The sequence below is a fragment of the Pseudomonadota bacterium genome, from assembly GCA_038533575.1.
Lineage (GTDB): Bacteria > Pseudomonadota > Alphaproteobacteria > Rhodobacterales > Rhodobacteraceae > Shimia_B.
The window spans coordinates 393,766-436,938 of record JBCAYL010000002.1; the positions used below are offsets into that span (position 1 = coordinate 393,766).

Sequence of the window (43,173 nt, forward strand, 5' to 3'; positions counted from 1 at the left end):
ATGACCCGTGCGCGCGGCGTCGCGATGTTGAAGCGCAGGAAGCTGTCACCGCCCTTTCCGAACGTCGGTCCATGATTGATGGCGATTTTTGCTGATTTCTCGACGCGATCAGTGAATTCCTTGCGCTCCATCCCGGTGCCTGAAAAATCCACCCAGCTCAGGTAGGTCGATTCCAGCGGCATCGACGCGAGTCCTGGGATCGCGTTCACCGCCTCGTCGAATATCTGTCGGTTGCCATCGAGATAGGCGCACAGATCATCAACCCAGGTGGCGCCTTCCGGGGAATAGGCCGCCGTCGCCATCGCGAGCCCGAAGGCATTGGCCGACGTGCCGAGCGCCATCATGCGCTTGGAAAAGGCCCCGCGCAGGTCCGCATTCGGGATGATGACATTGCCCACATGGGCGCCGGCGATGTTGAAGGTCTTCGTCGTCGCCGACAGCATCACAAGGCGGTCCTCGATCCCGCTGATATGGGCCATAGGTACATGCGTCGCGGCGAAGGTCAGGTCGCGATGGATCTCGTCGGCGACGATGATGAGATCGTGACGCCGCGCAAACGCTGCCACGCCTTCCAGCTCTTCCCGCGTCCAGACGCGCCCGCCGGGATTGTGCGGGGAACAAAGGATGAGGAGCCGTTCGTGCCCCTTCATCTGCGCGTCATAGGCCTCGAAATCCATCTCGTAGCGGCCGCCCGCGTTCACGAGCTCGAGCTCGACCATGTCCCGCTCGGCGGCGCGGATGACGCGGCCGAAGGCATGGTAGACCGGAGAAAAGACGACGACGCCCTCTTGCGGCTTTGTATAGGTATCCACGCAGAGGCCGATGGCGTTGACCAGCCCGTTCGTCGAAAGGATCCAGCTCGGGTCGATCTCCGTGTCGTGGCGGGTCTCAGACCACCATTTCACCGCTTCATGGTAGCGCGTCATGTCGCCGTAATAGCCATAGATACCATGCTGGAGCATGGCGCTCAGCGCGTCCTGCACGACCTCCGGCGGGCGGAAGTCCATGTCGGCCACCCACATCGCCAGACCGTCCTCTTTCGAGACGCCGTAGACCTGCTCCATGAGGTCCCATTTCATACAGTCGGTGTCGCGGCGCTCGATCATCTGATCGAAGGGCGAGTCAAAGCTCATCGGCATCTCCTTTGGAGCGATACGTAACTGCCGTGCGGGGGGCTGCAAGGGGTTTGCGGGGGACGGAGCCATCAACTATGTGCAGCCCATGAGCATCCGTCCGATCCTGATCCATCCCGACCCGCGACTGAAGAAAGTGGCCGAGCCCGTGAGCGAGATCACGGACAAGCTGCGTGTGCTCGCCGAGGACATGCTCGAGACGATGTACGACGCACCCGGCATCGGGCTCGCCGCGCCGCAGGTGGGGGTGAGCGTGCGTATGATAACGATGGATTGCGTCAAGGAGGAGGGCGCCGATCCGCGCCCCATGGTGCTCCTGAACCCGGAGGTCATTGCCACGTCCGAGGAGATGACGACCTACGAAGAGGGCTGCCTCTCCATCCCCGAGCAATACGCCGATGTCGAGCGCCCGGCGGAGGTGGATGTCCGATGGCTGGGCCTCGATGGGGAGACCCATACAGAACACTTCGACGGGCTCTGGGCCACCTGCGTCCAGCACGAGATCGACCACCTCGATGGCAAGCTCTTCATCGACTATCTCGGCCCGCTCAAGCGCCAGATGATCACGCGCAAGATGCAGAAGCTGAAGCGCGAGAAGGCCCGCGCCTCGTGATCCGGCCGCTGGTGTTGCACCCCGATCCGCTGCTCGCGGAGGCATCCGCGCTCGTGCGCGCCTTCGACGAGGATCTGGCCGGCCTCGTGCGGGATCTCTTCGACACGATGTACGATGCGCCGGGCCGGGGCCTCGCAGCCGTGCAGATCGGGCAGACGCGGCGTGTCTTCGTGATGGATGCGGGCTGGAAGGAGGGCGCGCCTGCGCCCCGGGTCTTCGTCAATCCCGTCATCACCGATCACACCACCGCGCTTGCCACCCACGAGGAGGGCTGCCTCTCCATCCCCGACACGCCCCGCCGCGTTTCGCGCCCGGCGGAGGTCACCTTGGCCTGGCAGGACGAGCACGGGATACCCCACGAGGGTACCTTTACGGGCTTCGAGGCGGCCTGCGTGCAGCATGAATTGGACCATCTCGAGGGCAAGACGATCCTCGATCATCCCGAGGCGCCCGCGTGAGCGTCCGCCCCTGCCTGCCCTGGCCGCACAAGAGCCTGCGCACGCCCGCCGCGCCAGTGGAGGAGATCACCGAGGAGATCCAAGCGATCTGGGCGGACATGATCGACACGATGGAGGCGATGCCCGGGATCGGCCTCGCCGCGCCGCAGATCGGCGTGGGCCTCCGCCTCGCCGTCGTCGATGCCAGCCGGGAGCGGGGCAAGGCGATCCGGATGGCCAACCCGGAGGTGCTGCATGCCTCCGTGGAGGAGGTCATGGGCGAGGAAGCCTCGCCCAACCTCCCCGGCGTCTCGGCCAAGGTGAAGCGCCCCCGCGCCGTCACCGTGCGGTATCTGAACGAGCAGGGCGTCTGGGACAGGCAGGAGCTCGTGCTGCAATGGGGCCGCTCCGCGCAGCACCAGATCGACCACCTCAACGGGCGCATGTATTTCGACAATCTGAGCCGCGTGAAGCGCGACATGCTGCTGCGCAAGGCGGGGCGCCGCTGATGCGCGTGGTCTTCATGGGCTCGCCCGATTTCTCTGTCCCGGTGCTCGAGGCGCTGGCGGCGGATCACGAGATCGCCTGCGTCTATTGCCAGCCGCCGCGGCCAGCAGGGCGGGGCAAGAAGGACCGCCCCACGCCTGTCCAGACCCGGGCGGAGGCTTTGGGCCTCCCCGTCCGGCACCCTGTTTCGCTGCGCAGCGAAGATGCGCAGGCGGAGTTCTCTGCGCTCGAGGCCGATATCGCCGTCGTGGTGGCCTACGGGCTCATCCTGCCGCAGGCGGTGCTCGACGCGCCGCGCCTCGGCTGCCTCAACATCCACGCCTCGCTTCTGCCGCGCTGGCGCGGGGCCGCGCCTATTCACCGGGCCGTGATGGCGGGCGACGCGGAGACGGGCATCTGCATCATGCAGATGGAGGCGGGGCTCGATACCGGCCCCGTGCTCCTGCGCGAGACCACGCCCATCGGCGCGGAGGAGACGACGGGCGACCTCCACGACCGGCTCTCGGCCATTGGCGCGCGGCTCATCATCGAGGGGCTTGCCCAGCTCCCACTGGAGCCGGAAGCGCAGCCGGAGGACGGTGTCACCTACGCCGAGAAGATCGCCAAGAACGAAGCCCGCGTGGACTGGACCCGCCCCGCCGCGGAGGTGGACGCGCATATCCGGGGCCTCTCGCCTTTCCCGGGCGCGTGGTGCGAGCTGGATGGGGCGCGGGTGAAGCTCCTTCGCTCGCGGCTCGCCGCGGGGCAGGGGGCACCAGGGCAGTTGCTCGATGGCTTGACAGTGGCTTGTGGTGACGGCGCTATCCAGATCCTGGAGCTGCAAAAGGCGGGGAAGCGCGCGACGAGTGCGGAGGATTTCCTGCGCGGCGCGGCGTTGCCTGATCGCCTGACATGACACCCGAAGAGGCCATCGCCTGGTTCGACAGCCTCCCGCCCGCCACCGAGGGCGAGATGCACGGGAGCTGGCGTGGGGAGGAGGTGCCCACCGGGCATCCCATGGACGGTCTCCTCGCCGCGTCATACTGGCAGGGGAAGCGCTTTGACGGTCCCGATGCCGTGCATCCCTTGATCCACGCCGTCCCGCTCTGGGGCGCGCGCTCGCTCAACCCGCGCTTTCTGCCACTCCGGCTCATCACGGGCCTCCCCGCCCGCGACGCGCTGCTCAGGCTCACCTTCCCGCTCCTCGCGCCGCTTTTCTTTACGTCGAAGCCGCGCGCACGGCTCCGCACGCTGCGCTTTCGGGGGCGCGATCACGCGGCCATGTGTTATGACGCGCAGCCCATCAACGACGTCTTCGCCAAGATCGGCGAGGACGAGCGTCTCGGCTGGATGGATTTCAAGGGCATGGCGCAGCCCTATTTCTTCAAACTCACCCGCTGAGCGCGTCGCGGGCGGCCGTCAGCACGGCATCGAAGGGAGGCTCGAAGGGCCCGGGCTCCGCGAGGTCGTGCCACCAGAACTTGAAGAGATGCCCGCCATCGTCCGCGCAGACGTGCTGGAAAAGCTCCGGCACCGGCCCGCGGACGCGGGTGAGGATGAAATGCCAGCGCTCGCCGGGCCAGATGTCGTCCCGCACGGTCAGTTCGAGGGCCCAGATCGCCTGCAGCCCGCTTTCCTCCCAGAGCTCGCGCGCCGCCGCCCGCGTCGGGTGCTCGCCGTCCTCGATTGTGCCTTTCACGATCTGCGCGCCCGTCACGGGATGGGTGAAGGCCAGGAGGCGCAGGGGATCGCCCGCCGGATGCAGGACGAGGGGGGCGACCTTCCCGATCATGGCTTGAAGGGCGCCATGCCTGCGCGGGCCAGCTCGTCGGCGCGTTCATTCTCCGGGTGGCCTGCATGGCCCTTCACCCATTCCCAGGTCACGTCGTGGCGCGCGCGGGCGGCATCGAGCCGCTGCCAAAGCTCCACGTTCTTCACCGGCTTTTTCGCGGCGGTCTTCCAGCCCCGCGCCTTCCAGCCGTGAATCCAGGAATTGATGCCGTCTTTCACGTAGGAGGAATCCGTCACGAGCGTCAGCTTGGTGGCGCGCTCCAGCGTCTCGAGCGCGGTGATCGCGGCCATGAGCTCCATGCGGTTGTTGGTGGTCTCTGCCTCCCCGCCCGAAAGCTCGCGGCGCTTCACCTCTCTCTCGCCGTCGCGCGCGATGAGTAGCACGCCCCAGCCGCCGGGCCCCGGGTTTCCGCTGCAGGCGCCGTCCGTGTACGCGAAGAGCTCAGCCACGCTTCACCGCCCGGATCAGGATGAAGGGGGAGACGTCGCCGGCGAGACCTGCCTCCTCGCCCTCGTGCTCCCACACCGCCTCGAAGCCCGCGTCTTCAAGAGCAGTGAGCAGCTCTTCGCGGCTGAAATAGCTGTAGAAGCGGCCAATCCCGTCCCGCTTCTCGCCAGTGCCGAGTTTCATGCCGAGATGGAGCACGCCTCTGGCCGTCAGCGCCGCGGCGATGGCCGCGATATGTCCGGCGAATTCTGCTCGAGGCGCGTGGAGGAGGGAGAAGGAAGCGAAGACACCGTCGAAGCCGCTGGCTTCTTTCAGGGCGTCGAACGTGGCCACGCGGGCGGCGACGCCCGGTGCCTCGGCGGCGGCGATCATCTCCGGGCTCGCGTCCCAGGCGTGGGTCTCGAATCCGCGCCCGGCCAGATAGCGCGCCGCGTGCCCCGGCCCGCAGCCGAGATCGAGCACGCGCCCGCCTTCGGGCAGCGCGTCGGCGAAGGCGATGAGCGAGGCGGCGGGTTCGGGCTTCACCAGCGCTTCGTATTCAGCCACGCGGGTCGCGTAGGCGGCGAGGGTCTCGTCGTCGCTCATCCCAGGACCCCGGCCAGCAATCCCGCCGTGAGCGAAGCGATGACAAGCGCCGTCAGAAGCAGGCGCAGCTGCATCCACCAGTCGGGCGTGAGCCCCCGGCGATAAAAGAGGTAGTCGAGCGCGAGCAGCCCCGAAAACCCCACGATGAGCATGTCCGCCGAATTGTCAGCCCCGCGCCCCACGAAGAAGAAGCAGAAGAGCGCGGGCAGCGTGGAGAGCGCGTAGCCCCAGCCCTGCCAGTCCTCGGCTTTCGTCGCAAAGCCCCAGAGCACGCCAGACATGAAGCTCAGGATGATCGTGCCATACCAGAGCTGTACGAACGGGCCGATCAGGCGCGGGTTGAGATAGGGCAGCACCGCGGCCCCGAGCTCCGGGAGAAGCGTCGTCAGTGCGCCCCAGAGGAAGGGCAACACCCCGGCCAGGCCGAGCAGGAGGGCAGAACGTGGTACAGTCATGGGCCGGGGTATAGCGCAGCCTCAGGCGCGTTCCATGGCCAGTCGCCCCGCGAGGAGCGCGAAGACACCGGCAAAGGAGCGGTTGAGCCAGGTCAGGACACGCTCGGAGCCGAGGATGAAGGTCCGCACTCGCGCGGCAAAGGCGCCATAGAGCAGGAAGACCGCGTAGGTCATGGCCATGAAGACCCCGCCCAACGTGGCCATCTCGAGCGTCGCCGTGGCCGGATTGCCCGACAGGAACGGCGGCAGCAGCGCGAGAAAGAAGATCGAGAGCTTGGGATTGAGGATGTTGATGAGCGCGCCGCGGCGCGCGATGCGCCAGGGATGCTCGGGGCGGGGATCGGCCTCGATGGAGAGCGCGCCGCCTGCCCTCAGCGCCTGCCAGGCGAGGTAGAGGAGGTAGGCCACGCCTGCGAACTTCACGATCTGGAAGGCCAGCGCAGACGCGTGCAGGAGGGCTGCCAGCCCGAGCGCCGCGGCGAGGAGATGCGGGACGATCCCGAAGGTGCAGCCCAGCGCAGCCCAGCTCGCCGACCGGGCGCCGCGCCCAAGCCCCACCGCTAGCGTGTAGATCACGCCCGTGCCCGGGGCGATGACGACGACGAAGGCGGTGATGAGGAATTGCACGGACATGGGGAGGCTCCTTTGCCCGCACTCAAGCACAGCGCGCAGCAGCGCGCCAATGAATAGCGTTGATGCTTAGGTTCAGCGTTGCGTTTGCAGGATCTCGATGAGCTCGGAGAACTTCGCCCGTTGTTCGCCCGGATCGCCGCTCTGGATGGCGTCTTCCACGCAATGGGCGGCGTGATCCTCGAGGATCAGCTTCTCGACGCCCTTCATGGCTGCGCGGATGGCGGCCGTCTGCAGCAGCACGTCCACGCAATAGCGCTCCTCCTCGATCATCTTGGAAATGCCGCGGACCTGCCCTTCGATCCGCTTGAGGCGCCCGAGCGCCGCGTCCTTGTTGCCCTGCATCCTTGTGCCTCTCACTCGTATACCCTATAGGGGTATATAGTATCCAGATGAGGTCACCATGGCAACCTACCACGTGCGCCAGGACGGGCGCGGGAAAAGCATCGCTGATTACTGGCCGCTCATCGCGCTGGTGGGGGTCTCGGTACTCGCGGGCGCTGCTCTCGCGGCGCAGGGGATGGCGTGGATGCCCGCATTCATGGGCGTCTTCCTCATCATCTTCGCACTGCTCAAGATCTTTGACCTGAAGGGCTTCCGCCGCGGCTTCAAGATGTATGACCTGCTCGCGCGGCGGGTGCCGAACTACGCGCTCGTCTATCCGTTCATCGAGCTTGGGCTGGGGCTCGCTTACCTGAGCGGCGTGTCGCCCACTGCGGTTCAATGGGCGACCGTTGTGGTCTTCGGTTTCGGGACCCTCGGGGTCATCTCGGCACTTCGCCGGGGGCTCGACATCGATTGTCCCTGCATGGGATCGATCCTGTCGGTGCCGCTCTCCACCGTCACGCTGACGGAGGATCTCTCCATGGTGGCGATGGCGGGCCTGATGCTGGCAGGCCTCGCCGCCTGATCACTCTTCTTCGGAATTCGCTTCCACGCGGCGTTCGACACGCGGCTCGTCCCGCGGCTCACGCGGCGGGCGCCCGATGACATCCTTCAGCTCGTCGAGCTCGATGAAGTTGTCCGCCTGCCGGCGCAGTTCATCGGCGATCATGGGGGGAGAGGAGCGGATGGTGGAGACCACGCTCACCCGCACGCCCCGCCGCTGCAGCGCCTCGATCAGCGGACGGAAATCCCCGTCCCCGGAGAAGAGCACGATGTGATCGATGTGCGGCGCAAGCTCCATGGCATCGACCGTGAGCTCGATATCCATGTTGCCCTTGACCTTCCGGCGGCCTTGGCTGTCGGTGTATTCCTTGGCCGGTTTGGTGACCATGGAAAAGCCATTGTAATGCAGCCAATCCACCAGCGGTCGAATGGGAGAGTATTCGTCGTTTTCCAGCAGCGCCGTGTAATAAAAGGCGCGCAGGAGTTTGCCGCGGCGCATGAATTCCTGCCGCAGAAGTTTGTAGTCGATGTCAAAACCAAGTGCCTTGGCGGCCGCGTAAAGGTTCGACCCATCGATGAACAGCGCGAGCCGTTCGTCCCGATAAAACATGATGTGTCCTTCCTATCGCGCCTGTGAGAGGACGGTGAGTGGGGGTCCGTCCGCAGCGCTGAACCATAATTTAGGATTATTCTAAGTGTCACAAGCCAAGAATCACGTGCCCCGACGTCGGCGCTATCTCGTGGCCTTGGGCGCAAACCTCCCATCTTCTTATGGCGCACCGGAAATTTCGCTGCGCAAAGCGGTGAACTTTTTTGCCCAATATGATTGCGATCTCGTGAAATTGAGCAGGTTTTTCGCGACGCCAGCCTTTCCGGCGGGGAACGGCCCAGATTACGTGAATGCTGCCGCGGAAATAGACGGACCGGGCGATACGGCGGATATGCTGGCGCGTCTGCATGCGATCGAGGCGGAGTTCGGCAGGGCGCGGGAAGAGCGCTGGGGCCAGCGCGTGCTCGATCTTGATCTGCTGGCCGCGGGCGTGGCGGTCCTGCCCGATCCGGAAAGCCATGCCGCCTGGCGTGAGCTGCCGCTGTCGGAGCAGATCGCGCGCACGCCCGACAGGCTCATTCTCCCCCACCCCCGACTGCAGGACCGCGCTTTCGTGCTGGTGCCGCTCGCCGAGATCGCGCCCGACTGGCGGCATCCGGTGCTTGGGCAGAGTGTGCGCGAGATGCGCGACGCCTTGCCTGCGGCTGATCTCGAGGCCGTGACGCCGCTTGGCGACTAGGGTGTTTGCCCTTGCACTTTTTCACTTGACAGCCTATTGCAGCCGCTCACCTCACAGGCATTGGAGTACCCATGGCCCGCGTCACCGTTGAAGATTGCGTCGATAAAGTCCCGAACCGCTTCGAGCTCGTCATGCTCGCCGCCCACCGTGCGCGGGAAATCAGCTCTGGCGCGCCGCTGACGCTGGACCGTGACAACGACAAGAACCCGGTCGTGTCGCTGCGCGAGATCGCGGAGGAGACCCAATCCGCCGAAGAGCTCCGCGAACGCCTGATCGAGTCCAACCAGACCCAGATCGAGATCGACGAGCCCGAGGACGACAGCATGTCGCTCCTCATGGGTGCCGAGCAGGACAAGCCTGCCGACGATGACCTCAACGACGAGAAGCTCCTGCGCGCGCTGATGGAAGCGCAAGGCCAGAAGTAAGAGCGCCATGGCGCTGGACCTCGCCGGGCCCGAGGCCCTTCTCGACCGCGTCCACGCCTACAACCCCCGCGCCGACGGGGCGCTCATCGCGAAGGCCTATGCCTTTGGCAAGGAGATGCACGAGGGGCAGATGCGCCGCTCGGGCGAGCCCTATTTCACGCATCCCGTGGCGGTGGCCGAGATCCTCGCCGAGCAGAAGCTCGACGACACGACCATCGTCACGGCGCTCCTCCATGACACCGTCGAAGACACCCGGGCGAGCTACACGCAGGTGGCCGAGCAATTCGGCACCGGGATCGCTGAGCTCGTCGACGGTGTCACCAAGCTGACCCAGCTGCAGCTCTCCTCTACGGAAACGAAGCAGGCGGAGAATTTCCGCAAGCTCTTCATGGCGACTTCCCGAGATATCCGCGTGGTGCTCGTGAAGCTCGCCGACCGTCTCCACAACATGCGCACCATGAAGTCCATGCCGCCCGAGAAGCAGCAGCAGAAGGCGCGGGAGACGATGGATATCTACGCGCCGCTCGCGGGCCGGATGGGCATGCAGTCCATGCGCGAGGAGCTCGAGGATCTCTCCTTCATCGTGCTCAACCCCGACGGACGCCATTCCATCATCCGCCGCTTCATCTCGCTCCAGAAAGAGACAGGCGACGTGATGACGAAGATCATCGCCGACATCCGCGCGGAGATGCAGAAGGAGGGGATCGAAGCCGAGGTCGCGGGGCGCGCGAAAAAGCCCTATTCGATCTGGCGCAAGATGCAGACCAAGCAGCTCAGCTTCTCGCGCCTTTCCGACATCTACGGCTTCCGCGTCATCGTGCGGTCCGAGGCCGATTGCTACCGTGCGCTGGGCGCCATCCACCAGCGTTGGCGCGCGGTGCCCGGTCGCTTCAAGGATTACATCTCCCAACCGAAGACGAACGGCTACCGGTCGGTGCACACCACCGTTTCAGGCCGCAATGGCCGGAAGGTGGAGGTGCAGATCCGCACGCAGGAGATGCACGAAGTGGCCGAGTCGGGTGTGGCGGCGACGTGGTCTTACCGGGACGGCGAGCGCGTGGAAAACCGCTTTGCCGTGGACCCCACCCAGTGGATGGAGCGCATCTCCGAGCATTTCGATGTGGACGCCGATGACGAAGATTTCCTCGAAGCGGTCAAGCTCGAAATGTACTCCGACCAGGTCTTCGCCTTCACGCCCAAGGGCGACGTGATCCGCCTTCCCAAGGGCGCCACACCGCTCGATTTCGCCTACGCGGTCCACACTCGCATCGGCAACCAGACAGTGTCGGCCAAGGTCGACGGAATCCGTGTCCCGCTCTGGACCCGGCTCAGGAACGGGCAGAGCGTGGAGATCATCACCGCCGAAGGCCAGCGCCCGCAGGCCACCTGGATCGACATCGCCTCCACCGGTCGCGCCAAATCCGCCATCCGCCGGTCACTGCGCGAGGAGGACCGGCAGCGCTTCATCAAGCTCGGCCGCGAACTTACCCGCACGAGCTTCGAGGCCGTGGGCCGCTCGGCCACGCTCAAGGCCCTGCGCACGGCGGCCAAATCGCTCGGCATCGAAAGCGCCGACGAGATGCTTGCCCGCGTGGGCGCCTCCGAGCTCGCCTCCCGCGAGGTGGTGCAGGCGGTCTATCCCGATCTCGCGCCCAAGCCCCGCGCCGAGATCGATCCCAAGCGCGCCGTCCTCGGCCTCGATGCCGACCAGAGCTTCCATCGCGCGCCCTGCTGCCAGCCCGTCCCGGGCGAGCGCATCGTGGGCATCACCTACCGCGGCAAGGGCGTGGTCGTGCATGCGATCGACTGCGAAAACATGCAGCTCTACGAGGACGAACCGGAGCGCTGGGTAGACCTCCGCTGGCAGGAAGGGCGGCACGGGGTTTCCAACACGGTGAGCGTCGAGGTCACCATCTCCAACGATGCCGGCGTCCTCGGCCGCATTTGCACGCTCATCGGCGAGCAGAACGCCAATATCAGCGACCTGACGTTTCTCGATAAGAAACCAGATTTTTATCGTCTCGTGATCGATATCGACCTACGTGATCAGGTGCATTTGCATACGGTCATGACCGTGCTCGAGGCGGACGCCAACGTTGCCGAGGTTGCCCGATATCGGAACCCGGCCCGCTTGACCTCCGGAGCCGATAGGGCACAAGCGTCCTGACGTAGGAGGGGAGGACCTTTTGGTCTTCAAAAGACGCGACAAGCTCAGCTTTTGGCGCCGGGTGAAGGATTTCCTTTATCCGAAGGGCGGCTGGATGCGCGCCTTTGAATACGTGAAGCTCCGCCTGCGACGCCTGCCGGACCCGCCAGAGAAGATCGCGCGCGGCATCTGGGCCGGGGTCTTCACCGCCTTCACACCGTTCTACGGCCTCCACTTCATCTTTTCGGTGATGCTGGCCTATGCCATGCGCGCCAATATCATCGCTGCGCTCCTCGCGACCTTCTTCGGCAATCCGCTGACCTACGTCCCCATCGGGGTCATCGCGCTCCAGACCGGTTACTTCATGCTGGGCATCCGCCCGCGCGAGGACATCGACCGCTCTCTCGGAGGACAGTTCTCCGATGCCTTTGGCGACCTCTGGCACAATTTCATGGCGCTCTTCACGAGCGAGATCGCGCGTTGGGACGGGCTCCTGAAATTCTGGGACGACGTCTTCTTTCCCTATCTCGTCGGCGGGATCGTCCCGGGCGTGGTCTGCGCCACGGTCTGCTACTATCTCTCTGTGCCGGTGATCCGCGCCTACCAGAACCGGCGCAAGGGCATGATGCGCGCCAAGCTTGCCGAGATCAAAGAGAAGGCCAAATCCAAGGCCGTACACAAGAAGCTGAAAGACCAGGAAGGCTCGGGATGACGACGCTCCCCTACCAGCGCCTCGGCGTGAACATCGATCACGTGGCCACCGTGCGGAACGCGCGCGGGGGCGACTATCCGGATCCGCTGCGCGCCGCCAAGATCGCCGAAGAGGCCGGCGCCGACGGCATCACCGCCCATCTGCGCGAAGACCGCCGCCATATCAGCGACGCCGATATCGAGGGGCTCATGGACGTCCTTTCGGTGCCGCTCAATTTCGAGATGGCCGCCACCGACGAGATGCAGAAGATCGCGCTCCGCCACAAGCCGCACGCCGTCTGCATCGTGCCCGAAAAGCGCGAGGAGCGGACGACGGAGGGCGGCCTCGAAGTCGCGCGGGAGGAGAACCGCCTCGCGCATTACATCGCGCCTCTCCGCGACGCGGGCTGCCGCGTATCGATCTTCATCGCAGCCGACATGCGCCAGATCGAGGCCGCGCACCGCATCGGCGCGCAGGTGATCGAGCTCCACACCGGCGCCTATTGCGACGCCATCGCCGAGGGCGATGACACCACGCGCGACCGGGAATTGAAGGCGCTGACCGAGATGTCCACGTTCGCCCATTCTCTCGGGCTCGAGGTCCATGCCGGGCACGGGCTGAGCTACGAGAGCGTGAGCCCGATCGCGGCACTGCCCGAGGTACGCGAGCTGAATATCGGGCATTACCTCATTGGAGAGGCGATCTTCCGCGGGCTCAAGCCCGCCATCCTCGAGATGCGCCGCCTCATGGAGGCTGCCCGCACCGGGGCCGCTGCCTGATCCATGCCGGAGCCCACTGTCAATCTCCTGCGCTATTCGCTGTGGTTTCTCGGCACGGGCTTCGTGCTGACGCTTTTTGTGATCCTCTTCCAGCAGGCCTTCGGGATCGGGCTCGGCATGGCGTTCATGCCGATCCTGCCCGCGATCGTGGCGGCCATGGTGGAGGGGTCGAAATACGCCAAGTCGACCCGCACCCCGATCCCCGACCCCTGGAAGGCCGCAGGTGCGATGACGGGCCTTTCGATCGCGCTGACGGCGCTTCTCATCGTCACAACGGCCCTGCCCACCATGGGCACCGACGCCTTCGATCTCACGGCGCTCGTCATGGTGCTGGGGATCTATGCGGCGTTCTGGCTCGTCTCCAATCGCCTCTTCCTGAGCATGGGCGCCCGCAATGAATGGGCCAGCCAAGACCGCGGCAGCTCCTGACAGGGCGCCTCGCATATCTCGCAGGCTGGCAGGCGAACCTGCGCTGGGTCCTGCTTTTCGTGGGCCTCGTCCTTGCCGCGTGGGCGCTCTGGCAGCTTGAAGGCCACAGGCCAGACGCAGAGGTCACCCGCGGCGGCGTGGGCACGACACCGGTCACCGAGTGGCGCGTCGAGGACCCAATCGCCACCGTCGTCGTGGCCCACGGCTTTGCCGGCTCCCGCCCGCTCATGAATGCCTTTTCCTGGACCCTCGCGGGCGCAGGCTACAACGTCACTGCGTTCGATTTCGAAGGGCACGGGACGAACCCCGTACCGATGCAGGGGGACGTGAACGAGATCGAGGGCGTCACCGCGCGCCTCGTGGCCGAAACGCGCGCGGTGATGGATGCGGCGGGCCCCGCGCCCGCGCTGCTGGGCCATTCCATGGCCACCGACGTCCTCATTCGCGCGGCCGAGGGCCGCGAGACCGGGCCGGTCGTGGCCATCTCGGCTTTCTCGGGCGCCGTCACGCCCACCCATCCGCCCAACATGCTGCTCATCGCGGGCGAATGGGAGGGCCGCCTGATCGACTTCGGTCGCGAGGCGATCCAGCAGGTCGATGCCGAGGCCACAGAGGGCGAGGTCGTCGGAGGGCGCATGGCCCTCATCGCCCCGAACGTGGAGCATGTGGGCATTCTCTTCGCCCCGTTCACGCTGCGCGAGACGCTCGACTGGCTCGATGACTTCTACGGCGTGGCGCGCCCAGCACCCGCGCTCGCCACCATCGGCTATCCCGTGCTCGTGCTGCTGGGGGCACTGATGGTGCTCTGGCGCCCCATCACCACGCTCTTACCGGCAGGCCCCGCTGACCGTGAGGCGGCGGCAGCCGTGCCCCGCAAGGCGCTCCTCTGGTGCGCGGTCTTCCAGCTCTTCACGCCCATCGCCGTCTACTGGATCGAGCTCGGTGTGCTGCCCGTCCTCGTCGCCGATTACCTCGCGCTGCACTTGGGCTTTGCGGGCCTCATGCAGCTCCTGATCCTGCGCCATTTCGGCGTCCGCTTCGGCCGCCTTGCCTACCTCCCGGCCGCTTCTCTCCTCGCCTGGGGGCTCGGCGTCTTCGGGCTCGCCATCGACACGTATCTGGCCAACTTCCACCCCAACGCCGAGCGCGCGCTCATCCTCGCGGCCCTCGCGCTGGGCGCGGTGCCCTACATGGTCGCCGATGCCGTGGCCACCCAGGGCGGGCGCGGCAAGCTTTGGCACCGCCTCATTCTGCGCACGGCCTTCTTCGCCTCTCTCGGTCTGGCCATCGCGCTCGATTTCGAGCGGCTCTTCTTCCTCTTTCTGATCGCGCCGGTGATCCTGCTCTTCTTCCTCATATTCGGGATGATGGGCCGCTGGACCGCCGATCGCGCGGGCCCGCTCGCTCCGGGCGTGGCGCTGGGGCTCATCCTCGCCTGGTCGCTCGGCGTCACCTTCCCTCTCTTCGAAGCCTGACCCATAGTCGCGGCATGATTCTGGGCATCGGCACCGACCTCGCCAATATCGAGCGCATCGAGCGCACGCTGGCGCGCTTCGGCGACCGCTTCCGCAACCGTGTCTTCACCGATATCGAGCAGGCCAAGGCCGAGCGGCGCGCCGATACGCCGGGCACCTACGCCAAGCGCTGGGCAGCCAAGGAGGCGTGTTCCAAGGCGCTGGGCACGGGGCTGCGCATGGGCATCGCCTGGAAGGACATGGCCGTCACCAACCTGCGCTCGGGCCAGCCCGTCATGCACGTCACCGGCTGGGCCGCCGCGCGCCTCGACGAGATGACGCCCGAGGGTCACGAGGCCATCATCCACGTCACGCTCACCGATGATCACCCCTGGGCGCAGGCCTTCGTTCTCATTGAAGCACGCCCCCTCGGAGCGGCCCCGCGTCCGCTTGACTTGGTGCCGCGCAAACCCCAGTAGAGCGCACGCATCACGAGGAGAGCCGCGCGATGGCCGAGGCCGCCAAGGAAAAGCAGAATCCGATTATCGAGACGGTCAAGACGATCGTCTACGCGCTGCTCATCGCGGGTATCTTTCGGACGTTCTTTTTCCAGCCGTTCTGGATCCCCTCGGGCTCCATGAAGGACACGTTGCTCATCGGGGATTTCCTCTTCGTCAACAAGATGGCCTACGGCTACAGCTACGCCTCCTGCCCCACCATCATCATCCCCCAGCTCGGGATCGACGTGGACGCCGAAGACTTCTGCGGCGTCTTCAAGGGCTCCGAAAACCGCCTCTTCGGCGGCGCGCCCGAGCGTGGCGACGTGGTGGTCTTTCGCCACCCCGTCACGGGCCGCGATTTCATTAAGCGCCTGATCGGTCTGCCCGGCGACGAGGTGCAGCTGCGCGACGGCATGCTCTTTCTGAACGGCACGGCGGTGGAGCGCGTGGAAGCCGCGCCCTTTATCGAGACTTTCGCGCCCCAAGGCCCCCAGGGGCAGACGCCCTTCTGCGCCAATGGCGCCGTGGGCGAGGGCGGGGAATGCATCAAGGAGGCCGTCCGCGAGACGCTCCCCGGCGGCGCCAGCTACCGGGTGCTCAATATCGGCGCGCGCGCGGCCGACAACACCCCCGTCTACACCGTGCGCCCCGGTCACTTCTTCTTCCTCGGGGACAACCGCGACAATTCCACCGACAGCCGCTTTGCCCAGGCCGTGGGCGGGGTGGGCCAGGTCCCGCTGGAGGATATCGTGGGCCGCGCGGACCGGATCATGTTCTCCTCGGCGGGCCGCTCCATCCTGTTCTTCTGGACGTGGCGGAGCGACCGGTACTTCAAGGCAATCGAGTGAAGCTCTCCGCCGAGGTCCGCGCCTTCGAGGACCGCATCGGTCATGCCTTCGCACGGCCCGAGCTTCTGGTGACCGCGCTCACCCATGCCTCGCTCAGCTCCGAGACCCGCTCGGACAATGAACGCCTCGAATTCCTCGGGGATCGCGTGCTCGGCCTTGTGATGGCAGAGGCGCTGCTCGACGCCGATGGCGCGGCCTCCGAGGGACAGCTCGCCCCGCGCTACAACGCCCTCGTCAGGAAGGAGACCTGCGCAGAGGTGGCCCGCGCATGCGGGCTGGGCGAAGTGCTCAAGCTGGGCCGTTCCGAGATGCTGTCCGGCGGGCGCAAGAAGGATGCGCTCCTGGGGGACGGGATGGAGGCGGTGATCGCCGCCGTCTATCGCGACGGCGGGATGGATGCCGCGCAGGCGCTCGTGCTGCGGCTCTGGGGAGATCGCATCACCGAGGTCGAAACCGACGCCCGGGATGCCAAGACCACGCTGCAGGAATGGGCGCAGGCCCGGAAGATGCCGCCGCCGGCCTATACCGAGCTCGCCCGCTCGGGCCCCGATCACGCGCCGGAATTCACCATCGAGGCGCGGCTCGAAGACGGCACGACCGCCAAGGCCAAGGCAGGCAACAAGCGCCAGGCAGAGCAGGCCGCCGCCCGGGCGCTTCTCGAGAAGGTCGGGGCGTGAAGCTCCGGCTGGAGACGCGGGACGACATCGCAGCCATCCGCGAGCTTACCTATGCCGCTTTCGCCACGACGGCCTGGTCCGACGGGACCGAGGGCGCGATCCCGGAAAAGCTGCGCGCCGCCGGCGACCTCGCCCTCTCCCTCGTGGCGGAGATCGACGGCGTGCTGGTGGGCCAGGTCTGCGTTTCGCCGGCCCGCGTGGGCGGCGCTGCCGGCTGGTACGGGATCGGGCCCATCGCCGTCCTCCCCGACCACCACAGGCAGGGCATCGGAAGCGCGCTCATGCACGGGGCCACCGGCTGGGCACTGGGCCAGGGAGCTGCGGGCCTCGTGCTCACCGGGAGCGATGCATATTATCCCCGCTTCGGCTTCGAGAGCGGCTTCGTGAGCTACCTCGAGACGCCCCCGCAATATTGCCTGCGCCTCGTCCTCCACGGCCCGCCCGCCACCGGTGAGATCACCTTCGCCCCCGCACTCCAAGAGGCAGGCTGAGGCGCGGGCTGCCCCTGCGGATGCCTCCGGCGGAGGTACGGGGCACAAAGAAGCTTGGGGCCTGTCCCGCCTCTGGCATCGCATCTCCGGCAGCTTGGCACGTCGCCCTGTTTCTTTGTGCTGCGTACCTCGGGGGTGTGGGGGCTGGCCCCCACGAACGGGCCCACGCGCGCGATTGAAAGCGGCAGGGCGCTGGGGTAAGAGCGCGGGTCTATTTGAAACGGGACCGGCATGACCGAGACAGAGAACACGCGCGCGGGCTTCGTGGCCCTCATCGGGGAGCCCAATGCCGGTAAGTCCACGCTGCTCAACTGGATGGTGGGCGCCAAGGTCTCAATCGTCACCCACAAGGTGCAGACGACGCGGACGCGGATCCGTGGCGTGGCGCTCGAAGGATCGAGCCAGATCGTCTTCGTGGACACGCCCGGCATCTTCAAGCCGCGCCGCAGGCTCGATCGCGCCATGGTCACCGCCGCCTGGGGCGGGATGGCCGATGCCGATGTCACCGTGCTCCTCGTCGAGGCCCATCGCGGGCTGACACCCGGCGTTCGCCAGATCGTCGAGGCACTCGAGGACCGGCCCGGGCGCCTTGTGCTGGCCATCAACAAGATCGACCGGGTGGAAGCGCCGAAGCTCCTGGCGCTCGCGGAGGAGCTCAACGCGCTCCGGACCTTCGAAGAGACCTTCATGATCTCCGCCGAGCGCGGCCATGGCTGCGCCGATCTCAAGGCCTGGCTCGCGCGCGAGGTGCCCAAGGGCCCCTGGCTCTACCCGGAGGATCAGATCGCCGATCTCCCGCTCCGCATGATCGCCGCGGAGATGACCCGCGAGAAGCTCACGCTGCGCCTCCACCAGGAGCTCCCTTACCAGCTCACCGTGGAAACCGAGGCTTGGGAGGAGCGCGAGGACGGTACCGCCCGCATTGACCAGGTCATTTACGTCATGCGGGACGGCCACAAGGGGATCGTGCTCGGCAAGAAGGGCGAGACGGTGAAGGCGATCAGCCAGGCGGCGCGGGGCGAGCTTGAGGAATTCCTCGGCCGCAAGGTCCACCTCTTCGTGCAGGTGAAGGTCCGGCCCGGCTGGCTCGAGGAGCGCGCGCGCTACGCCGAGATGGGCCTCGAGTTCCGCGATGGGGACGCGTGAGGCTCGCCGCCGACATCTGGGTCGCGGCCTATCTGCAGCGGCTGCGCCTGAGCGACATTGCGGCCTTCGTCGTCCAGAAGGGCGACGCGACCGCGGGGGCCGTGCTCGTGAAGCAATCCACCCTCGATGGCGCGGCCACCTGCTACCAGCGCACGTTCGACCTGATGACGGGAGAACGCCGCTGGATGGAACTCGCGCGCGGCGCGGAGGCCGAGGTGGACGCGGCCATCGCGGGCCAGCGGCGCTACGACCCCGATCTCTGGGTGATCGAGGTCGAGGATCGCGCGGGCCGGCACCTCCTCGACGAACCGGGGCTCTCGGAATGATCGAGTGGCGCGATGAGGGCCTGCTCCTCACCGTGCGCCCCCATGGCGAGGGCTCCGCGATCATCCATGTCCTCACCGCCCAGCATGGCCGCACGCCCGGCGTCGTGCGCGGCGGCGCGAGCCGCAAGATGGCGCCCCTCCTCCAGCCCGGCGCGCAGCTCGACGTGACATGGAAGGCGCGCCTCGAAGACCATCTGGGCGCCTACAGCGTGGAGCCCATCCGGTCCCGCGCCGCGGGTCTCATGGGCGACGCGATGGCGCTCGCGGGGCTCCAATCGGCCACGGCGCTCGCGGCGCTCCTGCTGCCGGAACGGGAAGCCGCGCCCGAGGCCTATGCGCGGACGACGGAGCTCCTCGATCTCATGGCGGTGACGGACGCCTGGCCACTCGCGTACCTGCGCTGGGAGCTCGGTCTGCTCGAGCTCATGGGCTACGGCCTCGATCTCGCCCGTTGCGCCGTCTCGGGCGCCACGGAGGGCCTCGCCCATGTCTCGCCTAAGACTGGCCGCGCCGTGGCGGCCGGGGCCGCGGGGGACTGGGCTCCCCGGCTCCTGCCGCTGCCCGCGCCCTTGAAGCCGGGCGGCGACGGCTCTGATGCGGAGATCGCCGAGGCTCTGGGCACGACCGGTTTCTTTCTCGACAAGGCGTTGGGGCAGGGGGAACTGCCGGCGGCGCGGCAACGCCTGCGCGCGGCGCTTGAGCGATCAGGAGGCTGAGCCGCCCGCCGCTCTGCCCGCGGCACGAAAGACCATCTCGCGCCCGTCCTCGCCGGAGAGAAGGAGAACGTCGCCGCTCACCTCCGCGATGGCCATGGCGCTCAGCGCCTCGAAGAACCGCGTTTCCGCGGCAAGCTCCGGGCAGGCGCGGCGCGTGGCGGCGAGGGGGGCCGATCTCGATCCAGGGATAGGGCGCGCTTTGCGTCGCGTTGAAGGCGTTGCAGGGGCCGCGCCCGGTGACCCGGCCGGCATCCGGGAAGGAGAGCGTGGCCTCGGCCGTCCACGGCGCGCCGTCGAGCTCCACCAGATGCCATGTCTCGGACGGGTCGAGAAATCCCGAGATCGTCTCATCGGGCCCGCATGCTGCGAGGATCGGCAGGGTCAGGAGCGGCAATAGGGCCCGCGTGAGGCTCATCCCTTGGCGTCCACCACGAACCGCGCGGAGGCGAGAAGGGCCTCCCGCCCCGAGATCGGCGTGGCCCCGTAGAGCGCGCGCGCCTCACTGTCATCCGTCGGGGTCCGAACTCCCATGGAGGGCAACACGCCCCGCACCGCCGGGTCAAAGAGCGCAATGAGGCGCAGCAGCCATTTCGGCGCGACGGTGGTGGCGATCTTCTTCTGCGGGTAGGTCTCCTTGAGGAGCTGCGCCATCTCCGGCATCGACCACGTGCTCTCGGCGGCGATGATGCGCTTGCCGATGGTGGCGTCCTTGGTCAGCGCATCGACGTGATAGCGGCTCACATCGGCGACATCGACCACCGGGAAGGAGATGTCGGGCACGGCCGGATCCTTGCCCGCGAGAATGCGCTCCACGAGCTGGAGCGAAGTCCCGTAGGCGCTGTCCATCGGGCGGCCCGCCACGAGGCCGGGATTGATGACCGTCATCCGCATCTCCGGATGCTTTCCCACGAACTCCCAGGCTGCGCGTTCGGCGAGGGTCTTTGACTTCACGTAGGCCGAGGCCGCGGGATGATCGATCTCCGTCCAGTCTGCGGCGTTGTAGCGATGGCCGCTCGGGCGCTTGGCATAGACGACGGCGGCGGTGGAGGAGGTGAGGATGAAGCGCGTCACGCCGGCGGCCTGCGCGGCTTTCAGTGCGCGTAGCGTGCCGTGCACGGCCGGGCGGATGAGATCATGCTCGTTCTTGGGCTGCGCCATGGGAAAGGGCGAGGCCGTGTGGATCACAGCATCGACGCCCACCATGGCCTCGGGCCAGCCGTCATCGGCGGAGAGGTCCAGCGTGACGAAGCTCAGCCTGTCCTGCACGTCATCGCCGCCCACGGCGGCCCGCACCTCGGCCTGCCTGCCGGGGCTGCGGAGAGACCCGCGTACGGTGTGCCCGGCTGCGAGAAGATCATGCGCGATTCGCTTGGCAATGAAACCGGTAATGCCAGTCAGAAGGATCATGCGACGTCACCCCTGCGCGTTCCCTTTGCAGAGGCCACCCATGCGCCTCCACCCCGACTCAACCTAAGAGATAGGAGGGCGGGGCGGAAAGTATGATTTGGTGAGAATTCCTCAAAACATGTTGAGAAAGCCTCATTTTCGCTCGAAGTGGCGCAACGTCATGGGCCCCATGGGCCCCATGGGCCCCATGGGCCACGGAGGCCTCGTACGGCGCGCGAGTGACGGTGAGAGCCCTCTGAAGGCGGCACGGCTGAGGCCTTGTCAGGCCCTCACCGTCCGCGCTGCTGAACGCAAGGCCCCTTCAGAACCCGACGCAATCCTCGTCGACCCGCTCAGGCGAGCAGGCGGCGGGCAATGACCTGTGCCTGGATCTCTGCCGCACCTTCAAAGATGTTGAGGATCCGCGCGTCGCAGAGGATGCGGCTGATCTTGTATTCCAGCGCAAAGCCGTTGCCGCCATGGATCTGCAGCGCATTGTCGGAGGCCGCCCAGGCCACGCGGGCACCGAGCAGCTTGGCCATGCCAGCCTCGAGGTCACAGCGGCGGCCTTCGTCCTTCTCCACGGCGGAGAAATAGGTGAGCTGCCGCGCGACCATGATCTCCACCGCCATCATGGCGAGCTTCGAGGCCACGCGCGGGAATTCGATGATCGACTTCCCGAAGGCCTGCCGGTCGAGGGCGTATTTCATCCCTTCGTCGAGCGCCGATTGCGCCACGCCCACCGCGCGGGCGGCGGTCTGGATGCGGGCGCTCTCGAAGGTCTCCATGAGCTGCTTGAAGCCCTTGCCCTCCTCGCCGCCGAGGAGGTTCTCGCCCTTCACTTTGAAATCATCGAAGTTGAGCGTGTATTCCTTCATGCCGCGGTAACCCAGCACCTCGATCTCTCCGCCGGAGATGCCGGGATCCTGCCAGGGCTCTGCGTCCGTGCCGGGCGTCTTTTCAGCGAGGAACATGGAGAGGCCGCGATAGTCGGTCGTGTCGGGCACGGTGCGCGCGAGCACGGTCATCACGTGCGTGCGCGAGGCGTGGGTGATCCACGTCTTGTTGCCGTTGAGGATCCAGTCGCCGTTGTCGTCCTTCTTGGCGCGGGTCTTGAGCGCGCCGAGGTCGGAGCCGGTATTGGGCTCGGTGAAGACGGCCGTGGGCAGGATTTCCGCCGAGGCGAGGCCCGGCAGCCACTTTTCCTTCTGCTCTTCCGTGCCGCCGCAGAGGATCAGCTCGGCGGCGATCTCGGAGCGCGTCGCGAGCGAGCCCACGCCGATATAGCCGCGGGAGAGCTCCTCGGAGACGACGCACATGGAGGCCTTGGAAAGACCGAGCCCGCCGTGCTCCTCCGGGATGGTGAGGCCGAAGACGCCCATTTCCGCGAGCTCCTCGATCGTCTCCATCGGGATGAGTTCGTCCTTCAGGTGCCATTCATGGGCGAAGGGCTCCACGCGGTCGATGGAGTAGCGGCGGAACTGCTCGCGGATCATTTCGAGCTCTTCATCGAGGCCGGAGCGGCCCACGATCGTATTCTGCTGCTCCTGCATGAGCGCCACGAGGCGAAGGCGCGCGGCCTGCGTGTTGCCCGCATTGCAGAGCGTCATGACCGCCGGCGCCATGAGCGCGCGCTGGTCTTCCTGGCTGAGGCCGATGTCTTGCAGGCGCACGACCTCGCCTTGGTTCATCTGGATGCCGCCGTAGATCTGCCAGAGGTATTCCCCGAAGGCGATCTGGTGTATGAGCTGCTCCATCTCGCCGAACTGGCCCTCAGCGTCGAGCTTCTCGGCCCAGGCCTGCATCTGCGCGAGGCTTTCGGCGTAGGTGGCCAGCCATGCAAGGCCATGGGCGGCGGTCTGGTGCGCATCGACGAGCGCGCCGGAGACGCGGCCCTCTTCTGTCACCATGCTGCGCAGCGCGTCCTTGGCGGCGGAGGTCACGGCCTGGACCGGGCCCATGGCATCGCGCGTCAGTCCCAGCAGGTCCGCCAGGATGGGCGTCTCGATCTGGATTTGTCCGTCATGGGCCATGGGATCCTCCGTTTCAGCTCTGCCGTGAGCTAGTGTGTTTGCAGGTGCAGCGCAACAATAATTCGCCAGTTTATTTACAAGCGCATGAAAGTGTCGCGGCCGATTTCGGCTGCGGCGGCGCGCCGGGCGGCGTAGACCCCTTTCTATGCTGGATACCGTCACGATCCTACCGCTTCTTCTCGCGGCCTTCACGGTCGCCTTCGCCGCGGGCGTCATCAAGGGCATCGTGGGCTTTGCCATGCCCATGGTGCTGATCTCGGGCCTCTCGACCTTCATGCCGCCCGAACAGGCGCTGGCCGGGCTCATCCTGCCCACGCTGGTGACGAACGGGCTCCAGGCGCTGCGGCAGGGCCCGCGCGCCGCCTGGGCCTCGATCCGGCGCTTCCGGCTCTTTCTCGCGGTCGGCGCCGTGGCCCTCATCGCGGCCTCGCAGCTCGTGCTCGTCATTCCCCAGAAGGTGTTCCTCCTCGGCCTCGGCATCCCCGTGACGCTGTATGCCCTTGCCACGCTCGCGGGCGTGCCGATGACGCTGAGCGCGCGAAGCAAGGCAGTGTCGGTGGGCATGGGCGCCTTCGCGGGCGCCGTGGGCGGGCTCTCCGGCGTCTGGGGGCCCATGACCGTGGCCTACCTAACAGCCTACGACCTCCCCAAGGCAGAGCAGATGCGCGTGCAAGGGGTGATCTACGGCCTCGGGGCAGTGCTGCTTGTGGGGGCGCACACGGCCTCGGGTGTCTTCAACGCGCAAAGCGCGCAATTCTCCGCGCTCCTCGTGGTGCCCGCCGTGGCGGGTCTTGCCGTGGGCTTCGCGATCCAGGACCGGATGGACCAGCGCCGCTTCAAGCAGGCCACGCTGCTGGTTTTGACGGTGGCGGGGCTCAACCTCATTCGCCGCGGCCTTCTCGGCTGAGCGACGCCGCGGCGCGGACTGCTGCATCCGCGAGGCGGGCTTACGAGCTAGTGGCAGAGGGCTTATTTGTGCGGAATTTCCCGTGTGGCTGCTCTGTCGCGGGCCTCACGCAAATGAGGGACGAGGCCGGGGCGTTCCGCCTTTTTGAAATGGTCAGTGGACAAGGCCGTGCCGCGCCGTCTTACTGATGGCGCGGTCTGGCGTAATTAAAGGCGTCCTGTGAGCGACAGGTGCCTTTGGTTCCATACGAACGAGTCGAGGGGGCTTTGCGATGCCGCAACTTGGAAAGATCGGCGGCTTGGCCGCCCTTTACCTCGGGCTGGCCTACGCGGCCGGGATCGGGATCTTCCTCGTGGTTCTCGATCTGCCGAGCATCACCACGACCGAAGGGAAGCTCGAGCTCATCGCCGCCAACGCACGCCTCTACCACCTCATGCATCTGGCGATCTACGTTGTCTTCGGCGTCGCCCTTACGGCGTTTGTTCTTGCTTTGCAGGAGACCCTGAAGAGCGCGGCCCCGGCCTCCGTTCGCGTCGCGGCCGTGCTCGGGTTCATCTGGGCCGGGCTCCTGATCGCCAGCGGGATGGTCACGATCGCGGGGATCGCCCCCGCGCTTGAGCTCTTTGAAACCGACCCCGGCGCGGCGGCGCTCTATTGGTCCGGTATCGAGACGGTCGCGGACGGGATCGGCCTCGGCCAAGGAGAGATCCTCGGCGGCTTGATGACCCTGATCTTCTCGATCGCGGCCCTGCGCGGCGGCATCTTCCCGAAGATCCTGAACTATCTCGGGATCGTGGTCGGGGTAGCGGGGACGATCTCGGTCGTTCCCGGACTGCACGACATGGCAGCCCTCTTCGGGATCACCCAGCTCGTCTGGTTTCTCTGGTTGGGCGTAGTCCTCCTACGCCGCTGACAGAGCACTTGAGTTGGCCGAACACCGTCAACCCGCGCCTATGTCGCCACGCGCGACGATGGGTTGGTGTCGCCACAGTAGGATTGTCGCCTTGTCGAGGGCCCAAGCCTTGCCGAAAAGCTACTTCGCAAACAATGAACGAAGCGGCGCGGAAGCCCATCCATAGGCCTTGAAGATCAGCTCAAGGATTTCGCCGCTCTTCTCAATGAACCCCGGTTTCTGGCTCTCATCGTGCAGCTTTTTCACCTTCGCCTTAAGCTCTTCAATCTCCGCTTCGGAAACCTTTGCGTCCTTCGCAGACTCTTCGAGATGCTGCACAAAGCTGACCCACGCAGCGTCTGACTCTGTCACCTTTGTTGAAGCGTCAGATACGATCTTGTTTCTGTCGCCTTGCGTCGCTGAGCCTACGGCGACCGAACCCGAAGTGACGTTGATGTTCATCTCAGTTTTCTTGGTCATCAGGCTGCTCCACTCGCTTGGCCGCGTACACGGTTCATTGCACCCTGAACCACGCTGCCCATGCTGACTTTTCCACCAGAGATGTTGATGTTCATGATCTGCGCTTTCTGCTCTCGCAGGGTGCTTGTATCGATCCCGGCTGCGTCCAATTCGTCAGCCACTGTGTCAAACACGGTTTCATGCGCCCATCGTAGGCGCGTATAGACGTCCATTTCCTGGTAGTCGCTGCGATAAGGGGTGAAGAGAAATCGCGCTGGGAAGGATTTGTTGCGGAGCCAGTAAATCGGCCAGAGAAATACGGCGACGGGCGCCACCGCAAGAAAGACAAGTTTTCGGTTCTTTGTGATCGGTCCTTTTTCGAACAGCCACCAGCGGACGGAGTGCATGTCTCCGATCTGTTGAGTTCTGATGATCAGGCTGGGTTCTGACACGCGTGTGGTGGACGAGACGCTGATGAGATTAAACGCGCGGGGATCGTTTACCCTGAGGTTTCGGTCGCGGTCGGTTATGACAAGCGTGTTGGTATTGGAGCCAAGTCCTTTCGCCTGCATCGCGTTGCCGATGGCGTCGACAAGTCTGCTGCTGATGTCACTGTCATGACTGAAGGCATGTTCGAACGTTCCGCGTGCAATGCCGAGGTAGTTGAAAGCATCCATCCGGCGGAAGTTGAACTTGCCGGAGCCGGCGGCATTTTCGATCCTGCGTAGCGCTGAATATGAAAAGGCGATGCTCCCTAACACCCAGATGGCGGGAAGTCCGTATATCAACAACAGATCGAGGCCGCTGAAAGAGTTCCAGAGGGATCGGTAGTACACCTCGAGATAATATGATTGCCCGATCGAGAAGTAGAGAAGACCGACAATGAGCAAGAGAATAAGGCTCACCCGGTCTTTGAGGATGTCCTCATTATTCATGGCGGCACCTGCAAATGACATTCTGAAATGCAGAAATGGTCGTCGAAAATGACGGCGCGCGCAACCTTGCCGTGTTCCGGCGCTCAATCTAGGCGTGAAACCCCCGCAAACACTGCTGTATATTCTGCCAAGCGCCCTAAAATGTGGCGTGTGCGCGGGTGGTAAGGCGTCGTGGTGCAATGGGCCGACGCCGCGTCGACCCGTTTAAGGGCTCACCCGATCGCCACCGCTTTCACGTCGTCGTCGATATGGGGCAGGTATTGCTCGAAGTTGTCGGAGAACATCTGCACGAGCTTTTCGGCCTGCTTATCGTAGGCCGTGCCGTCGTCCCAGGTGCGGCGGGGGGTAAGGAGGAGGTCGGCGACGCCGGGCACGCTCACCGGCACCTCGAAGCCGAAATTCTCGTCCTTGCGGAATTGACCGTTGTTCAGCGTCCCGTCGAGCGCCGCCGACAACAGCGCGCGGGTGGCGCGAATGGGCATCCGCGAGCCTTCGCCATAGGCACCACCGGTCCAGCCAGTGTTCACGAGCCAGCAGGTCGCGCCGTGCTTGGCGATCTTCTCGCGCAGGAGGCGGCCATATTCTTCGGGGCGGCGCGGCATGAAGGGCGCGCCGAAGCAAGTGGAGAAGGTGGGCTCGGGCTCTGTCACACCGCGCTCGGTTCCGGCGACCTTCGCTGTGAAGCCCGACAGGAAGTGATACATCGCCTGCGCGGGCGTGAGCCGCGCGATGGGAGGCAGCACGCCGAAGGCGTCGCAGGTGAGCATGATGATGTTCTTCGGGTGCCCGCCGAGCGCCGTGGCCGAGGCATTGGAGATGTAATCGAGCGGGTAGGCGCAGCGCATGTTGGCGGTCAGGCTGTCATCCTCGAAATCGAGCGCCTTCGTCTCGGGGTCGAAGACCATGTTCTCGATGACGGTGCCGAATTTGCGCGTTGTGGCATAGATCTCGGGCTCGGCTTCCGCGCTGAGCTTGATCGTCTTGGCGTAGCAGCCGCCCTCGAAGTTGAACGTGCCGCGCTCGGACCAGCCGTGCTCGTCATCGCCGATGAGCACGCGGTCGGGATCTGCGGAGAGCGTCGTCTTGCCGGTGCCCGAGAGGCCAAAGAAGATGGCCGTGTCGACCGGATTGCCCGGCGCGTGGTTGGCGGAGCAATGCATCGGCATGATGCCGCGCTCGGGCAGGAGGTAGTTGAGCAGCGTGAAAACGCTCTTCTTGTTCTCGCCCGCGTATTCCGTCCCCGCGATCAGGATGATCTTGCGTTCGAAATTCATCGTCACGACGGTCTCGCTGCGGCAATCGTGCCGGGCGGGGTCGGCCTTGAAAGAGGGGCAGTTGATGACCGTCCAGTCCGCCTCGAACTCGGCGAGCTCCTCGGCATCCGGGCGGCGCAGCATGTGGCGGATGAAAAGCGAGTGCCAGGCGAGCTCGGTGACCATGCGCACGTCGAGGCGATGCGCGGGATCCGCGCCGCCGAAGAGATCCTGCACGAAGTACTCGCGGCCCGCCATGTGCGCGAGGATGTCTTCATAGAGGGCGTCGAAGCCTTCGGGGCTCATCTCCGCGTTCTGCTCCCACCAGATATGATCGGCCACGTTCGCGGTGCGCACGATATGCTTGTCCTTGGGCGAGCGACCCGTGAACTTTCCGGTGGAGACGAGGAGGGTCCCGCCCTGGCCGAGCTCACCCTCGCCGCGCTTGAGCGCGGTTTCGACGAGCGCGGGCTCCGACAGGTTGTAATAGACCGCGCCGAGGCCCGTGATCCCTTGCGTTTCGAGGGTGAATGACGGGTTTACGCGGCCTTGTGCCATGGATCTCGCGGCTCCTTTGATCTCCAGTGAGGGCCACGATATAAGGCGGTGGCGCGCAATAATAGTGCGCGCGCAGCATGTTAGCGATACCAATCTTACGTTTGCGCAAACACGCGGGCCGGGCCCGCCTAGGGCGCTCTCAGGGCGCTCTCAGGGCGCACGCGCCACCCCTGTCTGCTGGGCACCGGTGCGGCGGAGCGGGGCAGGGTAGGGCGGCGGCGGGCAAAAAGTGAGGCAATTAAGCCGCCTTTCATCGTTTTCAGAGCTCACTGGCAGAGAGAACTCATGAGTGATTCGCTTTTCCGTTGATTTTTCGCCCCGCTTCCGCAACGAAGATAGAAAACGGCAGGCAAAAACAGAGCAGTACGAGAGGCATAAAACATGTCCAAGATCGCCCTTGTGGACGACGACAGAAATATCCTGACGTCCGTGTCCATCACCCTCGAGGCCGAGGGCTTCGACGTGGAAACCTATAATGACGGCCAGTCCGCGCTCGACGCGTTCAACAAGTCGATGCCCGACATGGCCGTGCTCGACATCAAGATGCCGCGCATGGACGGCATGGATCTCCTCCAGCGACTGCGTCAGAAAACGACGATGCCGGTGATCTTCCTCACCTCCAAGGATGACGAGATCGACGAGGTCCTCGGGCTTCGGATGGGCGCGGACGACTACGTCAAGAAGCCCTTCTCCCAGCGCCTTCTCGTGGAGCGCATCCGCGCGCTCCTGCGCCGGCAGGAGGCGATCTCGGGCGACGTGGTGGCCGAGACCGAAGAGACCAAGGTCATGACCCGCGGGCACCTGACCATGGATCCGCTGCGCCACGCCGTGTCGTGGAAAGGCAACGACGTGAGCCTCACGGTCACCGAATTTCTCCTGCTTCAGGCACTGGCTCAGCGGCCCGGCTTCGTGAAGTCGCGCGACCAGCTGATGGACGTGGCCTACGACGATCAGGTCTATGTGGACGACCGCACCATCGACAGCCACATCAAGCGTTTGCGCAAGAAAATGCGGACCGCCGACGATGAGTTTTCCGCTATCGAAACTCTCTACGGCATCGGCTACCGTTACAACGAAGAATAAAGAAACCTGGGCGGGGGGATGACGCCCCGATGAGCAACCGAGAGATCGACGTGCGCGATCTGAACAGCGTCCGGCAGGCTGATATCCTGCTGGGCGACGATTGGATTGCGCCCGACGCCACCGTCGAGAAAGAGCTGCAGAACCGGCGCAAGCGCCGCTCCATCATCGCGCTCAATCGCTCGCCGCTGGCGCGCAAGATCATCACGTTCAACCTGCTGGCCCTCGTCATCCTCGTGGCGGGCGTGCTCTATCTCAATCCCTCCCGCGAAAGCCTCGCCTTCCAGCGCGCCACGGGCCTCGTTACCGAGGCCGAGCTCATCGCCGATGTTTTCGAGGCGGGCCTGCCCGCCACAGCCCCTGCGAACCTCGCCACCGGCGACGGGATCGAGGTGGGCGAGGTTCTGGCAGGGCTCGACCTGCGCGGCGGGATCGAGGTCTTCGTCTTCGACACCAGCGAGGCGCTCGTCGCCACGACGGTGGACATGGACCGCGGCGATCCCATTGCCGTGCGCGGCCTCGCGCGGGACGTGCGCTCCACCCTCATCACGGAGTTCCTCAATTCCGTCTGGGACGGCATTTCGAGCCTTCTGGCACCGGCCGATCTCGAGCCCATGCGCATCTCTCCCGAAGAGCAGGTGCGCGCGCTCCTGCCCACCGCGCTCGCGGGCAGCGCCCAGGCCAGCACGGGGCAAAACGCCGAGGGCTCCAGCATCTTCTCCGTGGCCACCCCGATCGAGCAGAACGGTACGGTCGTGGGCGCCGTGGCCCTCGTGAGCGCTGCGGGCGAGATCGACCAGCTCGTGCGCCAGGAGCGCGAGCAGGTGCTACAGATGTTTGTCATCGCGCTGCTCGTCTCCATCGGCCTCGGCCTCGTCCTCGCGTCCACCATTGCCAACCCGCTCTCGGACCTCGCCGCCGCGGCAGAGCTCGGGCGCGACAAGAACGCCCGCAAGATGTCGCCCTCTCGCATCCGCATCCCCGACCTGACCGCACGACCCGACGAGATCGGCCGCCTCAGCGGGGCGCTGCGCGGCATGGTCTCGGCGCTCTACGACCGGATCGACAACAACGAACAATTCGCCGCCGACGTCGCCCACGAGATCAAGAACCCGCTCGCCTCGCTGCGCTCCGCCGTGGGCACGCTCCGCGTGGCCAAGCGCGATGACCAGCGCGAGAAGCTCTTCGACGTGATCGACCACGACGTGCGTCGCCTCGACCGCCTTGTCAGCGATATCTCCAACGCCTCCCGCCTCGACAGCGAGCTGGTGAAGGAGGAGGAGGAGCCCTTCGACCTGATCAACATGCTCTCGAACCTGGCGCAGTATCTGGGGCAGGAAGCCGAGGCGAAGGGGATCGACTTCATCACCGACCTCCCCGAAGGCCCGCTCGTCACGCAGGGTCTAGAGGCGCGGCTGGCGCAGGTCTTCGTCAATCTCATCACCAACGCCACGAGCTTCTGTGGCGACGGCGACGCGATCCGCGTGTGGGCGCGGAAGCGCGAGAACAGGGTCCTCGTCGTGGTGGAGGATACAGGCCCCGGCATCCCCGACGGCGCCCTCCAGAAGATCTTCAAGCGCTTCTATTCCGAGCGGCCAGCGGGCCAGTTCGGCAACAATTCGGGCCTCGGGCTCGCGATCTCCAAGCAGATCGTGGAAGCCCATGGCGGCGTCATCTGGGCCGAGAACATCCGCCCCACGGAGGCGGATCTGACCTCCGATCCGCTCGGTGCGCGCTTCGTGGTGGGCCTCCCTGTCTGATCCCTTCGCGCTGAGGCCGGCCCCCGGCGGCGCGGCCGTGCATCTCCACGCAACGACAGTGGTCCTCGCGGGTCGTGCGCTCCTGATCGCGGGGCCCGCGGGCGCGGGAAAATCCTCGCTGGCGCTCGAGATGATGGCGCTGGGCGCGGGGCTCATCGCCGACGATGTCACCGAGCTTTTCGAGGAGGATGGCGCGCTCTGGGCGCGGGCGCCCGAGGGCCTGCCCGCAGCCATCGAGGCGCGGGGCATCGGACTCCTGAACGCGCCGCTCGCGCCGCCGGCGCCGGTGATGGCCGCGCTCGACCTCACCCGCTGCACTGCAGAGCGCATGCCGCAGGTGCAAGGAATCTCGCTCCTCGGCCATGCTAAGCCCTTGCTTCAAAACACCGAGAGTGGTCCTTTGAGTGCAAAGCTCGTGCAATATCTTAAGCACAAGCCGCTATAGGACACCCATGTCGGAGCCTGTATCTTCTGCGCCGCAGCGCATCGTGCTCGTGACCGGGCCCTCCGGCGGCGGGCGATCGACAGCCATCAATGCCCTCGAGGATATGGGCTACGAGGCCATCGACGCGCTGCCGCTGACGATGATCCCGCGGCTCCTGGCCGGGCCGCCCATGGAAAAGCCGCTCGCGCTCGGCATCGCGCCCGGCGCGCGGGATTTCTCGGCCAATGCCTTCATCGAGGTGATCGACAAGCTCCACCGCGGGGATCACGCGCCCGAGGTCGTTTATCTCGAATGCGCGCCCGAGGTCCTGTTGCGCCGCTATTCGGAGACCCGGCGGCGGCATCCCGCGGCCCCCGAGGAAACGCCCGGCGTGGGCATCGAGCGCGAGATGGACCTCCTCGTCCCGATCAAGGCCCGCGCGGATACCCTCATCGACACCTCCGAGCTCAGCCCCCACGATCTCAAGGCCGAGCTCGAGCGCCTCTTTTCCAGCGAGGGCGGGACCAAGCTCGCCGTGTCGCTGCATTCCTTCAGCTACAAGCGCGGCCTGCCGCGCGGCATCGACATGGTCTTCGACTGCCGATTTCTCAGGAACCCGTACTGGGAGCCGTCGCTTCGCGCCCTAAATGGGATGTCGGGTGACGTACAGGACCACGTGAAACAGGATGCGCGATACGCGCCGTTCTTCACCATGGTCCGCGATCTGGCAGAGCTGTTGTTGCCTGCATACCGCGAGGAAGGGAAAGCGCATTTGAGCATCGCGTTCGGCTGTACGGGCGGCAAACACCGTTCCGTGACCATGGCAGAGCACGTGGCGTCATCCCTTGCGGAAAGCGGCTGGCAGGTGTCTATTCGTCATCGGGAGTTAGAGCGCGCAGGGCAGGGGACGCCCCACGCAGTGAGACAAGGGGACGGCCCGTGATCGGGATCGTAATTGTCGCCCATGGGGGGCTCGCCGCCGAGTACAAGTCGGCGATGGAGCATGTCGTGGGCAAGCAGGCGGGTATCATGCCTGTGTCCATCGAGGCCAGCCATGACCGCGGCTTCAAGCAGCAGGAAATCTGTCGCGCGGCCGATGCCGTGGATGAGGGCGACGGCGTCGTGCTCGTCATCGACATGTTCGGCTCCTCGCCCTCCAATCTCGCGCTCCGCGCCTGCGAGCCGAACGGGCGGCGGATCCTCTACGGGGCCAACCTGCCGATGCTCGTGAAGCTGGCCAAGAAGCGCCACAGGCCCATCGACGAGGCCGTGGCCGCGGCCCGCGAGGCCGGCAAGAAATATATCGATTGTTACCAGGCGGAGCCGCAGGCTACACACTAGCCAATGTCCACGACCCGTCAGCTCGAGATCGTCAACACCAAGGGGCTCCATGCCCGTGCTTCGGCGAAATTCGTCGAAGTTGTCGAGGATTTCGACGCGGTCTGCGACGTCGCCAAGGAAGGGATGAGCGCCGCCGGTGACAGCATCATGGGCCTTTTGATGTTGGCAGCTTCCCATGGCTCCACTATTGAAATCGCCACGTCGGGCCCGCAGGCTGAGGCCCTCGCAGACGCGCTGGAAGCGCTCGTGGCCGACAAGTTCGGCGAAGAGATGTAACCGCGCTGACCCTAGCGCATGACAAGTGGATGGATGTGACCCTTGGTTGATCATTCCCAAACGCCGCCATCGCTCCTGGCGCGCCGCCCGGCGGGCGACCTCGTGGAGCCCGCGCCCACCCCCTATGACAAGCGCAAGCTGAGCTACGCCGGCACCTTCACGAACCCCTGGCAGGCGGGGATCATCCGCACCATGGAATGGTGCACGGGCAAGATCACGCTTTTGCGCCGCATCCGCCAATTCGAGCGCATGGGTCCGGCCACGGGCCAGAACTTCTGGAAGCAGGCCCGCGGCTTCATGGAGATCGACCTCCAGACCCCCGCCGAGGAGATCGCGCGGATCCCCGCCGAGGGGCCTTGCATCATCGTGGCCAATCATCCCCACGGGCTGGTGGACGGGATGATGATTGCCGAGCTCGTGGGCGAGGTGCGCAACGATTACAAGATCCTGACCCGCTCGCTCCTCACGGGCGTGGAAGAGGTCGCCGAATACATGATCCCCGTGCCCTTCGCGCACGAGGCCGACGCGCTCGAAAAAAGCCTCGACATGCGCAAGCAGGCCATGGCCCATCTCGCCAATGGCGGCTGCGTGGTGATCTTCCCCTCGGGCTCCGTCGCCGTCTCCGAGAGCTGGTGGGGCCCCGCGATCGAAGGCGAATGGAACCCGTTCACCGCCAAGATGATCCAGCGCTCCGGTGCCGCCGTCGTTCCGGTGCACTTCCCCGGCCAGAACAGCCGATGGTACCAGATCGCAAACCAGCTCAGCGCCACGCTCCGCCAGGGTCTCCTGATCCACGAGGTGGCCCACAGCTTCGGCAAGCCGCAGCGCCCCGTCATCGGGGAGCCCGTCTCTCAGAAGATCATTGCCGAGAAAAGCCGCAATCCCCGGGACTTCATGGCTTGGCTCAGGGCGCATACGCTGGGGCTCGGCGCCTAATCTTCCACGGGTCACCACGAATTTTTGCAAGAATTCGTGGTCCTGAAACGACAAAGGGCGGCCTGATGGGCCGCCCCTGCCTTGCATTCTGTAGCTTACCTATTGTTCGTTGGCGCTGGCCACGTCGATGGACACGCCCGGCCCCATGGTGGAGCTCAGCGCGACCTTCTTCATGTAGGTGCCCTTGGCGCCCGCGGGCTTCGCGCGGGCCACGGCATCCACGAAGGCGCGCACGTTCTCGACGAGCTTTGCCTCGTCGAAGGACGCCTTGCCGACGCCGGCATGGACGACTCCTGCCTTCTCGGCCTTGAACTGCACCTGTCCGCCCTTGGCTGCTTCCACGGCTTCCTTGACGTCCATCGTCACCGTGCCGACCTTCGGGTTCGGCATCAGGTTGCGGGGGCCGAGCACCTTACCGAGACGGCCCACGATGGGCATCATGTCCGGCGTGGCGATGCAGCGGTCGAACTCGATCGTGCCGCCCTGCACCGTCTCCATGAGGTCCTCCGCGCCTACGATGTCGGCGCCGGCCTCCTTGGCCTCGTCGGCCTTCGGGCCGCGGGCGAAGACCGCTACGCGCACCGTCTTGCCGGTGCCATTCGGGAGCGTCACCGTCCCGCGCACCATCTGGTCCGCGTGGCGGGGATCGACGCCGAGGTTCATTGCGATCTCGACAGTCTCGTCGAATTTCGCTGTCGCGTTGCCCTTCACGAGCTTCACGGCCTCCTCGACGGTCACGTCGAGCTTCTCTGCGAAGGCTTCCTTGGCCGCCTTCATGCGCTTTCCAACCTTGCCCATCTTACTTCACCTCGATGCCCATGGATTTCGCGGAGCCGAGGATGATCTTCATCGCGGCCTCGACGTCGTTGGCGGAGAGATCTTTCATCTTCGCCTCGGCGATCTCGCGGACCTGCGCCACCGAGACCGAGCCCACCGTCTCGCGGGACGGGTTGTTGGCGCCGGATTTCAGCTTTGCCGCCTTCTTGAGGAAGTAGGACGCCGGGGGCGTCTTGATGTCCATCGTGAAGGACTTGTCCTGGTAATAGGTGATCACGGTCGGACAGGGCGCGCCCGGGTCCATCTCCTGCGTCTTGGCGTTGAACGCCTTGCAGAATTCCATGATGTTGATCCCGCGCTGACCGAGCGCTGGGCCCACCGGCGGGGAGGGGTTGGCTTGTCCTGCAGGAACCTGCAGCTTCATCGTGCCAGCGACTTTTTTCGCCATGGCGCGTCTCCTTTTCTCAACGCCCGCCCGTCGCGACGGTGGGGCTTTTTGTCGATGTGGTCCGGCGTTGCGCACGCGTGCGCGCGGCCTCCCACGAGGCGTTCTTGCGAACAGCGCGCTCTTAGTGGAAGGGCGCCGCGCATGCAAGCGTGAGACGCGCGTGCCCCCTGTCCCCGGGACTGAAAGAAAGTCCTACCGAGGCGTGAATTGACCGGCCGAGCGATCAAAGCTCTTTCGTGCTAGGCTAGCCAAACGGCGGCCGGCATTCATCAGTGGAGGGTTTCATGCGGCGGTTCATCATAGGCTTGGTCACCCATGGCGCGGCGCTTGGTTTGGGCTTCGGGCTTGGGGTCTACTTCCTGCCCATCCTCACTGCACCGCCCTCGCCCGATGCGGCGACGCTCGAGGCCATGGCGGAGGACGCCGTCTTCACCGCCGCGTTCCAAGAGGACCTCCGCGGCAACGACCTGCTGCATTGGGGCACCGGCACGGTGAGCCTCACGCCCTCGCAGATCGTGCATACCGGGGAGCTCGCGCCCGGCCCCGACTTCAGGGTCTACCTCGTGCCGAGCTTCGTGGCCCACGAAGACGAATTCGCGCCGCTGAAGGCTCAGAGCCAGATCATCGGGTCGGTGAGGACGTTCCAGGGCTTCTCGCTCGACATCCCCGAGGGCGTGGACATCGAGGCCTACACGACCGTCCTCGTCTGGTGCGAGGCCTTCTCGGAATTCATCGCCGCCGCCCAATACCGCTGACCGCCGGTCTTTCCTCATCAACGAGCGCGCTTTGCCGCGCGCCGGGGTCGTGGCAAGCTGGGCCATGATCACGGAGATCGAGGACTATTTCACCCGCGGCTGCGGGCGCTGCCCGCGCTTTGACACACCAGACTGCGCCACGCGGATCTGGGCCGGAGCCCTGGGTGAGCTTCGCGCCCTCTGCCTGGCGGCGGGTCTCTCCGAACATCTCAAATGGGGCCATCCCTGCTACATGCATGCGGGGCGCAACGTCGCCATCCTCGGCGCGTTTCGCGACAACGTCCGCCTCAGCTTCTTCGACGCCGCGCTTCTCGCCGATCCGGCTGGCATTCTGGAGCGGCAGGGCCCGAACACCGCCCATCCCGACATGATCCGCATCTCGAAGTTGGCCGATGTCAGCAGGCTCGCGCCGACAATCCGCGCCTATCTCGCCGAGGCCATGGACCATGCGCGGGCAGGACGTCGCCCGCCAAGGGAGCGCCGCGAGATCAACCTGCCGGAAGAGCTTATCGAGGTGCTTGATGCGGATCCCGAGCTTGCAGAGGCTTTCCACGCCCTCACTCCCGGACGGCAGAAGAGCTACGAGATCTACCTCGGCGGAGCCAAGAAACCCGAGACTCGCGTCGCACGTATCGAGAGATGCCGTCCGCGCATTTTCGCGGGCAAGGGGGCAACGGAGCGCTGAGGGCGCGCGGGGCGCGATGCGCCCCCGCATACCCTGTGAGACGCTACGAGGCGCGGCGGCGCGCCCCGCGCCTCAGCTCTGCTTGGTGACCTGGGTGTATTCGAGCTCCACCGGCGTGGCGCGGCCGAAGATCGAGACGGTGACCTTGAGACGCTGGTTGTCGTCGTCGACCTCTTCCACGGTGCCGTCGAAATCCTCGAACGGGCCGTCGTTGACCTTCACCTTCTCGCCCACCTCGAAGTGGATCATGAGCTTCGGTGCCTCGGCACCTTCCTCCACACGGCCCAGGATCCCTTGCACCTCGGCGTCGCGCATGGGCATGGGGCGGCCCTGGGGCCCGAGGAAGCCGGTGACACGGTTGATCGAGTTGATCAGGTGATAGCCCTCGTCCGACATCTCCATGTGCACGAGCACGTAGCCCGGCATGAAGCGGCGCTCGGTGGTGACCTTCTTGCCGCGGCGGACCTCGATGACCTCCTCGGTGGGCACGAGGACCTCGTCGATCTGGTCCTCCATGCCTTGCTCCTCGATGGATTGGCGGATCTGCTCGGCGATCTTCTTCTCGAAGTTCGACAGAACGCTCACGGAATACCAGCGCTTCGCCATGGGCCTTGGTCCTCGTCTTGCCCCGCGCGCCAGATGCGCGGGTCCCAGAAACAAATGGGGCGCGCCGTCCTCAGACAAGCGCGCCGCGTTGCGAAGCCATTACCGTGCCGTTGGGGGCAGTTCAAGCCCCGCTCGGAGCGCCTCAGCTCATGAGCCCGATCACGCCGGAGAGCGCCGAGCGGATGCCGAGATCGACGAGGGAGAAGAAGACAGCCGTGAGCGCAGCCATGATGAAGACCATGATCGTCGTCACCACGACTTCCCGGCGCGTGGGCCACACGATCTTGGCCACCTCGGCGCGGGTCTCTTGGATAAACTTGAGCGGGTTCATCGGCGTTCTCTCCGTCTGACCCGGCTCAGATACGCGGGCGCGCCCCCGGTTTCAAGGCATGAAGCCCGGGATGAGGAGGCGCTGCGGCGCCGATGCAGGGGCGTCAGCGGCCCTCTTCGCGCGCCAGCTTCTCGAAGGGATCGCGCTGCAGCTTTTCCTTGAAGGAGAGCCGCTTTGCGGGCGCGGCCTCAGAGGCGTCGCCAGCCGCGTCGCGCTGGCCACCGAGGCCGGAAAACAGGTCGGACACCGAGGAGGTGAGGGAGGAGAAGGTCATGGCAGTCGGTCCAGGTGTGAAATGATCCGTTACCGAAAAATTCACCCTCCATTGCGGCACGAAAGAGACCGGATCAGGACTTTGCAGTGGGATTCTCACGGCCGCGCCGGGCGCAATTCTGGCGGCGTGATGGCTTTGCTGAAAATTGCAGCGGAAGGCCTGGCAGGGGCAGCAGGGTTCGAACCCGCGACCTACGGTTTTGGAGACCGTCGCTCTACCAACTGAGCTATACCCCTAAGGCCGTGGCGGGAGTTACCCCGGCAGGCCGTCCCGTGCAAGCACTCAGATCAGGGCATATGCCATCATAAGGAGCCCGGCGAACCCGGCGATCCACGCGCCCGAGCGGATGAGCGGCACAGCGAAGAGATAGAGCGGAATAAAGAGCGCCCGCGCGATCACGAAGACCATCGCGCCGAAGGTGGCGAGCTCCATGTCCACGTCGCCCGCGCTGCCCACCGGCAGCACCACGGCCTCGCCCGTGAACGCGTTGAGCGCCAGCGCGGCACAGCCGAGACCCACGAAGGCGGCGAGGTTCTCGTTGGAATTCCTGAGGATCCGACGGGCCCGGCCATACATGCCCTCGGCCGGGGGCTCGTCATCGCGGGAGCCGAGGTAGCCGCCATAGCCGATCTGCGGGATCAGGAAGAGCGAGGGCAGGAAGACGGCGAGATAGTGCACGGCAATGCCGGCGATGAGCCAAGTCGTCATGGGAGGGTCTCCGGGCGTCAGAACAAACAGGGAGGGCGCATGGCCCCTAGGCTGCTGTTCTAGCTCCGTGGCCCGGTTCGGAAATGATGCCCGCGTCGAAGAGCCGTGCAATCTCGCCCCCGTCAAGGCGCGCGACATCCGCGAGCACCTCCTCGGTATGGGCGCCGAGCTCCGGGGCGGGGGCGGGCGCGCCACGGGCAGCGCCGTCAAAGCGCGCCGGGCATCCGGGGACAGGGAACGTCCCCAGGCCGGGTTGCGTCATCGTGGTGAAGACGGGGTTCTCCGGACCGAGATCGGGATCGCGCTCGAGCGCCTCCCGCAGGCTCTGGAAGCGTGACCAGGTGAGGCCCTTGGCATCGAAGAACTCGGCGAAATCATCGATCCGGCGGGCCGCGAACCACGGCGCGAGGATCGCGGTGATCTGGTGGCGGAGCTCCCAGCGTGCCCCCTCGTCGCGGAGGTCGCGCCCGCTCTGCGTGGCGAGCTCGGCCATGGCAGCCGCGCTTTCGGTGGCGTCCACGAGGAGCTTCCACTGGCGGCCGGTGAGGCCGATCACCATGACGCGCCCGCCGCAGGCGCAGACGAAATCCTGCCCGTAGGCCCCGTAGAGCGCATTGCCGGCCTTTTGCCGGTCGCGCCGGTTCACGGCGGCGTCGCCGATGAGGCCGAGATGCCCGAGCGCCGCGGCGGCCACGTCCTTGAGGGCGATCTCCACGGCCTGCCCCGCGCCGGTGCGCAGCCTGTGTCGCTCGGCGGCGAGGAGCGCCGTCGTCACCATCTGCCCCGCGAGGAGATCCCAGGCGGGGACGGCGTGGGCCACGGGCGCCTCGGAGCCCTCGGGCCCCGTCATCTCCGGCACGCCGAGGGCCGGGTTGACGGTGTAGTCCACCGCGGGCCGCCCGGCGCGGTCGCCCTTCAGCGTCACGCTGATCATGTCGGGACGCGCGGCGCTCAGCGTCGCGTGGTCGAGCCAGCCCTTGGCCGGCAGGTTGGTCAGGAGGAGCCCGGCATCGGGCCCCGGCGCCGTGGCGATGCGGAACGCGAGCTCGCGCCCCTCCGGCGTGGCGATGTCCACGGCCACGCTTTTCTTGCCCTTGTTTAGGCCGGCCCAGAAGAGGCTTCGCCCCGACGGGGCGAGCGGCCAGCGCCCGGCATCAAGCCCACCCGTGGGTCTGTCGATCCGGATCACCTCCGCCCCCATCTGCGCCAGCGACAGGCCTGCATAGGGCACCGCCACGAAGGCCGAGCTCTCCACGACGCGCATCCCGGTGAGGAGCGGGGTCGTCACAGGGTGCTCTCCCAGATGGCGGTGGCGGTCATGCCCTGGTGGCCGTCCTGCCCGGAGACGAGACGCAGGCCGCCATCGCCGTCTTCGCACGCTGCGAGATCGAGGGGCGCGCCGAGAAACATCGGATGCACGCCGCGGAATTCGAAGAGGCTGGGCGCGCGGCCGCGCTTGTCGCACGCCAGCTCCATGAGCTTGATCGCTTGCAGCGGCCCATGGATCACGAGCGCCGGGTAATGCTCCACGTCGCGGGTGTAATCGGCGTCGTAATGGATCCTGTGGCCGTTGAACGTCACCGCCGAGAAGCGGAAGAGCGTGGCCGCCGTCACCGGCGCGGTGCGCGCGGCATCAGGGGCTGCGGGCATCGGGCGCTTGGCGGGCGGTGTGAATGTCTCGGGTATATCGAGGTAGACGAGGGTCTGGCGCTCCCGCGCGGTGAGGCCCTGGGGCCCGCGGATCTCATGCTCCACGGTCACGAAAGCCATGGGCCGCTTCGGGTTGCCCTTTTCCTCGACGCTCAGGATCGTCGAGCGGCAGGTGAGCGGATCTCCCACCCGTGGCGGGGCGCGGAATTCAAAGCTGCCCGCCGCCCACATCCGGCGGCGGAGTGGCAGCGGCGGCAGGAAGTCGCCACGGCGCGGATGCCCGTCCTCGGCGAGCTCGGCCTCGGGCACGACCTCCGGGAAAGCGAACCAGTGCCAGAGTGGCGGGAGCGCGTCGCCCGCCCGAGGCGCGGCAACCCCGAGCGTGGCCGCGATACGCGCCGCCTCGGCCTCGGAGATCGTCCCCACGGTGTCCCGTGTCCGGCCGACCCAGGCATGGGTGTTGAGCATGTCCATGATGCGCCCTCCCGCAGCGTTGCTTTTGCATCAAGCTGCACGGATCAAAATAAAAAGCAAATGATTTGAATGGGTTAGCGGGATGCAATTGTATACCGAAGCGGCGGGTGCAGGCGCGGCATGCGGATATTGCAGGGAAAATCGGCCCCACCTTCGCAGCTGCAGAAATTGGTATACTTCGGTCCACGTTTCCGCGCGGCGCGGATCCCGGCCGCTGCGCGGTAGAATCAGGCTTTGGGCAGGGCCGCCGCCGCGGCCTCCAGCGCGTCGAGATCCGCCCCGCAGATCGCGGCCTCGTGGGCGAGGATATGGTCGATCGGCCAGTCCCACCAGGCGAGCGCGTTGAGCCTCGCGATCACGGCCTCCGGGAAGCGGCGGCGCACCACGCGCCCGGGATTGCCCGCCACGATGCTGTAATCCGGGGCCACGCCGCCCACCACCGCGCCGGCCCCCACGATGACCCCGTTGCCCAGCACCGCGCCCGGCAGGAGCATCGCCCCCCGGCCCAACCAGCAATCATGGCCCACCCGCGTGGGCCGTGGCGGCCTGGGCGGCATCGAGGCACGCTCCGGCGACATGCCGTCGAAGATCGCAAAGGGGAAGGCGCTGAACCCGTCATAGCGGTGATTGGCGCTGTCGGTGACGAAGCTCACGCCCATCGCGAGGCTGCAGAACTTGCCGATCTCGATGCGCTGCGCGCCGTAGAGATAGGGAAAGAGCCTGCGCCGCATGAGATCGGGCGCGGGCATCTCGTCATCGGAATAGTAGGTATAATCCCCGATGGAGAGCCCCGGCTCGTCGAGCACGGCGTTCAGGAAGACGGTCCCCTGGAAGCGCGTCCCGTCGGGGAAGACGACCGGATGCGTCGTGTCGGGCGATGGAAAGGGCATGGTCGCGAGCAGCTAGCGTGTTTCTCGGTCATGGGCGTGCAGGATCGCGTTCTGCACTGCAGGCTCCATCTCGTCCAAGGCGAGGATGACCTTGCCGTCATGGGCCGCGGCGATCTGCGCGGCGGTCACATCGATCTCGCCATACCCTTCGATATAGACAACAAGGCGTGCGGGATGGACCTTGCGCACCGCGCCCACGCCCACCGTCCCCTCGCGGGCAAAGACCTGCCAATCCTCGGCGATTTCCTTCAGCGACATGGGGCGACCCTCCTCTATGGTGGGTCCACCGTGCCGGATGGCGGGCATTCGGACAAGGAAAACGCCTGAAGGCCCGGCGCAGGAAACCCTGCCGCCTCAGAGCGCGAGCTTTTTCATCATCGCCTTCCAGACCACGTCTTCGATCCCGGTAACGATGGCTTCGAATTCGTCGCGGCGATGCGTCGGCATGTTGTTCCGCGAGATGATCGACATGGAGGCGTTGGCCTCGAAGAGCACAAATTCGTCGTCGGATTTCCAGCCGATGTCGATGCCGAAATAGTCGAGGCCCACCCGCTCGCGCACCGCCGCGCCGAGTTCATGGAGCCGTGTCCAGCTGTCGAAGCGGCCCAGAACATCGAGCTCTCGCTCGGCCTCCTCGGGGCCCCGGTCCACGGAGTGGATCAGCCACCCTTCGCCGTAGAGGATATGCCGCATCATGATCCTGTCCGGGGTGATCACGAGCCGGATCTTGGCCCATTCGCCGGCGGCGTTCTGGAAATCCGTCCACTGCGTCATGTAAATTTCGCGTCCGCCCCAGGCCATCCCGAAGATGGAGCGCCAGTCCTTCTCGGACGAGATGAGCAGCAGTTCCCGCCCCGTATGGGTGCCCGCGGGCCGGATCATGACCGGGTAATCGAAGTTGCCCTTCTTGAAGGCGTTCGTGAAGTCCTGGGGGCTCTTCGGGGAGAACCGAATGCACTTGGGCGCGGTCAGGTGCGGCACGTCGGCGAGCTTGCGCCAGATGACATCGCGGCTGGTCTCGAGGATCTCCCGGGGCGTGTTGAAAACGGGCATGGAGGTGCCGCGCAGGGCCCGGTCCAGATAGGTCAGGGCGCGGCGATATCGGTCGGGATCGGCGAGCATGTTGATCATCCACTGGGCGTCTTTCAGCGCCGTCTCGTCGGGCTCGGGATACCAGGTCTCGCGGCTCTGCTCGGCGAGGCGGTCCTTCATCTGCCGCGGGAGGACGATGCGCCCAGGCATGACCATGAGCGGGGCGCCGTCCGACCCGAGTTTGAGCTTGATGGTGTAGTTGTCGGGGAGCGCGCTGAAGACCATGCCTTGCGTCTGTGCCGGGGTTGGCGTTCCGGTCGCGAGCGTGGGTGCGGCAGGCTGGGGGGCCTTGCGCTCGAGTGCCTTGGCCTTGCGGCGCGCGGTGCGGTTCGGTGTCCGTGCCATGGGGTGGTCCTTGCCCTTCGTCTCTCGTGGCCGGGACGGCCCTCCTTGCGTGCAGTGTCTCAGGCTTGCCCGTCTCGCGCCAGACGGGGCGGGCGCGATGCGCGCGCGCTGTTACACGCAACCCTCACTTGCCCCGCGCGCATGAAAAAAGCCGCCCCCGAACGGGGACGGCTTTTCCGGTCTTTCTGGCGGCGGAGGCCCCGGGTCAGGCCCGGGGCGTGTCCGTCCTTACTCGATGATCGAGCTGACGACGCCTGCGCCGACGGTGCGGCCGCCTTCGCGGATGGCGAAGCGGAGGCCGTTTTCCATCGCGATCGGCGCGATCAGCTCAACGGAGAAGCTCACGTTGTCGCCCGGCATCACCATCTCCGTGCCCTCGGCCAGCGTCACCGTCCCGGTCACATCCGTCGTGCGGAAGTAGAACTGGGGCCGGTAGTTGGCGAAGAACGGCGTGTGGCGGCCGCCCTCTTCCTTCGTCAGGATGTAGGCCTCGGCCTCGAACTTCGTGTGCGGCG

General features: G+C 66.0%; 57 protein-coding genes, 1 tRNA gene and 1 pseudogene (1 of these 59 only partly in view). 31 read left to right on the forward strand and 28 right to left on the reverse strand.

Annotated elements, in window-relative coordinates:
* On the reverse strand, window positions 1-1,133 hold the 5' portion of the coding sequence (locus AAFM92_13660; protein MEL7301425.1) for a PatB family C-S lyase. The gene continues 46 nt to the left of window position 1, outside the view; 1,133 of the gene's 1,179 nt are visible here — the first part of the coding sequence; it begins with the start codon at window positions 1,131-1,133; its stop codon lies beyond the left edge, outside the window.
* Between the two features lie 88 nt (window positions 1,134-1,221).
* On the opposite strand from AAFM92_13660, the gene def (AAFM92_13665) reads away from it, so the two are divergent.
* The 5 genes from def (AAFM92_13665) to AAFM92_13685 are packed head-to-tail and all read left to right on the forward strand — an operon-like array spanning window position 1,222 to window position 4,070.
* Entirely contained in the window at window positions 1,222-1,746 is a 525-nt protein-coding gene (gene def, locus AAFM92_13665) for a peptide deformylase (GenBank protein ID MEL7301426.1), read from the forward strand.
* Window positions 1,743-2,204 (forward strand): peptide deformylase, encoded by a 462-nt coding sequence (gene def / locus AAFM92_13670; protein MEL7301427.1) that lies wholly within the window; start codon window positions 1,743-1,745, stop codon window positions 2,202-2,204. The genes def (AAFM92_13665) and def (AAFM92_13670) overlap by 4 nt, the downstream gene beginning before the upstream one ends.
* Window positions 2,201-2,692 carry a peptide deformylase gene (gene def, locus AAFM92_13675; GenBank protein ID MEL7301428.1) on the forward strand — a complete coding sequence of 164 codons (492 nt, stop codon included), beginning with the start codon at window positions 2,201-2,203 and terminating at the stop codon, window positions 2,690-2,692. The genes def (AAFM92_13670) and def (AAFM92_13675) overlap by 4 nt, the downstream gene beginning before the upstream one ends.
* On the forward strand, window positions 2,692-3,585 hold the full coding sequence (gene fmt, locus AAFM92_13680; GenBank protein ID MEL7301429.1) for a methionyl-tRNA formyltransferase: 894 nt from the start codon (window positions 2,692-2,694) through the stop codon (window positions 3,583-3,585). Before def (AAFM92_13675) ends, fmt begins: the two co-directional genes overlap by 1 nt.
* Window positions 3,582-4,070, forward strand: coding sequence for a DUF4334 domain-containing protein (locus AAFM92_13685; protein MEL7301430.1), 489 nt, complete (start codon window positions 3,582-3,584; stop codon window positions 4,068-4,070). The genes fmt and AAFM92_13685 overlap by 4 nt, the downstream gene beginning before the upstream one ends.
* Here AAFM92_13685 and AAFM92_13690 read toward each other — a convergent pair.
* The 6 genes from AAFM92_13690 to AAFM92_13715 form a co-directional block, all read right to left on the reverse strand.
* Window positions 4,060-4,461, reverse strand: a complete 402-nt coding sequence (locus AAFM92_13690) for an NUDIX domain-containing protein (protein MEL7301431.1) — start codon at window positions 4,459-4,461, stop codon at window positions 4,060-4,062. The genes AAFM92_13685 and AAFM92_13690 overlap by 11 nt on opposite strands.
* Window positions 4,458-4,910, reverse strand: coding sequence for a ribonuclease HI (gene rnhA, locus AAFM92_13695; GenBank protein MEL7301432.1), 453 nt, complete (start codon window positions 4,908-4,910; stop codon window positions 4,458-4,460). The genes AAFM92_13690 and rnhA overlap by 4 nt, the downstream gene beginning before the upstream one ends.
* On the reverse strand, window positions 4,903-5,493 hold the full coding sequence (locus AAFM92_13700) for a methyltransferase domain-containing protein (protein ID MEL7301433.1): 591 nt from the start codon (window positions 5,491-5,493) through the stop codon (window positions 4,903-4,905). The genes rnhA and AAFM92_13700 overlap by 8 nt, the downstream gene beginning before the upstream one ends.
* On the reverse strand, window positions 5,490-5,948 hold the full coding sequence (locus AAFM92_13705) for a DUF3429 domain-containing protein (protein ID MEL7301434.1): 459 nt from the start codon (window positions 5,946-5,948) through the stop codon (window positions 5,490-5,492). Before AAFM92_13705 ends, AAFM92_13700 begins: the two co-directional genes overlap by 4 nt.
* A gap of 21 nt (window positions 5,949-5,969) precedes the next feature.
* On the reverse strand, window positions 5,970-6,581 hold the full coding sequence (locus AAFM92_13710) for a LysE family translocator (GenBank protein MEL7301435.1): 612 nt from the start codon (window positions 6,579-6,581) through the stop codon (window positions 5,970-5,972).
* 72 nt (window positions 6,582-6,653) lie between these two features.
* Complete coding sequence (locus AAFM92_13715) at window positions 6,654-6,923, reverse strand: metal-sensitive transcriptional regulator (GenBank protein MEL7301436.1); 270 nt, start codon at window positions 6,921-6,923, stop codon at window positions 6,654-6,656.
* Window positions 6,924-6,981: 58 nt separating this feature from the next.
* On the opposite strand from AAFM92_13715, the gene AAFM92_13720 reads away from it, so the two are divergent.
* Window positions 6,982-7,488 carry a MauE/DoxX family redox-associated membrane protein gene (locus AAFM92_13720; GenBank protein ID MEL7301437.1) on the forward strand — a complete coding sequence of 169 codons (507 nt, stop codon included), beginning with the start codon at window positions 6,982-6,984 and terminating at the stop codon, window positions 7,486-7,488.
* Here the strand turns inward: AAFM92_13720 and AAFM92_13725 are convergent, their stop codons facing one another.
* On the reverse strand, window positions 7,489-8,076 hold the full coding sequence (locus tag AAFM92_13725; GenBank protein MEL7301438.1) for an NYN domain-containing protein: 588 nt from the start codon (window positions 8,074-8,076) through the stop codon (window positions 7,489-7,491).
* Between the two features lie 130 nt (window positions 8,077-8,206).
* Here AAFM92_13725 and folK point away from each other — a divergent pair, with 130 nt between their 5' ends.
* The 14 genes from folK (at window position 8,207) to recO (ending at window position 19,383) form a co-directional block, all read left to right on the forward strand.
* The gene (gene folK, locus AAFM92_13730; protein MEL7301439.1) at window positions 8,207-8,755 is read left to right on the forward strand and encodes a 2-amino-4-hydroxy-6-hydroxymethyldihydropteridine diphosphokinase; all 549 of its coding nucleotides are present in this window, start codon (window positions 8,207-8,209) and stop codon (window positions 8,753-8,755) included.
* 71 nt (window positions 8,756-8,826) lie between these two features.
* Entirely contained in the window at window positions 8,827-9,180 is a 354-nt protein-coding gene (gene rpoZ / locus AAFM92_13735; GenBank protein MEL7301440.1) for a DNA-directed RNA polymerase subunit omega, read from the forward strand.
* A gap of 7 nt (window positions 9,181-9,187) precedes the next feature.
* Window positions 9,188-11,347 (forward strand): bifunctional (p)ppGpp synthetase/guanosine-3',5'-bis(diphosphate) 3'-pyrophosphohydrolase, encoded by a 2,160-nt coding sequence (locus AAFM92_13740; GenBank protein MEL7301441.1) that lies wholly within the window; start codon window positions 9,188-9,190, stop codon window positions 11,345-11,347.
* A 19-nt stretch (window positions 11,348-11,366) separates the two neighbouring features.
* Window positions 11,367-12,038, forward strand: coding sequence for a DUF2062 domain-containing protein (locus tag AAFM92_13745; GenBank protein MEL7301442.1), 672 nt, complete (start codon window positions 11,367-11,369; stop codon window positions 12,036-12,038).
* Window positions 12,035-12,796 carry a pyridoxine 5'-phosphate synthase gene (locus tag AAFM92_13750; GenBank protein ID MEL7301443.1) on the forward strand — a complete coding sequence of 254 codons (762 nt, stop codon included), beginning with the start codon at window positions 12,035-12,037 and terminating at the stop codon, window positions 12,794-12,796. The genes AAFM92_13745 and AAFM92_13750 overlap by 4 nt, the downstream gene beginning before the upstream one ends.
* A 3-nt stretch (window positions 12,797-12,799) precedes the next feature.
* Window positions 12,800-13,225 carry an ABZJ_00895 family protein gene (locus AAFM92_13755; protein MEL7301444.1) on the forward strand — a complete coding sequence of 142 codons (426 nt, stop codon included), beginning with the start codon at window positions 12,800-12,802 and terminating at the stop codon, window positions 13,223-13,225.
* Window positions 13,195-14,700 carry an alpha/beta hydrolase gene (locus AAFM92_13760; GenBank protein ID MEL7301445.1) on the forward strand — a complete coding sequence of 502 codons (1,506 nt, stop codon included), beginning with the start codon at window positions 13,195-13,197 and terminating at the stop codon, window positions 14,698-14,700. The genes AAFM92_13755 and AAFM92_13760 overlap by 31 nt, the downstream gene beginning before the upstream one ends.
* Before the next feature lie 14 nt (window positions 14,701-14,714).
* Complete coding sequence (acpS, locus tag AAFM92_13765; protein MEL7301446.1) at window positions 14,715-15,158, forward strand: holo-ACP synthase; 444 nt, start codon at window positions 14,715-14,717, stop codon at window positions 15,156-15,158.
* 29 nt (window positions 15,159-15,187) lie between these two features.
* Complete coding sequence (lepB, locus tag AAFM92_13770; GenBank protein MEL7301447.1) at window positions 15,188-16,027, forward strand: signal peptidase I; 840 nt, start codon at window positions 15,188-15,190, stop codon at window positions 16,025-16,027.
* Window positions 16,024-16,704 carry a ribonuclease III gene (gene rnc / locus AAFM92_13775; GenBank protein ID MEL7301448.1) on the forward strand — a complete coding sequence of 227 codons (681 nt, stop codon included), beginning with the start codon at window positions 16,024-16,026 and terminating at the stop codon, window positions 16,702-16,704. Before lepB ends, rnc begins: the two co-directional genes overlap by 4 nt.
* Window positions 16,701-17,195, forward strand: coding sequence for an N-acetyltransferase (locus tag AAFM92_13780; GenBank protein ID MEL7301449.1), 495 nt, complete (start codon window positions 16,701-16,703; stop codon window positions 17,193-17,195). Before rnc ends, AAFM92_13780 begins: the two co-directional genes overlap by 4 nt.
* Before the next feature lie 231 nt (window positions 17,196-17,426).
* A complete protein-coding gene (gene era / locus AAFM92_13785) occupies window positions 17,427-18,341 on the forward strand; it encodes a GTPase Era (GenBank protein MEL7301450.1) in 915 nt (304 codons plus the stop codon).
* Complete coding sequence (locus AAFM92_13790; GenBank protein MEL7301451.1) at window positions 18,338-18,667, forward strand: DUF1491 family protein; 330 nt, start codon at window positions 18,338-18,340, stop codon at window positions 18,665-18,667. The genes era and AAFM92_13790 overlap by 4 nt, the downstream gene beginning before the upstream one ends.
* A complete protein-coding gene (gene recO / locus AAFM92_13795; protein ID MEL7301452.1) occupies window positions 18,664-19,383 on the forward strand; it encodes a DNA repair protein RecO in 720 nt (239 codons plus the stop codon). Before AAFM92_13790 ends, recO begins: the two co-directional genes overlap by 4 nt.
* Here recO and AAFM92_13800 read toward each other — a convergent pair.
* The 4 genes and pseudogenes from AAFM92_13800 to AAFM92_13815 form a co-directional block, all read right to left on the reverse strand.
* Window positions 19,372-19,635, reverse strand: a complete 264-nt coding sequence (locus tag AAFM92_13800; GenBank protein ID MEL7301453.1) for an META domain-containing protein — start codon at window positions 19,633-19,635, stop codon at window positions 19,372-19,374. The two genes, recO and AAFM92_13800, sit on opposite strands and share 12 nt — an antisense overlap.
* Window positions 19,610-19,798 (reverse strand): annotated as a pseudogene (locus AAFM92_13805) (META domain-containing protein). Before AAFM92_13805 ends, AAFM92_13800 begins: the two are co-directional and overlap by 26 nt.
* Window positions 19,795-20,790 carry an NAD-dependent epimerase/dehydratase family protein gene (locus AAFM92_13810; protein MEL7301454.1) on the reverse strand — a complete coding sequence of 332 codons (996 nt, stop codon included), beginning with the start codon at window positions 20,788-20,790 and terminating at the stop codon, window positions 19,795-19,797. Before AAFM92_13810 ends, AAFM92_13805 begins: the two are co-directional and overlap by 4 nt.
* 332 nt (window positions 20,791-21,122) lie before the next feature.
* Complete coding sequence (locus AAFM92_13815) at window positions 21,123-22,802, reverse strand: acyl-CoA dehydrogenase family protein (GenBank protein ID MEL7301455.1); 1,680 nt, start codon at window positions 22,800-22,802, stop codon at window positions 21,123-21,125.
* A 145-nt stretch (window positions 22,803-22,947) separates the two neighbouring features.
* On the opposite strand from AAFM92_13815, the gene AAFM92_13820 reads away from it, so the two are divergent.
* Entirely contained in the window at window positions 22,948-23,709 is a 762-nt protein-coding gene (locus tag AAFM92_13820) for a sulfite exporter TauE/SafE family protein (protein MEL7301456.1), read from the forward strand.
* Between the two features lie 271 nt (window positions 23,710-23,980).
* Complete coding sequence (locus AAFM92_13825) at window positions 23,981-24,622, forward strand: hypothetical protein (GenBank protein ID MEL7301457.1); 642 nt, start codon at window positions 23,981-23,983, stop codon at window positions 24,620-24,622.
* 120 nt (window positions 24,623-24,742) lie between these two features.
* Here AAFM92_13825 and AAFM92_13830 read toward each other — a convergent pair whose 3' ends face one another.
* From AAFM92_13830 to AAFM92_13840, 3 genes are all read right to left on the reverse strand, one after another.
* A complete protein-coding gene (locus AAFM92_13830; protein ID MEL7301458.1) occupies window positions 24,743-25,081 on the reverse strand; it encodes a hypothetical protein in 339 nt (112 codons plus the stop codon).
* The gene (locus AAFM92_13835; protein MEL7301459.1) at window positions 25,081-25,995 is read right to left on the reverse strand and encodes a hypothetical protein; all 915 of its coding nucleotides are present in this window, start codon (window positions 25,993-25,995) and stop codon (window positions 25,081-25,083) included. The genes AAFM92_13830 and AAFM92_13835 overlap by 1 nt, the downstream gene beginning before the upstream one ends.
* A 212-nt stretch (window positions 25,996-26,207) precedes the next feature.
* Complete coding sequence (locus AAFM92_13840; GenBank protein ID MEL7301460.1) at window positions 26,208-27,806, reverse strand: phosphoenolpyruvate carboxykinase; 1,599 nt, start codon at window positions 27,804-27,806, stop codon at window positions 26,208-26,210.
* Between the two features lie 381 nt (window positions 27,807-28,187).
* Between AAFM92_13840 and AAFM92_13845 the strand changes: the two genes are divergently transcribed.
* From AAFM92_13845 to AAFM92_13875, 7 genes are all read left to right on the forward strand, one after another.
* On the forward strand, window positions 28,188-28,889 hold the full coding sequence (locus AAFM92_13845) for a response regulator transcription factor (protein MEL7301461.1): 702 nt from the start codon (window positions 28,188-28,190) through the stop codon (window positions 28,887-28,889).
* A 29-nt stretch (window positions 28,890-28,918) separates the two neighbouring features.
* The gene (locus tag AAFM92_13850; protein MEL7301462.1) at window positions 28,919-30,646 is read left to right on the forward strand and encodes a sensor histidine kinase; all 1,728 of its coding nucleotides are present in this window, start codon (window positions 28,919-28,921) and stop codon (window positions 30,644-30,646) included.
* Window positions 30,647-30,683: 37 nt separating this feature from the next.
* Window positions 30,684-31,091, forward strand: coding sequence for a serine kinase (locus AAFM92_13855; GenBank protein MEL7301463.1), 408 nt, complete (start codon window positions 30,684-30,686; stop codon window positions 31,089-31,091).
* A gap of 7 nt (window positions 31,092-31,098) precedes the next feature.
* Window positions 31,099-32,013, forward strand: coding sequence for an RNase adapter RapZ (gene rapZ, locus AAFM92_13860; protein MEL7301464.1), 915 nt, complete (start codon window positions 31,099-31,101; stop codon window positions 32,011-32,013).
* Complete coding sequence (locus tag AAFM92_13865; protein ID MEL7301465.1) at window positions 32,010-32,411, forward strand: PTS fructose transporter subunit IIA; 402 nt, start codon at window positions 32,010-32,012, stop codon at window positions 32,409-32,411. Before rapZ ends, AAFM92_13865 begins: the two co-directional genes overlap by 4 nt.
* A 3-nt stretch (window positions 32,412-32,414) precedes the next feature.
* A complete protein-coding gene (locus tag AAFM92_13870) occupies window positions 32,415-32,687 on the forward strand; it encodes an HPr family phosphocarrier protein (GenBank protein MEL7301466.1) in 273 nt (90 codons plus the stop codon).
* 75 nt (window positions 32,688-32,762) lie between these two features.
* Window positions 32,763-33,623 carry a lysophospholipid acyltransferase family protein gene (locus AAFM92_13875; protein ID MEL7301467.1) on the forward strand — a complete coding sequence of 287 codons (861 nt, stop codon included), beginning with the start codon at window positions 32,763-32,765 and terminating at the stop codon, window positions 33,621-33,623.
* A gap of 99 nt (window positions 33,624-33,722) precedes the next feature.
* Here AAFM92_13875 and rplA read toward each other — a convergent pair whose 3' ends face one another.
* On the reverse strand, window positions 33,723-34,421 hold the full coding sequence (gene rplA, locus AAFM92_13880) for a 50S ribosomal protein L1 (protein MEL7301468.1): 699 nt from the start codon (window positions 34,419-34,421) through the stop codon (window positions 33,723-33,725).
* A gap of 1 nt (window position 34,422) precedes the next feature.
* The gene (gene rplK, locus AAFM92_13885; GenBank protein MEL7301469.1) at window positions 34,423-34,848 is read right to left on the reverse strand and encodes a 50S ribosomal protein L11; all 426 of its coding nucleotides are present in this window, start codon (window positions 34,846-34,848) and stop codon (window positions 34,423-34,425) included.
* Window positions 34,849-35,132: 284 nt separating this feature from the next.
* Here rplK and AAFM92_13890 point away from each other — a divergent pair, with 284 nt between their 5' ends.
* Both AAFM92_13890 and AAFM92_13895 read left to right on the forward strand, forming a co-directional pair.
* The gene (locus tag AAFM92_13890; GenBank protein ID MEL7301470.1) at window positions 35,133-35,603 is read left to right on the forward strand and encodes a DM13 domain-containing protein; all 471 of its coding nucleotides are present in this window, start codon (window positions 35,133-35,135) and stop codon (window positions 35,601-35,603) included.
* 64 nt (window positions 35,604-35,667) lie between these two features.
* Window positions 35,668-36,288, forward strand: coding sequence for a YdeI/OmpD-associated family protein (locus tag AAFM92_13895; protein MEL7301471.1), 621 nt, complete (start codon window positions 35,668-35,670; stop codon window positions 36,286-36,288).
* A 72-nt stretch (window positions 36,289-36,360) separates the two neighbouring features.
* Here the strand turns inward: AAFM92_13895 and nusG are convergent, their stop codons facing one another.
* From nusG to tuf, 11 genes are all read right to left on the reverse strand, one after another.
* Window positions 36,361-36,894: a transcription termination/antitermination protein NusG gene (gene nusG / locus AAFM92_13900; GenBank protein ID MEL7301472.1), complete on the reverse strand. Its 534-nt coding sequence runs from the start codon at window positions 36,892-36,894 to the stop codon at window positions 36,361-36,363.
* Between the two features lie 142 nt (window positions 36,895-37,036).
* The gene (gene secE, locus AAFM92_13905) at window positions 37,037-37,225 is read right to left on the reverse strand and encodes a preprotein translocase subunit SecE (protein ID MEL7301473.1); all 189 of its coding nucleotides are present in this window, start codon (window positions 37,223-37,225) and stop codon (window positions 37,037-37,039) included.
* Window positions 37,226-37,328: 103 nt separating this feature from the next.
* Entirely contained in the window at window positions 37,329-37,499 is a 171-nt protein-coding gene (locus AAFM92_13910) for a hypothetical protein (protein ID MEL7301474.1), read from the reverse strand.
* 160 nt (window positions 37,500-37,659) lie between these two features.
* A tRNA-Trp gene (locus AAFM92_13915) sits at window positions 37,660-37,735 on the reverse strand.
* Window positions 37,736-37,781: 46 nt separating this feature from the next.
* Window positions 37,782-38,207 carry an MAPEG family protein gene (locus AAFM92_13920; GenBank protein MEL7301475.1) on the reverse strand — a complete coding sequence of 142 codons (426 nt, stop codon included), beginning with the start codon at window positions 38,205-38,207 and terminating at the stop codon, window positions 37,782-37,784.
* A 46-nt stretch (window positions 38,208-38,253) separates the two neighbouring features.
* Entirely contained in the window at window positions 38,254-39,471 is a 1,218-nt protein-coding gene (locus tag AAFM92_13925) for a CoA transferase (GenBank protein ID MEL7301476.1), read from the reverse strand.
* Between the two features lie 20 nt (window positions 39,472-39,491).
* Window positions 39,492-40,331, reverse strand: a complete 840-nt coding sequence (locus tag AAFM92_13930; GenBank protein ID MEL7301477.1) for a MaoC family dehydratase N-terminal domain-containing protein — start codon at window positions 40,329-40,331, stop codon at window positions 39,492-39,494.
* Window positions 40,332-40,558: 227 nt separating this feature from the next.
* Complete coding sequence (locus AAFM92_13935) at window positions 40,559-41,221, reverse strand: CatB-related O-acetyltransferase (GenBank protein ID MEL7301478.1); 663 nt, start codon at window positions 41,219-41,221, stop codon at window positions 40,559-40,561.
* A gap of 12 nt (window positions 41,222-41,233) precedes the next feature.
* On the reverse strand, window positions 41,234-41,479 hold the full coding sequence (locus AAFM92_13940; protein ID MEL7301479.1) for a hypothetical protein: 246 nt from the start codon (window positions 41,477-41,479) through the stop codon (window positions 41,234-41,236).
* A gap of 96 nt (window positions 41,480-41,575) precedes the next feature.
* Complete coding sequence (locus tag AAFM92_13945) at window positions 41,576-42,658, reverse strand: hypothetical protein (protein MEL7301480.1); 1,083 nt, start codon at window positions 42,656-42,658, stop codon at window positions 41,576-41,578.
* A 228-nt stretch (window positions 42,659-42,886) separates the two neighbouring features.
* On the reverse strand, window positions 42,887-43,173 hold a 287-nt coding region (gene tuf / locus AAFM92_13950; GenBank protein MEL7301481.1), incomplete at its 5' end, for an elongation factor Tu.

Bases quoted from the DNA above. Each gene is read 5' to 3' on its own strand.
- def (MEL7301426.1), top strand. From the start codon at position 1,222: ATGAGCATCCGTCCGATCCTGATCCATCCCGACCCGCGACTGAAGAAA.
- fmt (MEL7301429.1), top strand. From the start codon at position 2,692: ATGCGCGTGGTCTTCATGGGCTCGCCCGATTTCTCTGTCCCGGTGCTC.
- AAFM92_13685 (MEL7301430.1), top strand. From the start codon at position 3,582: ATGACACCCGAAGAGGCCATCGCCTGGTTCGACAGCCTCCCGCCCGCC.
- AAFM92_13690 (MEL7301431.1), bottom strand. From the start codon at position 4,461: ATGATCGGGAAGGTCGCCCCCCTCGTCCTGCATCCGGCGGGCGATCCC.
- AAFM92_13700 (MEL7301433.1), bottom strand. From the start codon at position 5,493: ATGAGCGACGACGAGACCCTCGCCGCCTACGCGACCCGCGTGGCTGAA.
- AAFM92_13705 (MEL7301434.1), bottom strand. From the start codon at position 5,948: ATGACTGTACCACGTTCTGCCCTCCTGCTCGGCCTGGCCGGGGTGTTG.
- AAFM92_13710 (MEL7301435.1), bottom strand. From the start codon at position 6,581: ATGTCCGTGCAATTCCTCATCACCGCCTTCGTCGTCGTCATCGCCCCG.
- AAFM92_13715 (MEL7301436.1), bottom strand. From the start codon at position 6,923: ATGCAGGGCAACAAGGACGCGGCGCTCGGGCGCCTCAAGCGGATCGAA.
- AAFM92_13720 (MEL7301437.1), top strand. From the start codon at position 6,982: ATGGCAACCTACCACGTGCGCCAGGACGGGCGCGGGAAAAGCATCGCT.
- AAFM92_13725 (MEL7301438.1), bottom strand. From the start codon at position 8,076: ATGTTTTATCGGGACGAACGGCTCGCGCTGTTCATCGATGGGTCGAAC.
- rpoZ (MEL7301440.1), top strand. From the start codon at position 8,827: ATGGCCCGCGTCACCGTTGAAGATTGCGTCGATAAAGTCCCGAACCGC.
- AAFM92_13740 (MEL7301441.1), top strand. From the start codon at position 9,188: ATGGCGCTGGACCTCGCCGGGCCCGAGGCCCTTCTCGACCGCGTCCAC.
- AAFM92_13750 (MEL7301443.1), top strand. From the start codon at position 12,035: ATGACGACGCTCCCCTACCAGCGCCTCGGCGTGAACATCGATCACGTG.
- AAFM92_13755 (MEL7301444.1), top strand. From the start codon at position 12,800: ATGCCGGAGCCCACTGTCAATCTCCTGCGCTATTCGCTGTGGTTTCTC.
- AAFM92_13760 (MEL7301445.1), top strand. From the start codon at position 13,195: ATGGGCCAGCCAAGACCGCGGCAGCTCCTGACAGGGCGCCTCGCATAT.
- acpS (MEL7301446.1), top strand. From the start codon at position 14,715: ATGATTCTGGGCATCGGCACCGACCTCGCCAATATCGAGCGCATCGAG.
- lepB (MEL7301447.1), top strand. From the start codon at position 15,188: ATGGCCGAGGCCGCCAAGGAAAAGCAGAATCCGATTATCGAGACGGTC.
- era (MEL7301450.1), top strand. From the start codon at position 17,427: ATGACCGAGACAGAGAACACGCGCGCGGGCTTCGTGGCCCTCATCGGG.
- recO (MEL7301452.1), top strand. From the start codon at position 18,664: ATGATCGAGTGGCGCGATGAGGGCCTGCTCCTCACCGTGCGCCCCCAT.
- AAFM92_13800 (MEL7301453.1), bottom strand. From the start codon at position 19,635: ATGCCGGCCGGGTCACCGGGCGCGGCCCCTGCAACGCCTTCAACGCGA.
- AAFM92_13810 (MEL7301454.1), bottom strand. From the start codon at position 20,790: ATGATCCTTCTGACTGGCATTACCGGTTTCATTGCCAAGCGAATCGCG.
- AAFM92_13815 (MEL7301455.1), bottom strand. From the start codon at position 22,802: ATGGCCCATGACGGACAAATCCAGATCGAGACGCCCATCCTGGCGGAC.
- AAFM92_13820 (MEL7301456.1), top strand. From the start codon at position 22,948: ATGCTGGATACCGTCACGATCCTACCGCTTCTTCTCGCGGCCTTCACG.
- AAFM92_13825 (MEL7301457.1), top strand. From the start codon at position 23,981: ATGCCGCAACTTGGAAAGATCGGCGGCTTGGCCGCCCTTTACCTCGGG.
- AAFM92_13830 (MEL7301458.1), bottom strand. From the start codon at position 25,081: ATGACCAAGAAAACTGAGATGAACATCAACGTCACTTCGGGTTCGGTC.
- AAFM92_13835 (MEL7301459.1), bottom strand. From the start codon at position 25,995: ATGAATAATGAGGACATCCTCAAAGACCGGGTGAGCCTTATTCTCTTG.
- AAFM92_13840 (MEL7301460.1), bottom strand. From the start codon at position 27,806: ATGGCACAAGGCCGCGTAAACCCGTCATTCACCCTCGAAACGCAAGGG.
- AAFM92_13845 (MEL7301461.1), top strand. From the start codon at position 28,188: ATGTCCAAGATCGCCCTTGTGGACGACGACAGAAATATCCTGACGTCC.
- AAFM92_13850 (MEL7301462.1), top strand. From the start codon at position 28,919: ATGAGCAACCGAGAGATCGACGTGCGCGATCTGAACAGCGTCCGGCAG.
- rapZ (MEL7301464.1), top strand. From the start codon at position 31,099: ATGTCGGAGCCTGTATCTTCTGCGCCGCAGCGCATCGTGCTCGTGACC.
- AAFM92_13870 (MEL7301466.1), top strand. From the start codon at position 32,415: ATGTCCACGACCCGTCAGCTCGAGATCGTCAACACCAAGGGGCTCCAT.
- rplA (MEL7301468.1), bottom strand. From the start codon at position 34,421: ATGGGCAAGGTTGGAAAGCGCATGAAGGCGGCCAAGGAAGCCTTCGCA.
- rplK (MEL7301469.1), bottom strand. From the start codon at position 34,848: ATGGCGAAAAAAGTCGCTGGCACGATGAAGCTGCAGGTTCCTGCAGGA.
- AAFM92_13890 (MEL7301470.1), top strand. From the start codon at position 35,133: ATGCGGCGGTTCATCATAGGCTTGGTCACCCATGGCGCGGCGCTTGGT.
- AAFM92_13895 (MEL7301471.1), top strand. From the start codon at position 35,668: ATGATCACGGAGATCGAGGACTATTTCACCCGCGGCTGCGGGCGCTGC.
- nusG (MEL7301472.1), bottom strand. From the start codon at position 36,894: ATGGCGAAGCGCTGGTATTCCGTGAGCGTTCTGTCGAACTTCGAGAAG.
- secE (MEL7301473.1), bottom strand. From the start codon at position 37,225: ATGAACCCGCTCAAGTTTATCCAAGAGACCCGCGCCGAGGTGGCCAAG.
- AAFM92_13910 (MEL7301474.1), bottom strand. From the start codon at position 37,499: ATGACCTTCTCCTCCCTCACCTCCTCGGTGTCCGACCTGTTTTCCGGC.
- AAFM92_13920 (MEL7301475.1), bottom strand. From the start codon at position 38,207: ATGACGACTTGGCTCATCGCCGGCATTGCCGTGCACTATCTCGCCGTC.
- AAFM92_13925 (MEL7301476.1), bottom strand. From the start codon at position 39,471: ATGCGCGTCGTGGAGAGCTCGGCCTTCGTGGCGGTGCCCTATGCAGGC.
- AAFM92_13930 (MEL7301477.1), bottom strand. From the start codon at position 40,331: ATGGACATGCTCAACACCCATGCCTGGGTCGGCCGGACACGGGACACC.
- AAFM92_13935 (MEL7301478.1), bottom strand. From the start codon at position 41,221: ATGCCCTTTCCATCGCCCGACACGACGCATCCGGTCGTCTTCCCCGAC.
- AAFM92_13940 (MEL7301479.1), bottom strand. From the start codon at position 41,479: ATGTCGCTGAAGGAAATCGCCGAGGATTGGCAGGTCTTTGCCCGCGAG.
- AAFM92_13945 (MEL7301480.1), bottom strand. From the start codon at position 42,658: ATGGCACGGACACCGAACCGCACCGCGCGCCGCAAGGCCAAGGCACTC.